The sequence below is a fragment of the Micromonospora sp. NBS 11-29 genome, from assembly GCF_002140155.1.
In the GTDB taxonomy this organism is placed as follows: Bacteria; Actinomycetota; Actinomycetes; order Mycobacteriales; family Micromonosporaceae; genus Micromonospora.
In genome coordinates this window covers 120921-173715 of record NZ_NAPR01000007.1, presented here as the reverse complement: position 1 = coordinate 173715, position 52795 = coordinate 120921, and the positions used below count along the sequence as shown (strand labels likewise).

The window sequence follows — 52795 nt, the reverse complement described above, 5'->3', positions numbered from 1 at the left end:
CCCGCCCGCCCCGCCACCGGTCGACGGTGGCGGGGCTCGTCACGCGTCGACCGGCAGATCCACCCCGGGCAGGTGACCCAGCGCCCGCACGGCGGTCACCGCCGCGTAGCCGTCGGCCAGCCACGCCAGGTCGGTGCCCGGCACGGCGCGGACCGCGTTCTCCTCCACCGCCGTACGCACGAAGCCCTCGCCGCGCTCGGCGACGGACACCTGCACCTGGCCGAACGGGGCCAGCGTCGCCTGCCGTAGCCCGGCCACCTCGTCCGGCGGCAGGTCGGGCACGTTGAGGTTGAGCACCGTGCCGGGCGCCGCGTCGAGCAGCCAGGGCAGCAGGCCCCCGGCCAGCTCGGCCGCGGTGGCCCAGTGCCGCGACTCGTCGTCCACCGTGTCCAGCACGGCGATGGCCGCGCCGCCGCTGCCCGCGCTCGCCGCCGCCGGGGTGAGCACGTCCAGCGAGACGGCCAGCGCCCGGATGCCGCCGTTGCCGGCGGTCAGCGCCGCGCCGACGGTGCCGGAGTGCAGGATCGCGTGGCCCGCGTTCGCGCCCCGGTTGATCCCGGACAGCAGCACGTCCGGCGGCGGCCCGAACACGCCGAGCCCGGCCAGCACCGCGATGTACGCCGGGGACGCGGCGACCCCGTACGCCGGCACCTCGGGCAGCCCGTCCAGCTCCGTCTCGGCGAACACCAGCCGGCCGTCGTCGGTCACCGCGGACAGCGCCGCGCTCATGCCGCTCGCCTCGGCCTGCGGCGCGGCCACCACCACGTCGAAACCGCGCTCGTACGCGGCCCGGGCCAGCGCGCGGATGCCGGGCGCGTGGACGCCGTCGTCGTTGGTGACCAGCATCCGGGCCGGCCGGTCACCGGTCACCGTCGTCGCCTTCCAGCGAGGTGAGCCGCACCCGGCCGGCGAGTTCGCGGACCGCCTCGGCCCGGCCGGTGCCCAGCCCATGCCGGGTCACGTTGAGCGCCCCGGCGGCGGCGCCGACGTGCAGCGCCTCCCGCATGTCCCCGCCCCGGGCCAGCACGGCGGCCACCCCGGCGGTCATCGAGTCACCGGCGCCCCGGTGGTCGGCCAGCTCCAGCGGCGGCGCGTGCACCAGCAGCGCCTCGCCGTCGTCGAGCAGCGCCAACGCCGGCTCCCCGGCACGGCTGATCAGCACCGTCTTCGCGCCCCGCTCCTGGCAGCGACGCCCGGCGTCACGCAGCGCCTCGACGCTGTCGTCCTTGGCCAGCCCGTCGTCGAGCAGTTCCTCGTGGCTGACCTTGAGCACCGCCACCCCGCCGTCGAGCACCGCCTCCAGGTACGGGCCGGACAGGTCCGCCACCACCGTCCCGCCGTTGGCGCTCAGGTCGGCGGCGAGCCGCCGGTAGATGTCGGGGTCCACCACCTCCGGGTCGGCCGGGCCGCTGAGCACGCTGACCGGGGCGCGCAGCCCCTCGGTCAGCGTCACCGTGTACAGCTCGTCGATGTCGTGGCGCACCATCGGCACGCCCGGGTGCTCGGCGATCTCATCGCGTTCGCCGTCGCGCCGGTCGTGCACGTACCAGCCGGTGCCCGACTGCCTCCGCACCACCCGTACCTCGACGTCCTCGTCCGTGAGCAGCTTGCGGACCGCGTCACCGACCTCGCCGCCGAGGGCCACGCACAGGGTGACGGGCACGCCGAGCCCGGCGATCATGCGGGTCTGCCACACCCCCTGCCCGCCGGGGTGCAGGTGCAGCTCGGTCGCGCCGGCCTGCTGCTCGATGGTCACGGTCAACAGCGGTGCCGGGGCGAACACCATCACCTTGGGGTCCATCAGCCTGTGGTGCCCACTGACCTGGCCCGGCAATCCACCGTGAGGGCTTCGATCAGGCCGGGAAAGCGGGCGTCCAACTCGTCGCGGCAGAGCTGGATGCTGTGCGTCCGGCCGGTCACGATGGTCCGCGTCATGCCCGCTTCGCGCAGGATGCGGAAGTGGTGGGTCATGGTCGACTTGTGCACGCCGAAGTCCCAGTGGGCGCCGCACTTCCCGTGCGGGCGGCCGTCCGCGAGCGTCTGCACGATGCGCAGCCGGATGGGGTCGGCGACCGCCCGGAGCACGTCGACCAGGTCGACGCCCGACGGCACGCCCTCATCGCTCGCCATGCCCCCACCCTACCGTTGGATGTTCGTCATACCATCGCATAGGCTGACGGTATGACGAACATCCAACGGTCCGGCGCGGTCCGCCGGGAAGGCGCAGTCCGGTGGGAATGGGACGCCGAGGGCGTGGTGACGGTGATCCTGGACGACCCCGGTCGCACCGCCAACATGATCAACCGGCGGCACCACGAAGGGCTCGAAGCCTGCCTCGACGACCTCGCCGCGCACCTGGACCGGCTCCGTGGCGTCGTGCTCACGTCGGCCAAGCGCTCGTTCGTCGCCGGCCCCGAGTTCGAGCCGGGCGAGATCACCCCGCAGGAGGCGGCTGCCACGTACGACCTGCTCGTGCCGCTGCGTGACCAGGCCCGGCGGTTGGAGACACTGGGCCGCCCGGTCGCCGCGGCACTGAACGGCTCGGCGCTCGGCGGGGGCTTCGAGCTGGCGCTCGCCTGCCACCACCGCGTCGGGCCGGACGACCCGAACGTGGTCTGGGCGCTCGCCGAGACCGGCATGGGCATCCTGCCCGCCGGCGGCGGCACGGTCCGCGTGACCCGGATGGCCGGCATCGCCGCGACCGTGCTCGACATCGTCGGCCCCGGCACCGTCTTCCACCCCCGCTCGGCGCTGGCGGCCGGCCTGGTGGACGAGTTGGCCGACGACGTGGTGGCCGCCGCCCGCGCCTGGGTGCTGGCGCGACCGCCGGGGGCGTTCACCCAACGGTGGGAGCGTCCCGGCTACCGGATCCCGGGCGGCACGGCGGAACCGTCCGGCCTCGCCGAGGAGGTGCGCTTGCGGTCGGCGGGCAGCCCGGTCCGCGCGCTGGCGACGGTCCTGGACGTGGCGGTCCGCAGCGCGGGCGCGCCCGCGGACGAGGCGTTCGAGATCGAGACGGCGGCCTTCCGTACGCTGCTCGGCGCCCCCGAGTTCCCCGCGCTGAGTCACCTGTTCTTCGCGATGCGCACCGTCGCGGGGACCGCGACGCCCACGGCGTACCCCGTCGCGGCGGCCCCGGCCCGCCACGAGTTCCCGCAGCTCGTCGCCCATCCGCTCGCCGCGGTGTTCTTCGCCCCGGACGCCCCGGTGGTCGAGATCGCCAGCGACGCTCCCGTGCGGGCGGTCGCCGAGGTCCGCGCCCGCGGCGGCATCCCGGTCGTGACGAACGACGGCACCACGTCGTTCGTCCAGGCGCTGCGGGACGCCGGCCCCGATCCGGCCGCGATGACCGCCGCCGCCCGTCGTGCCCTCGACGCCGGTCTCGTCGTGGACCCGGCCGGAGCCGACGTCGCCTCCGTCCTGGCGGCAGGCTTCCCGCCCTGGACCGGCGGGGTCCTGCACCACCTGTCCACGATCTCGACCGGGCGCTGATGCGTCGCGTCGTCGCCGTGCCCGGTGCGACCATGTCGACATGCGTAAGATCCCCACGTTGTTCCGGCGCGATCCGGAGGACCGCCGGCGCGTCCTGCCCGAGGTCGACCCCGAGTGCCGGTGGGTGCTCGACGGCGAGGGCGTCGCCACCCGCAAGTACGACGGCACCTGCCTGCTGCGCGACACCGACGGCACATGGTGGGCCCGGTGCGGCAACCCCGAGGGGGTACGCGGACACACGCTCGTCGCGCACGCCGACGCCGAACCGCTGGACGCGCCCCGCGACGCGGACGGCCTGCGCGAGTGGCTGCTGGCGCACCCCGCGTACGAGGGGATCGTCTGGCACCACCCGGACGGCCGACGGGCCAAACTGAAGCGTCGGGACGTCGCGTGATCCGCGCGGTCTTCTTCGACGTCGGTGGGACGGTCCTCGACGAGTCGCGCGAGTTCGCGGACTGGGCGGACTGGCTCGGCGTGCCCCGGCACACGTTCTCGTCGGTCTTCGGCGCGGTGATCGCCCGGGGGCAGGACTGGCAGGAGGCGTTCCGGACCTTCCGGCCCGACTTCGACCTCGCGGCGGAGCTGGCGCTCCGGGCGGCGGCCGGGCGGCCGGAGTCGTTCGGCGAGGAGGATCTCTACCCGGACGCGCGGCCATGCCTCGCCGCTCTCCGGGAGCAGGGCCTGCGCGTGGGCCTGGCCGGCAATCAACCCGCGCACGCCGAGGCGAGCCTTCGCGCCCTCGACCTGCCGGTCGACGTGATCGGCACGTCGCACGGGTGGGGCGTGGCGAAGCCGGCGCCGGCGTTCTTCGAGCGGGTCGTCCGCGCGGGCGGCGGCGACCCGTCCTCGATCCTCTACGTGGGCGACCGGCCCGACAACGACGCACGCCCGGCCATGGCGGCCGGCATGGCGGCGTGCCTGATCCGACGCGGCCCGTGGGGGCACATCCTCGACCTGCCGGCCGTGGCGCGGCGGTGCCTGTTCCGCATCGACTCGCTGGACGAACTGCCGGGCCTGGTCGCGCGGCACAACGCCGACTGTCGGTCCTCCGCTCTACCGTCGGGGGCATGACGATTCAGCGCATGGACAACGTCGGCATCGTCGTCGACGACCTCGACGCCGCCGTGGCCTTCTTCACCGCGCTCGGCATGGAGCTGGAGGGCCGGACCCCGATCGAGGGAAGCTGGGCGGGAAAGGTCGTCGGGCTCGACGACATGCGGAGCGAGATCGCCATGATGCGGATCCCGGACGCGCCCGGTCGGCTCGAACTGGTGACCTACCACTCCCCGGCGGCGGTCACCCCCGAGCCGAAGGTCGCCCCGGCCAACACGCTGGGCCTGCACCGCGTCATGTTCGCCGTCGACGACATCGAGGACACGCTCGCCCGTCTCCGCCCGCACGGCGCCGAACTCGTCGGCGAGGTGACGCGCTTCGAGGACAGCTTCCTGCTCTGCTACCTACGCGGGCCGAGCGGCATCATCGTCGCCCTGGCCGAGGAGCTGAGCTGACCCGCTCACTCCCACGGCCTTGCCGATGATCCACACCGGTTCGGCGAAGTGGCGTCATCCCAGTCGGCCCGACACCGCCACCTCACCGAGCCGGTGTCGATCAGGCTGCGGCAAGCCGCCGCACCGGAGCCTGACCGTGCCGCTCGGTCGCCAGGCGACAGAAACGTCAGTCGGATGCCAGCTCGGGCCGGTGCTCTCTGATCCACTCCTNAAGTTCCGATGGCTGGTGATGACGTAGACCCGTTGCTTGCTGATGCCACCAAGCATCACGCGGATCTCGGCTGCGCCCACCAGCTCCATGTTTCGGACGCTAGACAGATGACCCGGCTCCTTGACCCGGGCCAACGCCTCAGTCATCGTAAGGGGTATGCCGACGCCGAACGGACCGCCCTTGCCGAACCGCCAACGCCGAGCGGTCAGACCGCACATCCCGAGTCGTCCGCTCTGGCTGTGCCGCGCCATGGCCATGCCAGCCGGCCCGGCTTCTCCTGCTGACGGAGTACCGGCGCGAACGCGTGGCCCTCTCGATCTACATGGCCGGTTGCCTGTTCGACGCCACGGCGGATCTGTTGACGCTCAACCCGAACCCGGGTCCGAGCCCGGCGGAGCTGTTCGCCCGGTTTCTCGCCTGGACGGCCGATGAGCGCCGAACGAGGCGGCCGCCGCCGAGGACCTAGCCGGCCAGGGCCAGGTCGGCGACCTCGGCGGCGCAACCCCAGGAGAGCGTCACCCCCGCCCCGCCGTGCCCGTACGCGTGCACCAGCCGCCCACCACCGGGGTCCCGCTCGACCCGGGGTCCGCCGTGCCGGGCCGGCCGCAACCCGATCCGCTCCCCCAGCACCGGCGCGTCGGCCAACTGCGGCACCAGGGCGACGCACCGACGCCGGATGGCCGCCGCCGACTCCGGGTCGGGCCAGGTGTGCGCCACACCCGGCTCGTAGGTGCCGCCGAGCACCACGTCATGCTGCCGCGGATGCACGTACGTGACGCCGGCCGGGTCGTCCTCGTCGCGCACCGAGACGGTCAGGCCGGGGTTCGCCACCAGCACGATGTGCCCCCGCGCGGGGTGGACGGCCGGATCGGCGGCGAGGCGTCCGGCGGCCAGGCCGGTGGCGTTGACCACGGTCGGCGCGATCTCGTACGCCTCGGCGAGCTTGCCCAGCGTGCGCCGGACGACCCGGCCGCCACCGGCCTCCACCCGCCGGTGCAGCCAGGTCAGGTAGCGGGTCATCTCCACGGTCGGCGCGGTGAACCGCAGCAGCGTCGTGTACGGCGGCGTCGCCGGCTCGGCCACCAGGTCGCCGCAGGCGTCCGCCCACCACGGCGGCCCGGTGTACGGGCGGCGCAACCACATCCGGGTCGGCCGGTCGACCACCCCGGGCACCCCGTCGGCGGCCTGGCGGCGCAGTTCGGTGTGGGTGTCCCGGGCCCAGCGCAGCACCCGGGGATCCTCGTCGGTATGGCTCGGGTACCACACCGCGGCGGCCACCGTGGACACGATGTCCGCCGGGTCGTCGGCGGTGAGCACGGTGACCCGCGCGCCCCGCCGTTGGAGGGTGATCGCCGCCGTCAGCCCGATCACCCCGCCGCCGACCACCACCACGTCCGCTGTCGTCATCGCCCGCTCCCGTCGCCCGTACCGTCGTTGTTCACGCATGGTGACCGTTCGGTCCGGCCGTCGTCCAAGACGGATCGCCGAGCCGGCGATAAGCGGCGCTTATGATGCGGACATGGCGGAGAACCCGGGCGCGTGGTCGGACCTGCGCCGGCTGCGCTCGTTCGTGGTGCTCGCCGAGGAGCTGCACTTCACCCGCGCGGCGGCCCGGCTGCGCATCGCCCAACCCGCGCTGAGCCAGCAGATCCGGGCGCTGGAACGCCAGCTCGGCGTGCCGCTGGTGCACCGCACCAGCCGGGGCTGCACGCTGACCGAGGTCGGCGCGCGGGTCGCCGACGAGGCCGGGCGGCTGCTCGCCGACGTGGACGCCGCCACCGCCCGCATCCTCGACCTGGTGCGCGGCCGGGGTGGCCGGCTGCGGCTGGCGTACACCCGGTCGGCGCGCGGTGGCCGGGTGGACGCGCTGGTGGCCCGGTTCCGCGCCGCCCACCCGGACATCCAGGTCGTCTCGGAGACGGCCTGGACCGCGCCGAACGTGGCCGGCCTGCTCGCCGGCCGCCTCGACGCGGCGTTCGTCCGCCCGCCGGTGGACGAGCCGGCGCTGGTCTGCCGCACGGTGGACACCGAGGAGCTGCTGCTGGCGCTGCCGGCGGGCCACCCGCTCGCCGCCGGCCGCCGCCGGATCAGCCGGGCCGAGGTGGTCGACCTACCGGCGGTGATGTGGCCGAGGGAGAACGGACCGGGCATGTTCGACCGGACCATCGCCCAGGTGTGGCCGCGCGGCGGGTTCCGGCTGGTCCGGCAGGAGCCGGACGACGAGCAGTTGCTGCGCGCGGTGGCGCAGGGCGACGTGGTCGCGGCCGTGCCGGCCGGGCGGGCCCGGGCGTTGCGACTGCGCGGGGTACGGCTGCGCCGCTTCGCCGCGCCGACGCCCACGGTGGACGTGGGACTGGCCTGGCCGGCCGACAGCACCAACCCGGCGCTGCACGCGCTGCTCGCCCTGCTCGACTGAGCGTCAGGCGGGCGACGCCGGTTCGCTGCGCTCCGCCCCGGTCAGGCCCACGACGAGCAGCAGGTACGCGGTCAGCTCGACCACCACGGTGAGCGCCGGAACGGGCTGGAGCAGGACCGCCGTGGGCGTGATGGCGTAGAGCACCCCGGGCTCGACGAACGCTGAGACGGGCAGCGCCACCGCGCCGATGCTGATGTCGATCAGCGGCAACGCGACCAGCGACAGCAGCGCGGCACCGGCGGCGGCGAGCCGCCGGCCCCGGCCGGCCAGCAGGGCGGCGAGCGCCAGCGCGGTCAGCGCGAGGGCGAGCGCCGGCAGCACCGCGAGGACCACCGCGCTCACCGCGTCGGCCGTGTCCGGGCCGTCCGGACGCGTCCGGGCCTCGGCGAGCAGGTCGCGTCGGAGGTCGACGACCCGGACGATCGCGTAACCGAGCACCGGCAGCGCCGCCAGCGCGGCGGCCACCACCGGTCGACGCGCGACGCGACCTCGCCCGGCGACCAGCAGCACCGCGAGCGCGACCAGCGTCGCCCCGCAGGCGGTGAGCCCCGTGTCGAAACCGGCCGAGACGTCGATGCGATCGATCGGGCTATACACCGTCCAGCCGAAGTCTCCGGAGCCCGGCGCCGCCGGCATGGTGCGTACCGCGTCGGCCAGCAGCACCGCCAGCGCCGCCGGCACCGACCAGCGCGGCGCCGGCAGCCCACCGAGCACCGCGTACGCGAGGAGCAACGCGAGGCTCAGCACCTCGGCGCCACGCCACACCGGCTGGGCCACCAACACACCGACGGCGTGCAGCACGACGCACACCGCCGCACCACACAGGAGCAACGGACCACGACGCACGGCGGAGATCCTGTCACGACATGCCGGCCCGCCGCTGCCCGTGATCATCAGCTCCCCGCCGGCACGTTCTCCTTCACGTCGTCGTAGCCGGCCTGACCCGGCGCGGCGGCCGGCGCGTAGATCACCCGGATCACCCCGGTCGGGTACGCCTCCGTCGCGGTCACCCGCAGGTGGTAGGGGGCGTCGCCCTCGTCGAACAGCTTGCGGCCCTTGCGCGCCGCCACCGGGTGCACGAGCAGCCGCAGCTCGTCGATCAGCCCGGCGGCGAGCAACTGCTGCACCACCGAGATCGACCCAGGGATGAGGACGCCCTTGACGCCGGGGTCGGCCTTGAGCGCGGCGACCGCGTCGACGAGGTCGCCCTGGACCAGCTCCGAGTTGCGCCAGGTGAACTCCAGCGGCTGCCGGGAGACGACGACCTTGCGCATGTCGCCGAGCTGCTTGGCGAACGGCGCGTCCTCCCCGCCGCCGGCCTCCCGGTCGGGCCACGCGCCGGCGAAGCTGTCGTAGGTGGGGCGGGCGATGAGCAGCACGTCGGCGGCCTCGTAGTCCTCGGTGACGGCGCGGCCCATGTTGTCGTCGAAGTAGGGGAAGTGCCAGTCGGGGTCGATCTCGGCGATGCCGTCGGCCGAGATGAACAGCGTGGAGATGACCTTCGCCATCGCGGTGCTCCTTCAGGTCAGGGTGATGTCGACGGACAGACTGACGCAGCATGCCAAACTCATCGGGCCGTGAGCCTCACGGAGCTGGTGCGCACGGCGGGTCTCCTGCCGGGCACGGCGTTTGCCCCCGTACGACGCGGGTAGCCCTCCGGTTGCCCCGGGACGACCCGGGACGATTCGTCCGGGAGGCGTCGAGTGCGAGCAATGGTGTACCGCGGGCCGTACCGGGTGCGGGTGCAGGAGAAGGACCGGCCGGTCGTCGAGCACCCGAACGACGCGATCGTCCGGGTGACCCGGGCCGCGGTGTGCGGCTCCGACCTGCACCTCTATCACGGGATGATGCCCGACACCCGGGTCGGGATGACGTTCGGGCACGAGTTCGTCGGCGTGGTCGACGAGGTGGGGCCCTCGGTGCGCAACGTCAAGCCGGGCGACCGGGTGATGGTCCCGTTCAACGTGTACTGCGGGACGTGCTTCTTCTGCGCCCGGGGTCTCTACAGCAACTGCCACAACGTCAACCCCAACGCCACCGCGGTCGGCGGCATCTACGGCTACTCGCACACCTGCGGCGGATACGACGGCGGGCAGGCCGAGTACGTCCGGGTGCCGTTCGCCGACGTCGGCCCGAGCCCGATTCCCGAGTGGATGGACGAGGACGACGCGGTCCTGCTCACCGACGCGCTCGCCACCGGCTACTTCGGCGCGCAGCTCGGCGACATCGCCGAGGGTGACGTGGTCGTGGTCTTCGGGGCCGGGCCGGTGGGGCTCTTCGCCGCCAAGTCGGCCTGGCTGATGGGTGCCGGCCGGGTCATCGTCATCGACCACCTCGACTACCGGTTGGCCAAGGCCGCGTCGTTCGCGCACGCCGAGACCTACAACTTCGCCGAGTACGACGACATCGTCGTGCACCTGAAGAAGATCACCGACCACCTGGGCGCGGACGTGGCCATCGACGCGGTCGGGGCGGAGGCGGACGGCAACCTCCTCCAGCACGTCACCGCGGCGAAGCTGAAGTTGCAGGGCGGCTCCCCGGTGGCGCTGAACTGGGCGATCGACTCGGTGCGCAAGGGCGGCACGATCTCGGTGATGGGCGCGTACGGGCCGATGTTCAGCGCGGTCAAGTTCGGCGACGCCATGAACAAGGGCCTCACGCTGCGGATGAACCAGTGCCCGGTGAAGCGGCAGTGGCCGCGCCTGTTCGAGCACATCCGCAACGGCTACCTGAAGCCCAGCGACATCGTGACCCACCGGATCCCGCTGGAACACGTCGCCGAGGCGTACCACATCTTCTCCGCCAAGCTCGACGGCTGCATCAAGCCGCTGATCGTCCCCAACGCCGCCTGAGAAGACCGGGAGTCCGACCATGCCCTACACACCGGACAAGCCGAAACTCGCCGAGTCCAGCGACGAGCTGCGGGCGCGCATCCCGGGCTGGGGAGCCGACCTCGACCCCGCGGACCGGCCCTCCGTGCCGAAGGAGCAGTTCGACCCGAATCTCAGCGGCGCGCACTGGGAGTTCCCGGAGCGGCAGCCGGAGAAGTGGCCGCGGGAGCGGTCGATCGAGCACAGGTTCCTCACCCCGGTCTTCGGCACCTCGTGCCCGCCGAAGGGGCTCTCCGGCGTGATCCGCCGCTACTCCTACCGGCGGTTCAGCGAGGGGCGGGCCGCGCACTGGCTGCTCCTGCTCGCCGCCGACCGGGTCGACGCGGTGGAGAGCACGCTCGGGTCGTTCGTCACCCGCCGCCCCGACAACCCGTTGACCGAGACGGGCGTACGGAGCGAGCTGACCCGTCACGGGCTCTCCTCCCGCCTGCGGGGCAACCGGGTCGACCGGGTGCACCACCTGATCGACCCGGTTCTCGTCGCCGCCCCCTGGGTGCTGGCCGGCGGCGCCGCGTACCTGCTCCTGCGCCGGGCGCTCGGAGGTCGCCACCGATAGGGAAAACCAACGTTTGCGCAAACGTAGGTTTGCATTAGGGTGAGGGCATGTCCGAAGACCTCGACCTCACCTTCGCCGCCCTCGGCGACCCGGTCCGCCGTGCCCTGGTGGCCCGCCTCGCCCGCGGCGACGCCACGGTGGGCGAGTTGGCCGAGCCGTTCGACCTGACACCCCAGGCGATCTCCCACCACGTCGGTGTGCTGCGCCGCTGCGGTCTGGTCGAGCAGCGACGCGAGGGCACCCGGCGGCCCTGCCGGCTGCGGGTCGAGCAGCTCGCGCTGCTCGGCACCTGGATCGACGACCAGCGACGGGTGTGGAACGGTCGGCTCGACGCGCTCGAACAGCACCTCGCCGACCCGCGGGCGGATCGATGAGCACCGACGCCGAGCTGCACGGCGACGAGTTGATCGCCCGGCGTCGCCTGCCCGCGGGGCCCGACCGGGTGTGGTCCGCCTTCACCACCCCCGCGGGCGTCGCGGCGTTCTGGGGCGGCGCGCACGCCGACGTGCCGCCCGGATCCGTGACCGTCGACCTGCGGGTCGGCGGCGAGTTCGCGCTCGACACCCGCGCACCGGGCGGGGCGACCCGACGGCTGCGATTCGTCTACGTGACCATCGCCCCGTCCCGCGAACTCGTGTTCGACGAGCCGGTCACCGGCCTACGCACGACCGTCACCCTCCGGCCCGCCGACGACGGCGGCACCCTGCTCACCGTCCACCAGCGCCGGCTCCCACCGGAGCTCCGCACCCGCCGGGCCGCCGACGGGCTCGCCTCGATCCTCGACGCCCTCGCCGCCCACCTGCGGCAGTGTCAGCCAGCCACCGAAGGGAACAGCCGTGCCGCGCACGACCCAGCGTGACCTGATCGCCGAATACTTCGCCGGGTTCCGCACCGGCGACCACCCGCGCATCCTCGCCACCCTCACCGACGACGTCGAGTGGGTCATCCACGGCCACCGGACCACCCGGGGTCGGGCGGAGTTCGACGGCGAGATCGAGAATCCGGCGTTCACCGGCCACCCGGAGCTCGACGTCCAGCGGGTCCACGAGGACGGCCCGGTCGTCGTCGTGACCGGCGAGGGACGTGGGGTGAGCGTCGAGCACGGCCCGTTCCGCTTCGCCTTCAACGACCTGTTCTCGTTCCGGGGCGGGCTGATCGCCCGGGTGGACTCGTACGTCGTCCCGCTGCCCTGACACCGGCCCCCCACGTCACGGAGCAGGATTCACATAAATGGTTTTCGAGCCTTCGCGAAATTGATTCCCCGCGTCTTTCTCTCACGTTTTCCGATGCGGGAATGTCACAGTTCCGTCACCACGATTCCGACACTCGCCTAAGGGCCCCACCGGCGATATGGTGAGCGGGCCGGACGCCCGCAGTCCCGGCATGAGCAGGCGAAACGACGGCAACGACGTTTCCGCCGTTCTCACCATTTCATCACTGCGCGCTTCGGCTGCTTTCTGGCAGATGTTGGAAAGTGAAGGTGGAAGATGACGGGCTCGCACGCGTGGGACACGTTCGACCGGACCGCACCCGGCTGGGTCAAGGGATTCCACGGGGCCGTGTCCGGCCCGGCTGCCGTCGCGGGTTCCGCCGGCTCGCTCCGCGAGTTGGCGCTCTCGCCCCGGTCGATGGGATTCGGCCGGATCGCACAGCTCACCCAACTCCCGCCGGCCGCCGGCCGGGCGTGGCCGTCGAGCGCCGACGGCGCGGTGCGCGTCGGCGGCGGCACCGAGGCCGACGCCCGCCGGGACCGGCCGGGGTGGGACCCGGCACGACAGTCGCTGGCCGACTTCATCGACCGCCGGCTCACCGAGGCGACCGTGCTGTACCTGCCCAACCGGGGACGGGGGTACGCGTTCGCCAAGCGGGCCCTGGATCTGGTCGGCGCCGTGGTGCTGCTCGTCCTCGCCGCCCCGGTCATGCTGGTGATCGGGGCGCTGATCCGGCTCGACTCGCCGGGCCCGGCGATCTTCCGGCAGACCCGGGTCACCCGGGGCGGCACGACGTTCACGTTCTACAAGTTCCGCACCATGTACGCCGACGCCCCAGACCGATTCCCGGAGCTCTACCGGTACGACAGCGCCGACGGCATCGGCGACCACACCTTCTACAAACTGGCCGACGACCCTCGCAACACCCGGGTCGGGCGCTGGCTGCGCCGCACCACGCTCGACGAACTGCCCAACCTGTTCAACGTGCTCACCGGCGACCTGAGTCTCGTGGGTCCCCGGCCGGACCTGCCGGAGCTGATCCCGATGTACCGGCCGGAGGAGCTGACCTGCCTGTTCACCAAGGCGGGCCTCACCGGGCTGGCCCAGGTCGCCGGGCGCAGCCTGCTGACGGTCCGGGAGCGGCTGACCATCGACAGCCGCTACGTGGCCCAGCAGACGCTCCTGCTCGACCTGCGCATCCTCTGGCGGACGGTCATCATCGTGCTGACCGGCCGGGGAGCGTTCTGATGGGCGAGCCGGCCGGACACGCGCTCCGGCAGCGGACGTCGGAGCTGGACGTCGACGTGGTCATCTGCACGTACCGCAGCCGCCACCACATCGGCGCGTGCCTGGACAGCCTGCGCGACGGCGGGGCCACGGTCCGCTCGATCACCGTCGTGGACAACGACTCCGACGACGGCACCGCCGACCTCGCCGCCACTCACGACCTGGGGGTGACGACCGTCCGGATGGGACGCAACGCCGGGTTCGCCCGGGCGGTCAACCGGGGCATCGCCGCCGGCCGGGGCCGGTACGTCTTCGTCCTCAACCCGGACACGCTGGTCGCGCCGGCGGTGCTCCCCGAGCTGGTGCGGTTCGCCGACGCCCACCCCGACGCCGGGGTCGTCGCCCCCCGGCTGCGGTACGCCGACGGACGTGACCAGCTCACCGCGCGCGCGTTCCCGACCCCGGCGGCGGCGCTGTTCGGTCGGCGGTCGCCGCTGACCCGGCTCTGGCCCACGAACCCCTGGTCGACGCGGTTCCTCAGCGGCCGGGCGCACACCGGGCCGGAGCCCTTCGAGGTCGACTGGGTGTCCGGCGCGGCGATGCTGGTGCCCCGCGCCGTGATCGAGCGGGTCGGCGCGTTCGACGAGGGCTTCTTCCTGTTCTGGGAGGACGCCGACTGGTGCCGCCGGATCCGGGACGCGGGACACGCGGTGTGGTGCCTGCCCGCCGTGACCGTCACCCACCACGAGGGTGGTTCGCGGAACTCCGGCTGGAGTCGCGCCACGATCAGCTCGTTCCACCGCGGCGCGTACCGCTACTGGGCCAAGCACCACGCGCCGCGACCGTGGCAGCCGTCCCGGTGGCTGGCCGCCGCGCTGCTCGCCGCCCGCGCGGCGGTGCTGCTCGCGTGGGCGACCGCGCACCGACGACCGTCCGATGACCGAACGGGCCCGCCCGGCCTGGAGGGAACCCGACCGTGACCATGTTGCGCGCCGCCCGGCCGTACTGGCGAATCCCGGCGTTCGCCCTGCTCACCGCCGCTCTGGCGTTCGCCGGGTCGTTCCTCTTCCCGCCGACGTACGCCTCGACGACCCGGCTGCTGATCCACGGTGCCGACGTCCGTTTCCTCAGCGCGTCCGGGCAGGACACTGCGGTCCAGCGGAGCCTGATCGACTCCAAGACGCTCACCGAGACGTACGCGGGCATGGCGACCAGCCGCAGCGCCGCGATCGCGGTCGTCGACGAACTGCACCTCGACCGGCCCGACACCGGGCACGGGCCGGTGCACGCGCTGAAGTCCGTGGTGGCGTGGACGTACCGGTGCGGGCGGGCGTTCGTCACCCACGGGTACTGCGCGAAGGTGCCCCGCCGGGAGCGGGCGATCCAGCGGGTCCAGGAGGGGGTGTCGGCCGCGCAGCTCGGCATGACCTCCGGTGACGCGGCCGGCCGGCCCGGCGCGTTCATCCTGGAGCTGTCCGGCTCGGGCGAGACCGGCGAGCAGGCCCGGGACGTCACCGACGCGCTCGCCGACCACCTGGTCCGGATGAGCGGGCAGCACGCCGAGGCCGCCGCGGCGGCGTACGTGTCGGCGCTGGAGAAGCAGGTGGAGGCGGCGGGGGCGGACGTCCGGAGCCGGAGCGCCGCGGTCGAGCGGTTCGAGGACTCGCGGGGCATCTCGGCCGCCGACGAGCAGCAGGTGCTCGACATCCAGGCGTACAGCTCGCTGCGCGGCGACCTGCGCGGCGCGGAGGCCGAACTGGCCGACAGCCGGGCCCAGCTCGCGTCGATCGACGCGGTGCTGGGGGCCACCGACGCCGACGCCACCAGCAAGCAGCGGATCAGCACCGGCCGGTCGGACACGACCGTGCAGACCACCGAGGGCAACCCGGTCTTCAGCGCGTTGCAGTCCCAGCGCAACACCCTCGTCTCGCGGATCGCGGGACTGCGGGCCCGGGTGAGCCGGCTCAATCAGCAGATCCGGGACACGTCACCGACCACCCTCAACGCCGACCAGTCGGAGCTGGCCGGGCTGCTCAAGGACCTCGACCTGGCCCGGGAACAGCAGGCGCAGCTCACCGGCCAGGTGCAGCAGGCCCGTACCCAGCTCGCCACCGACGCGTCCGAACTCACCCGCCTCGACACGGCCGGTGTGCCCAGTTATCCGGTGGCGCCCAAGCGGTACCTGTACCTGGCGCTCGGGTTGCTGCTGGGCGGGCTGGCCGGGGCGGGCCTGACCTGGTCGGCGGCGCGCCGGGAGCCGGCGGGCGAGCCCGACGAGCCGCCGCCGGCCGACGAGGAGACCCGCTGGGTGCCGTGGGAGGAGACGCCGGACGAACGCGTCGACGACACCCTGCCCGACATCCCGGGCCCGTCCCGGGTCCGCGAGCCGGCACCGGCCCAGGCCGGCGGCGCCGACGAGCGAGCCGGCCGGCACGTCGACGCGGGAGGTGCCGGATGACCACCACGGCGGCCGGCCACCGCACCGACTCCTCGTCGGTGCGCAGGGTGGTGGCGGGCACGGCCGGGCAGCTCGCCGCACGGGTGGTGCACCTGGCGTTGAACGTGGTCTCCACGCTGGCGATCGTGCGCTACCTCGCGCCGAGCGCGTACGGCAGCTACGTGCTCGTGCTGACTGTCACCGGCATGGTCAGCCTGGTCTCGGACTTCGGACTCCCCAAGATCGCGGTACGGGAGATCGCCGGCTCCGGCACCCACGAGGGCGAGCTGGTCGGCACCATCATCGGGCTGCGGACGGCGCTCGCGCTGGCCGGGATCGCCCTCATCCAGGTGGTGCTGCTGCTCCTGGGTCAGCCGACCCGGGTGCTGGTGGCGGCCGGCGTCGCCTCGACGCTGCTGCTGTCGGAGGCGGTGTTCGCCGCCGTGGCGGTGTGCTTCCAGGTGCGGCTGCTGCCGCAGGTGGAGGCGTTCCTGCGCACCGGCGCCGAGGCGCTGGAGACCGCGGCGATCCTGCTCCTGATCTCCGCGCACGCGGGTCTGGCCTGGCTGTTCGTGCCACCGGCGGTGGGCTCGGTGCTCGGCGCGCTGGTCGCGTACGCGCTCATCCGGCGCCGGTTCGGCACCCGGCCGGTGTTCACCGGCCGGCACGTACGGATGCTGGTGCGGGAGTCGTTGCCGGTCGCGCCCGCGCTGGTGCTGAGCGTGCTGTACCGCAAGCTCGACGGGCTCAGCCTGGCCGCGCTGCGGCCGTCACGGGAGGTGGGCCTGTACGGCTCGGTGGCGCAGCCGGTCGAGTACTGGTTCCTCACCACGGCGCTCTTCATCAACGTGGCCTTCCCGCTGCTGTCGCGGGCCTACGGGCGCGCGGACCACGTCCGGTTCCGGGAGCTGTACCGCCGGGGCGCGGAGATCCTGGTGATCGTCACGCTGGTCGTGCCGGTGGCGCTGCCGTTCGTCGCGCAGCCGCTGATCCGGGTCGTCTACGGCGACCGGTACACCGGGGCGGCTCCGGCGCTGCTGCTGCTGTCGGTCGCCATGGTGCTCAGCGTCGTCGCGGTCTGGCAGGCCATGGTGTTGCTGGTGAGCGGGCACCAGCGGGTGACCCTGCGGTACAACCTGGCGGCCGTGCTGGTCACGGTGGTGCTGTGCGTGGCGTTGGTCGGCCGGTTCGGGCTGGCCGGCGCCGGCGCGGCCGCGGTGGGCACGGCCGCCTTCGTGGTGGCCGCCTCGACGGTCGCGGTACGCCGGCACAGCGACGTCCGTCTGGATGCGGGCCGGCTGACCCGGGTCGCCGCCGCCGGGGCGGCCTCGGTCGCGGTCACCGGCGCGCTGGCCTGGGCGGACCATCACGGCCTGCTGGCCGCGCCCTGGCCGCTGCTGCTCGCGACCGCCCTGGTCGCGTACGTGCTGGCACTGCTGGGCGTACGGGCCCACCACGGCTTCCGGACGGTGTTCGCGTGAGCGCGGCCCGGGACGACACGGTGAGCGTGTCGCTGATCCTGCCCACGTACAACCGCTGCGACGTGGTCGAGACCACGCTGCGGCACTTCCTGGCCCAGGACTACCCGGCGCACCGCATCGAGGTGCTGGTCGCGGACAACTCCGACGACGGCACCCCGGAGATGGTCCGCCGGATCGGCGCGGACGCCCCGTTCCCGGTGCGGCTGGTCGCCACCGACGAGCGGCTGCCGGCGGTGAAACGGAACCTGGCCCTGCGGCAGGCGACCGGCGACCTGGTCGTGTGGATGAACGACGACGTGTGGGTGCGGCCCGACTTCGTCCGGCAGCACGTCCGGGCGCACCTGCGCCACGACCGACCGGTGGCCGTGCTGGGTCACGTCGAGCAGTCCCCGAGGATGCCGCGCCGGCCGTTCACCGACTGGTACCGGCCGTTCGCCTACCACGAGATCGCCGACCGGGCCGGGNCATGCTCGACCGCAACCTGGTCTTCCACGAGGACTGGGCCAACATCGGCCACGAGGACGTCGAACTCGGCTACCGCTGGACGCGCGCCGGATACGCGGTGGTCTACGAACCGGCCGCCTGGGGCGAGCACTACCACCCGCACGACCTGGACAGCGCGTGCCGCCTCCAGGCCAGCATCGGGCGCGGGCTGCGCGACCTGGAGGTCCTCGTGCCGGAGCCGGACCTGCTGGAGCGGTACGGCGTGTGCTCGCCCCGGGCGTCGCTGCGCGGGCGGGTGCGGATGACCGTGCGCAACACGCTGTTCAACCGGGTCACCGTGCCGCCGTTGCAGCGGTCGCTGTCCGGGCTGCGCCGCCGCCACGCGCTGGCCGAGTGGATGTACTGGAAGGTCCTGCTGTTCCACACCGAGCAGGGATACCGGACGGCGCCGCGGCGGCGACCACGGCCGGTGGTGACCGTCGCGGAGACGACGCCCGGAGCGCCGGGGGTGGCCGGGTGAACGCGCCCCCACCGGTTGCCGCGCCCGCGACCGTGCTGGCCGCGAGCCTGGGCGCGATCGTGCTGGCCCCCCTGGGTTCCACGGCGCTGTACGCGCTGGCGGGCCTGCTCGTGCTCGGGGCCACCGTCTTCGTCCTGCGTCGTGATCTGGCACCCGTCCTGGTGGACGCGCTGGGCCGGGCCCGGCCCCTCGGTGACCGGTTGCCGGCCCCCCGCCCCGCCGGCGTGGGCGTGCTCCTGGCCGCCTGCGTCGGGCTGGCGGTGCTCGGCGCGGCGGCCGGGCCGAAGGGCCTGTACGCGTTCGTCGCCGTCTGCCTGCTGGGCCTCGTGGCCTGGTTGGGCTGGCCGCTGCTGCACGACCTGCTGACCGCGCCGCCGACCGACGTGCCGGCCCGCCGCGTCCGGCCCGGCGGCGCGGACCCCGGCGCGGTGAGCCGCGTCGTCCCGACCGGGAGGCGGCCCGACCGGTCGGCGTCCCGGCTCGCGCTGGTCGTCGCCGGCGCGGTCCTGCTCGCGCTGGTGACCGCCACGCTGGGCAGGAAGGGCCTGCTCGCGCTGGTCGGCGGCCTGGTCGTGGTGAGCCTGCTCGGCTACGCCCGGGACCGGTCGGTCCTCTTCGGCTTCCTCACCGTCTGCTCGCTCACCGTGCTGATCTCCAAGTCGTTCGGCCCGCAGGACCACGCGCAGTCCGGCGGCGCGGTGGCGATCTACGTGACCTCGCTCGACGTGCTGGTGCTGCTGCTGTACGGGCTCTGGGCGTGGGAGGGCACCCTCGTCGCCGATCTGCGCGCCGGCCTGCGGGAACGGCTGGTGTGGCTGCCGCTGCCGGCCGCCCTGCTGCTGCTGCCGAGCCTGCTCGTGGCGCCGAGCGTGGGGCACGCGGTCGCGGAGCTGGTCCGGATGGCGTGGATGTACCTGCTCTACGTGTACGTGTCCGTGCGGGTGCGCACCCGCCGCCACGTCTGGGCCGTCCTCGGTGGGCTCGCCGTGGTGGCGGTGGTCGAGCTGGTCGTGGTCCTGTTGCAGTGGAAGACCGGCGGGGTGCTCGGGCTGTCGTTCCTCGGCGTCCCGACCAGTCTCGGCGAGCGGGTGACCGACAGCGGCGCGATCGGCCGGCCGTTCGGCACGATCATCCACCCGGTCTTCATGGGCGCGGTGCTGGGGACGCTGGCGTTGGTGGCGTTCGCCCTGGCCATCGAGCTGCCGCGCTCGCTGGCCCGGATCGCCGCCGGCGCGCTCGTCGGGTGCTGCCTGCTGCCGCTCTACCTCGCGCACACCCGGGCGGCGCTGGTGGCCGTCGTGGCGGTGATGCTCGGCGTGCTGGTCGCCGGCCTGGTCCGCCGCCGGCTCGGCTGGCCGGCCGTACGCCGGATGGCCCTGCTCGCGGTGCTGGCGCTCGCCGTGTTCCTCCCCGACCTGGCGGCGAAGTACGCGGAGAACTTCGGCACCTCGCACTTCTGGACGGAGGTCACGTCCCGGATGGAACTGAACGGGATCGCCTACGCGATGATCCACGACCACTGGCTGGTCGGCGTGGGCTTGAACAACTTCGAGACCGTCATGCCGCGGTACGAGCCGCACGACGTGATCTTCGCCGGCAACCCGGTGCACAACCTGTACCTGCTGTACCTGGCCGAGGCCGGGCTGCCGGGGCTGCTGGCTCTCGGCCTCGTCGGGGTGGGCCTGCTGGTGGCCGCCGTGCGGCTGGCCCGGCGGGGCGATCGGCTCTACGCGGGGATCGGCGTCGGCGTGGCCGGGGCGATGACCTTCCTCATGATCGAGGAGTTGCTCGGCTTCTCGCTGCGGCAGGACGTGCCGCTGGCGACGTACTGGCTGCTGGCCGGGCNGCTGGCGCCCCCGACCACCGTGGACCGCCGCCCGCCGCGCCGGGACGGGCAGCCGGGACGGAACGGGCAGCCGGGCCGGGACGGGCGGCGGGGGCGGCCGATGCGGCCCGGTCGGCGGCGGGTGGTCGCCGCGGCGGTGATGGCCGGGGCGGTGGCGCTGCTGGCCGGCGGCGCCCAACCGACGGCCACCGCGGCACGGACCACCACCGGCCCGACGGCCGCGGCGTCTCCGGCCCGCGTGGTCCTCACCGCGAAGGTGCGGGCCACCGGCGAGCGGGCCATCTTCACGCTGCGCGGCGACGGCGGCGGACTCACCCGGGTCACCCCGGTCGACGGCCGGTCCTACGACTGGTCCCGATGGGCGTTCGGCGGCAGCAAGATCGTCTACACCGCGCGACCGGGTGCGGACGGCAGCTTCCAGGCGATCGAGCTGATGAACCCGGACGGCACGGGTCGCCAGGTCGTCCAGGGCTTCGACCACACCGTGGGCCAGCCGTCGGTGGACCCGACCGGCACCTTCATGATCTTCTCGGCGACGGTGCCGTGGTTCGCGCGCTACGCCACCTTCCGGATGGACCTGCGCACCGGGCTGAGCCGGAACCTCAGCGCGGTCACCATGCCCCGGGGCTCCGCGGACACCGATCCCGCGCTGATGCCCGACGGCCGGCGGATCGTGCTCATCGCGGCCGAGCCGGACCGCGCCCCGGTCACCACGATCACCGTCAACGGCACCGACCGGACGGAGATCAGCCGGAACAACGGCTTCAACTCCGACCCCGACGCCTCCCCGGACGGCCGGTTCGTCGCAGCCGCGACCTATCTGGGACCGGGCACGCCCGGCGACGGCGAGGGACAGGTCAAGACCGAGAACTTCCGAATCCTGGTGATCAACGTGGCGACCGGCGCGCAGCGGGCCCTGACCCAGGGGCTGAACTGCGCGCGGCGTCCACTCACGTCCCCGTGCACGGTGCCGCAGATGTCCGGCTACGTCCCCCGGTACACGCCGGACGGCCGGGAGATCTCCTTCACCGGCGCGCTGGACCGGGGCACCACCTGCATCTGCGCGCTCGGCGTGGACGGGAACCGGCCACGGGTGTTCTTCACCTCGCGGGACCTGGCCATCGCGTTCTTCGACTGGCGTCAGGTCGCCGCCTCCCCCCCGAGCGCCGACGTTATCGGCAGCCACCGGCCCACCAGTCGGGTGCTGCTCACGGCCGCGCCGGTCAAGGGCCGGACCCAGTTGGTCGACGCGTCGCCGGACCTGATGCACCGCACGGTCCTGCCGCTGCCCGACGACCTGCGCCCGATCCAGGCCCGGTGGCGGCCGGACCGCCGGGAGATCGCCTTCGTCGCCGAGGTACCGGTGCCACGCCGGCCGGCCACGCCCCATCCGGCGCCGCCGCCCGGCGCGACCCGCCGGGAGCATGTGACGCTCGACGACACCGGCGCGATGTCGCTGGCGATGCGGCAGCACCGGAGCCCGGACCGACGCCGGCCGACCACGACCCACCAGGTCTTCCTCCGGCACGAGGACGGTTCGGTGCGCCGGCTGACCGACCCCTGGACCGAGGACTGGCGCGACGGCGTACGGGCCGGCGACGTCCGCAGCAACACCGACCCGCACTACACCCCGGACGGCCGGGCGGTGCTGGTCACCAACCGGTCCAGCCTGACCGGGGAGTCCTTTCTGCTCCGGATCGACCTGGCCACCGGCGCCGTGCTCAACCTCACCAACGCCACCAGCGGGGCGGTGCCGGTGGACGACGCCGGCGGGGCGGTGTCGCCGGACGGAAACGCGGTGGCGTTCTCCTGGTCCCAGGGCGGCGACCGGGACATCCACCTGATGGACGCGGCCACCGGCGCGACCGTGCGCCCGGTCACCTCGGACGGCGCGGCCGACTCCCCGGCCTGGCTGCCGGACGGGTCGGCGGTGGTGCACCTGCGCCGCAGCGACGGCGGCGACGTGGTGGTCCGCTCCCCCGTGCCCGGCGGCGGCGACCGGGCCGGGCCGACGATCCTCGGCGGCCGGGGCACGGGGCCGGCGACGCCGGTGGCCGACCCGGCCGGCGCGCGGGTGCTCTTCGTCGGCACCGACGGGGCCAACCGCAGCGTGTACCAGGTCGACCCGCTCGGCGCGACGGCACCGAGCCCGCTGCAACCGGACACCTTCACCAACGTGTTCTTCATCGATTGGCGGTAGGGCATGACCGAACTCGTCACGATCGTGGTCAACTGGAACACCGTCGGCCTCCTCGACGACTGCCTGCGCAGCGTCGTACGGGACACCCCGCCGGGCTGGGTCAACCGCATCGTCGTGGTGGACAACGCCTCACACGACGGATCGGTCGACCACCTGCGCCGCCACTGGCCCGAGGTCCAGGTGGTCGCCAACGAGCGCAACGTCGGCTTCTGCGCCGCCAACAACCAGGCGCTGCGCGCCAGCACCGCGCCGTACGCGCTGCTGCTCAACACCGACGCCCGGCTGCATCCCGGCGCGATCGGCACGATGCTGGGGTATTTCGAGCGCGACCCCCGGGCGGCGATCGTGGGCCCCCGGCTGGTCTACGGCGACGGCTCGTTCCAGCGCTGGACCGCCGGGCAGCCGTTCACGCCCCGGACGCTGGCCAACTACCTGCTCGGCATCGAACGGCTGCTGCCCGGCCGGCCCGGCGCGGCCGGCATCTTCCTCGGCCGGGACACCGCCGTCGCGTTTCAGCCGGGATGGGTCAGCAGCGCGGTGATGCTGGTACGCCGGCAGGCCGTCGAGGAGGTGGGACTCTTCGACGAGCGGCTGTTCGTCTACATGGACGACGTCGACCTGTGCGAGCGGGTCCGGCACGCGAGCTGGCACGTCTGGTACGCCCCGGACTGCACCGCCACCCACTTCATGGGCGCCTCCTCCCAGCGCGCCCCGCACGGGGCCTCGCCGGAGGCGTTGCGGGCGCTCAACCGCTGGTACGTCCGCCGCCACGGGTCCCGGGCCGGGCGGCTGCTGCGGGCGCTGGAGGTCGCCGGGTTCGCCGGCCGGGCCGCCGCCTACGCCGGCCTGTCGGTGCTGCGGCCCACCACCACGGCCCGGGCACGGATGCGCGCCCACGCCACCCACGTCCGCCTCGCCCTGGAGCCGATCCGTGTCTGAGACCCTGCCCGCGCGCACCCACACCCACGCACCCGGCCTGACGACCGGGGACCGCCACGACCACGAGGCCGAGGTCTACGACGCCATGGCCGCCGAGATCCTGCGGACCTGGGGCGACGACGACTACCGCGTCGACCCGGCGCGGATCCCGTTCGTCAACCGGGAGCACGTCGATTACCTGAGCGCGGCGGTCGACCAGATCCGCCCGCTGGCCGGCCGGCGGATCCTGGAGGTGGGCGCCGGCGGCGGCTCGCTGGCGGTCTGGCTGGCGATGCAGGGCGCCGAGGTCGTCGGCATCGACGTGTCCGCCCGCATCCTCGACGTGGCCCGGGAGCGGGCCCGGGTCAACCACGTCGCCGCGTCGACCACGTTCGTGCACTCGCCGGTGGAGACGTTCGACCCGGCGGCGGCCGGCCTGGCCCACACCACCTACGACGCGATCATCGGCAACAACGTGGTGCACCACTTCGACCGCGAGGCCGCCATGGCCAACCTGAGCCGGCTGCTCGGGCCGGGCGCGGTCGCGGTGTTCTGCGAACCGGTGCTGTTCGTGCCGGAGTGGATGCGCGCGGCCCGCAACTCGCGGCCGGTCACCCGCTGGTTCCCGCCGCACACGCACACCCCGGACGAACGGTCGCTGGGCCGGGAGGACTTCGCGATCATGCGGCGCTGGTTCCGGCACGTGCAGTGGCAGCCGTTCCAGGTGTTCGCGCGGTTGCAGAACTTCGTGGAACTGTCCGACCCCGTCTGGCACGCGTTGGAGTCCATCGACCGCCGGCTCCTGCGCGCGGTCCCGTCGTCCCGTTGGGTCTGCCGCATCGCCGTGGTGACCCTGGGCCTACCCCGGAGGGGTGTGCAGTGAAGATCCTCGCCACCGGTACCGCTGGGATGTTGGGCAGCGCCCTCGTCCCCGCGCTGGTCCGGGCCGGCCACGACGTGGTCGCCACCGACATCGACCTCTCCGACACCCATCCCTGGCCGGGGGTGGGGCCCCGGTTGCGGTGGCTGGACGTCCGCGACCGGTCGGCGGTGCGCAACGCGGTGCGGCAGTGCGAACCCGACCTGGTGCTGCACCTGGCCGCCGAGACGTCGCTGGAGGACAGCGACGCCGACCCGGACCACGCGTACCTGACCAACACCATCGCCACGAAGTACGTCGCCCTGGAGGCCCGGCGGGCCGGCGTGCCCATGACGTACGTCAGCACCGCCGGGGTGTTCGACGGGACGAAGACGACGCCGTACACGGAGTTCGACACCCCGAACCCGCTCAACACCTACGGCGCGAGCAAGTACGAGGGCGAGCTGATGGTCCGCCAGTTCGTCGACGAGCACTACATCGTGCGGGCCGGCTGGATGGTCGGCGGCGGCCGGCGCAAGGACCACAAGTTCGTCTCCCGGATCGTGAACCAGCTCCGCGACGGCGCCACCACCATCCACGCGGTCACCGACAAGCTCGGCACCCCGACGTACGCGCCGGACTTCGCGCGCTGCCTGCTCCACCTCGTCGAGTCGAACGTGTTCGGGCTCTACCACATGGTCTGCGGCGGCGAGGGCAGCCGGTACGACGTGGCGGCCTGGGTGCTGGAGGTGCTGGGCCGCACGGACGTCGACCTGGTCGCCGTGGACTCGGACCACTTCGCCGCCGAGTTCCCCTCGGTGCGGCCCCGGTCCGAGATCATGCGCAACCAGGCGCTCGACCTCCAGGACATGAACACCATGCGGCCCTGGCGGGAGGCGCTGCGGGAGTACCTGATCCAGGAGTTCGGAGACCTGGTCACCGCGCCGGCGAGCCGCCTGGCGCATCCGTTGTCGACGGTCGAGACCACCGGAGGACGGTCATGAGCCAACCGCGCACACCCGATCCCCACCACCAGGTCGGATCCATGTCGGACGGACGCAGCGTCGCCGTGGTCGTGCCGATGCCCAGCGACCCGCCGTGGGAGTTGTTCGACGAGATCCCGGCGGACGTCCCGATCATCGTCAGCGACGACAGCGGTGGACGGCTCTCCGCACCGCCGCGACCGAACGTCTTCGTGTTCGACGACGACGCCCAGCGCGCGTACGCCGGCAAGCACTACCCGGCCATGCCGCACCGGAGCGCGGCCAGCCGCAACGTCGGCCACTACATCGCCTACCGGGAGGGTTTCGACGTCGTCGTCGCGCTCGACTTCGACTGCCGGACCCGGCCGGGCTGGCTGGCCGCGCACCTGGCGGCGCTGACCAAGGTCGTCCAGGCGCCGGCCCTGGCCCCGGTCACCGCCGGCGGCTGGGTTAACTCCGTCGACCAGACGTTCGCCGACGGCCGGACCGTCTACGCCCGCGGCTACCCGTACGAGCTGCGGACGGCGGACCTCGCGGCGGTCCGGCCGGAGCGGGCCACCGGCGAGGTCAAGGTCAACATGGGGGTCTGGGACGGCGTGCTCGACCTCAACGGCGTCGACAAGCTCTGCGGCGGCGAGCCGGGTGACCCGGGCGTCGCCGCCGGCCCGAACCGGGTGGCGCTGGGCAACCTCCCGGTGTGCGGGATGAACACCGCGTTCAGCGCCGAGCTGACCCCGGCCTACTACTTCCTGCCCGACGTCTGGGTCGACGGCTGGCAGCTCAGCCGCCACGACGACATCTGGGGCGGCTACGTCCTGAAGAAGCTGATGGACCTGCGGGGCGACCTGCTGGCCTTCGGCGCGCCGGTGGTCGAGCACACCAAGCAGACCCGGCTGGAACGGGTGGTCGTGCTCGAACAGTGGATGCACCTGATGTCGGTGCCGTTCTACGACCTGGTGGACGAGGCGGTCGCCGAGGTCACCCCCGGCCCGTACCCGGCCATGTACGCCCACTTCGTCGAGGAGTACCAGCGTCGGATCCCGCGCAGCCCGGCCCCGGTGCACTACCGCCGGGTCTTCACCGAACTGGGTGACTGGATGGCGCGGTGGGCCGACGCGTGCCGGTGAACGGCGACCGCCGGCCGCCCACCGTGGCCGTGGTCGGCGCCGGCACGCTCGGCGTGAGCGTGGCGCACGCCTGCCTGGTGGCCGGCTCGCCGGTGACCCTGCTGGTGCGCGGCGGGCCGGAGGTGGCGGCCGAGAAGGCCCGGTGGGTCGGCCGCTCGCTGGCGCGGGACGTCGGGCGGCGCGTGCTCGCCGCCGCCGACGCCCGGGCCGCCGCGACGCGGTTGCGGGTGACCGCCGACCCGGGCGACCTGTCCGGCGTGGACGTGGCGCTGGAGTGCGTCGCCGAGGACGTGGCCGCGAAACGGTCGGTGATCGCGATGGTCGAGTCGGTGGTGGACCGCCGGTGCCTGATCGCGAGCACCACGTCGAGCATCCCGGCCGGGACGCTCGCGGTGGGCGCGCGGCACCCGGCCCGCGTCCTGGTGACGCACTACATCTGGCCGGCGCACCGGATGCCCCTGGTCGAGGTGGCCTGGCACGCCCGCGCCGACGCCGACGCCCGGGACCGGTTGGCCTGGCTGTGCGCGAGCCAGCGCAAGAGCTGGGTGCGTACCGCCGACCGGCCGGGGTTCCTGATCACCCGCGCGCTGCTGGCGTACTGGGACGCGGCGATCCGGCTGGTCGACGCGGGGGTGGCCCCGGACGTGGTGGACGGCGAGCTGGAGGCGTTCGGCTGGCCGATCGGGCCGCTGCGGATCATCGACGCGGCGGGGATGGGGTCGGCCGCCCGGGTCCACGGGTGGCTGTCCCCGCAGCTCGGGCGCGACCACCCCGGTCTCGCCCGACTGTCGGAGCTGGTCGACGCCGGCCGGACCGGCTTCTACCGCCGCGACGGCGGCGTGCGGCGGCCCGACGAGGCGACCGTGGAGCTGCTGCGTGCGCGCGATCGACGGGACACGGGACCGGACGGGCCGCCCGTGCTCCCGTACGTGATGGACGCGCTCGCCGACGCGGTGGCCGACGCGGTCGCCGACGGCGTGCTGCCGTCCTGGGAGGAAGCGGCCGGCGTGTTCGACGCGGCCTTCGGATACGCCGGCCCCGCCGGGGGTGTGCGTCGGTGGCCGGCGCTTCGGCCCTCGGATCGCCGGCCGGTGCTGAGTCGACGGGAGCAGTCATGTCGGTGGTGATCACCGGAACCGGAAGTCACCTGCCGCCGCGGGTGGTGACGAACGACGCGATCGAACGCGCGAGTCACGACTTCGTCCCCGGCGACCGTTACCCCACCCTGCACGAATGGGTCATGGACCGGGCCGGGGTGATGTCCCGGCACCGGATGGACCCCGGCGGGAACACGTCGGACATGGCCGTGCGCGCGGCCCGCGCCGCGCTCGACGACGCGCGGCTCGACGCGACGGACGTCGATCTCGTCGTGCTCGCCACGTTCACCTCCGACGATCGGCTCCCGTCCACGGTCAGCGTGGTCCAGCGGGCGCTCGGCGGGTCCGCGAAGTGCCTGCAACTGGAGTCCGCGTGCTCCGGTTTCGTGGACGCCCTGCTGGTCGCCACGTCGGCGATGGCGACGGGCGGCTTCCGGACCGCGCTCGTGATCAACGTCGAGGCCATGTCGTCGATCGTCGACCCGGAGCGGTTCATGCTCCAGACCGTCTTCGGCGACGGGGCCGCCGCGGTCGTGCTGCGGGACGTGCCCGCCGCCGGCTTCGCCATCGAGGCCCTCCGCACCCACACCGACGCCACCCACTGCGACTGGACCCGGGCGCCCGGCCGCGCCGGCGGGTACCTGTGGATCGACCACCGGGCGATCTACCGGTTCGCGGTGGAGAAGATGGTCGAGGCCACACTGGAGGTGCTCGCCGTCAACGACCTCACCGTCGACGACGTCACCTGGCTCATCCCCCATCAGACCGGCGCGAACATCATCGCGGAGGTCGGCACACAGCTCAAGATCGCACCCGAGCAGATCATCACCTGCCTGGACCACACCGGCAACATCTCCGGCGCCTCGGTCCCGGTGGCGCTCGACGAGGCGCGACGCCGGGGCCGGTTCCGCGACGGTGACCGCGTCGTGATGCCGGTCGTCGGCGGCGGGATGGCCTGGGGCGCGGTCAGCGCGGTCTGGCGCGGGCCGACGGCACACCGGGCGGCGGCCTGACATGTACGACCGCTTCTACCAGGACATCGAGGTCGGCCAGAGCGGGACCTACGGCGGCGTGCTCGTCACCGAGGAACTGGTCGACCGGTTCGCCGACCTCACCGGCGACCACCACCCGCTGCACGTCGACCCCGGGTTCGCCGCGCGGTCCCGGTACGGCCGCCGGATCGCGCACGGCATGCTCGTGCTGTCGTTGAGCGCGGGCATGTTCCCGATGGACCCCGCGTCCGTGGTGGCGTTCTACGGCATGGACGGGGTCCGGTTCGTCCGGCCGACGTTCCTCGGTGACACGCTGCGGGTGCGGCTGACCGTCACGGGTAAGACCGACAAGCCGGTGGGCGGGGTGGTGCGGACCGCGCTGGAGATGCTCAACCAGCACGACGAGGTGGTCGCCGTGGCGGTCATGCGTATCCTCGTGGCCGCCCGGCCGGCCGGAGACGGGGCGGAGTCCGCTGTCAGGCCCCGCGCCGACCGGCCGTACACCTGGTTGCCGGTCCGGGCCTACAACGCGGCCGCCACGCGGATACCCCGGCTGGCGCGGTCGATCGGCAGCGTGGACGAGCTGCACGCGGCGGCCGTCGTCGCGGCGCGGCGGGCCGACCCGGGCCCGGCGGCCCCGGAGCCCGGCGACTTCGGCGACCCGGCGTACCTGCCCGGCCTGCGGGCTCTTGTGGCGGCGCTGCGTACCGAGGCGCGGCTGTCGCCGGCCGGTCGGGTGTTCGCCCGCGGCGCGATCGTGGCCGCCCTGGTGAACCGGCTGCTCATCCAGCGCTCGCTGACCGCCGAACCGGAGATCACCCGGCGGCCGGTGGGTCCGGCCGTGGTGGTGCTCGGGCTACCGCGCAGCGGCACCACGCTGCTGCAACACCTGCTGTCGCTGGACCCGGCCAACCGCTCCCTGCGGCAGTGGGAGGCCGCCCGCCCCGCTCCCCCGCCGCCGGCCGGCGCGGAGGCATCCGACCCCCGGGTACGGGCCGCGGAACGCTCCACCCGCCTGCTGGACCGGATCGCGCCGGCCGCCCGGACGCTGCACCCGACCGGGCCACGACTGCCCTGCGAGTGCGTCACGCTGTTCGCCAACAGCTTCGCCAGTCTGGAGTTCGGCACCATCTACCAGATCCCCGGGTACACCTCGTGGTGTCTGTCGACGGACATGCGGCCGCACTACGCCTACTACCGCACCCAGCTCCAACTGCTGGGCTGGCACGACCGGCGGGAACGCTGGGCGTTGAAGTCGCCGGCGCACCTGTTCTGGCTCGACGAACTGGTCCGGGCGCTGCCGGACGCCACGGTCGTGCAGTTGCACCGCGACCCGACCGAGGTGCTGGGCTCGTTCTGCAGCCTGGCCGCCGTGCTGGCGGCGACCAACGCGACCGAGGTGGACCGCCGGGAGCTGGGGCGGTTCTGGCTCCGGACCTGGGTCGACGGCGTGCGCCGGGCGCGGGCGGCGCGGGCGGCGCTGCCCGGCACCGCCGTGCACGACGTCCGCTACCTGGATCTGACATCCGACCCGGTGGGCTGTGTCGCGGGCCTGTACGAGGCCGCCGGCCTGCCGTTCACTGGAACGTACGAGACCGCCCTGCGCCGGTACGCGGAACGCACCCGCCGGGCCGGCGTGCCCGGTCACCGGTACACGCTGGAGTCGTTCGGGTTGCCGCCGGCGCAGGTGCGCGCGGCGTTCGAGGAGGCGGGCCATGTCGCCTGGCGGTGACGGACCGGGCCTGAACGTGGCCATCGACGGTTCCTTCCTCGGCGCGGGACGCGGCGGGGACGAGACGTTCCTGCGCGGCCTGCTGGCCGGACTGGCCGGGCGGGCCGGCCCCGACGACGCGTTCACCGTGCTCGCCCCGCACGGCGCGTGCCTGCCCGAACTGGCGGGCAATCCGGGCTTCGCGGCGGTGCCCGTGCCGGCCCGCCCCGGGCCGTGGCACTTCGCGACCCTGCCGGGACGCCTGCGCCGGCTGCGGCCGGACCTGGCGCTCACCGTCACCCACGCGCCGCTGTGGGGGGCCACCCCGACCGCCGTCACGGTCGGCGACCTGTCCTTCGTGCACCGTCCCCGGGACTACCCGGCCCGGACGGCGGCCCGGCTGCGTGCGCTGGTGCCCCGGCACGTACGCCGGGCGGCCGTGGTGCTGGTGCCCAGCGAGTTCACCCGCGACGACGTCGTGTCCACGTACCGGGTGCCGCCGGAGGTCGTCCGGGTGGTGCCCAACCGGGTGGCGCCGCCGCTCGCGCTCGACGCCGACGCGGTGGCGACGGCGGACGCCTGGCTCGCCGCACGGCGGGTGGTCCCGCCGTATCTGCTCTATCTGGGCAACCTCCACCCGCGCAAGAACGTGCCGCTGCTCATCCGCGCGTTCCGGCAGGTGCAGCGGGACACGCCGGCCCTGTCCCGGCACCGGTTGGTGATCGCCGGTGGCCGGTGGTGGCGCGGTGACCAGGAACGGGTGGCCGCCGCCGGCAGCGACCGGGTGGTGTTCCTCGGGCGGGTCGACGACGCGGTCCGGGCCCGGCTGCTCGGCGGCGCCGACGCGCTGGCGTACGTCTCGTTGTTCGAGGGGTTCGGCCTGCCGCCGCTGGAGGCGATGGCCCACGGCACCCCGGTGCTGGCCTCGGCCACCACGTCGCTGCCGGAGGTCTGCGGCGACGCCGCCCTGCTGGTCGACCCGGCCGACGGCGCGGCGGTGGCCGGTGGGATCGCCCGTGTCCTCACCGACGGGTCGCTGCGGGCGCGGCTGCGGCGCGACGGGCCGGTGCGGGCGGCCCGTTACCACGCCGACCGGGTCGGTGACGCGGCGCTGGCGGCGTTCCGCTTCGGGGTGCGGCAGCCCGCTGCCACCCGGGAAAGGACGGTGTGACGTGGGCAGCGACGGATACGGGCGGGGCGGCCCGCCGTTGATCCGGACGGTCGTCGCGGACCTGGCCGCGGTCGCCCGGCTCAAGGGCGGCCGCCGGTTGAGCCTCACCTCGGCGATCGACGTGCTCGCGCTGCCGGGCACCTGGGCGGTGATCCTGTTCCGGGTGGCCGCCGCCTGCCACCGGACCGGCCTGCGGCCGTTCTCGCGGATGCTCTACTTCCTCAACGTCGTCATGTTCGGCGCCGACCTGGCCCCGGGCGCGCGGGTGGGGCCGGGCCTGTGCCTGCCGCACCCGGTCGGCACCGGTTGGGGCAGCGGGCTGACCGTCGGCGAAGGGGTGATCATGACCGGGGCGGTGCGGTTCGGCACCGCCGCCGCCCAGGACGAGAGCCGGATGGGCCAGCCGACGGTGGGTGACCATGTGGTCCTGCTGGACGGGGCGAAGGCGATGGGACCGGTCGTCATCGGCGACCGCGCCGTCGTCGCCGCGAACGCACTGGTGCTGCACGACGTGCCGCCCGACGCGATCGTGGTGGGCCAGCCGGCCCGGGTGGTCAAGATGCGGCACGAACGTCCCGGTGCGGCACCGGCCGACGGTACGCCCCGATGACCGCGGCGGGCGAGGCGCGGCCGGCGGTCGGCAGGTGGACCCGCCTGAGATGGGCGCTCGGCCTGGCGGTGCTCACCCCCTTCCTGGCCGAGACCGTCGCCTCGTCGAACACCCCCGCGCTGCTGTTCCCGATCCTGCTGCCGGTCTACCTGCTGGTGTACGGCCTGCCGGCGCTGCTCGTCCGGGAGGCCTGGGTGCGCGGGTGGATCGGCTGGCCGGGGGTGGTCGTGCTCGGCCTGGCCTACACGATGATCAACGAGGGGCTGGTGGCGGCCACCTGGTTCAAGCTCGCCCCCGGGACCGGCACGGTGCTCACCTTCACCTCGACGCAGGCGTTGCACGTGGCCGGCGTCAACTGGGCGGTCGCCGCGAACCTCGTGGTCTTCCACACCCTCTACAGCATCGTGCTGCCCTGCGTCCTGGTCGAGGCGCTGGGCACCTCGGCCCGCGGCCGGCCGTGGCTCGGCCGGCTCGGCCTCACCGTCTGCGGCGGGCTGGTCCTGCTGGTCGTGCTCGGCTCGCTCGGCGCGAAGGCCACCGCCCGGGTCTGCGCCGGCCCCGCGTTCGCGTCCTGCGCGGCCGGCCGGCGGGTCACCGTGCTCGCCGTCCTGGCGCTGGTGGCGCTGGCCCTGGTCCTGCCCCGGCGGCGACTCGATCCCCGGTACGGTCGCCGCCGCCCGACCGGTGGAACGCTGGTCGCCGTCGGCGCGGGCTTCACCGTGGCGTTCCTGCTGTCGTTCTTCCTGCTGCCGCTGGCGGGGCTGCCCGCCTGGTCGGTCGGCACGGCCGCGTTGCTGCTGGTCGTGGCCGGGACGGTCCTGGTGCGGTGGGGCCGGGCCCCCGACTGGGACCTGCGTGCCGCCGTGCTGCTCGCACTCGGCGCGCTGCTGCCGTCGATGCTCGTCGCCCTCACCAAGATCGCCGTCGGCCAGCCGGTCGCCGTGCTGGTCGCCGCGGTGCTGCTGTGGCGGGCACTGCGCCCGTCCGGGGCCGGGAGCGAAATGTCGTTGCCGTACCGGACCCCCGCGCGAGCGGATCCCTAGGGGGTGGCGGGCTCCTGGTCGCGGGCGGGGTAGCCGAGGAGTTCGGCGAGGTCGCCCGCGGCCGCGGTGTACGCCGCGTAGATGTCGTCGTCGAAGTGGTTGCGCCAGTCGCCGGCGGCGCCCTTGCGGTAGTGCGAGATCCGCCCCGGTGTCTCCCGGTCCTTCTTCATCCGGGTGAAGCTGTAGCGGGCGAGAAGCGCCTCCAGCTCGGCCGACGGCAGGTTGATGCCGCAGTGCCGCATCAACCGGTCCATCTCCTCGGCCTGCCGCTCGCCGGTCAGCTCCTCGTAGCGGAAGAGGCGGAACGTCTCCGCAGCCGGCGCGACCGCCCAGGACCGCATCTGCCCGAACTGCTTCTTGTCCCGCAGGCGGTCGATGACGTAGAGCATCCCCTCCTTCTTCGGCTTCTCCTGGAGGGCCCTGCGGGCCTGCGGGATGTCCCCCATCGGCGCGTGCGAGTTGCGCAGCGAGAAGTAGCTCGACACGACGACGTCCCGCGGGTCCCGGATCACGAAGAACGCCCGGTACGTGCCGGCCTTGGGGATGGCCTCGAAGCGCTTGTGGGAGAGGAAGATGGCCAGGCCGGTGCGGCCGGGCGGGACCGGCGCCGTGACGCCGCCGGAGTAGAAACGCGGGTCGTAGGGCAGCAGCCCGCAGTGCCGGTAGACCGCCGGGTCGCTGAACAGCGCCTTGATCCACTGGCTGCCCGTCTTGCGGACCGTGCAGTGGAAGATGTTGTCGAATGCGCTCCGTTCGACCACCGGAACGGTGAGTCGCATTCGGGCGTTGCGCGCTTCGAGTTGCGCCCGCCGGGCCGCGACCCGCATGGAGTTCGGCGTATTGTGCTTAGCAAATTCGACGGCGCGATTGATCATTGTCCAAAACCCAATCCGCACCCTGGTGGGCAGGGGCAACAACCGACACTTCCGTAGGTCGCGCCGACGAAACCGCGGACTCCGCAACCCCCGCCCCGCGCCCCGTCGCGCGCTAGGAATATCCCCGACCGCGCAATTGATTGTCAATCCCGGAAAAGCTGAGAACAAGCTGAAAATCCGCAATTTCTATAGGAATTGCGGATGGGTTTTCCGGCTGCCGTCAACCCACGTCGGCGGCGCCGCCCAGCAGCCGCTCACCGAGCGAGGTGAGCCGGTGCCGGACCGCTCTGCCCTGGCGGGTGGTGGCGATCAGGCCGGCGTCGCGCAGCACCGTGGCGTGCTCGCTGGCGCTGGCCGGGGAGACGGCCAGCCGGCGGGCGAGTTCCCCGGTGGTGCAGGGGCCGTCACCGATGCTGTCCAAGGCGTGCGCCCGGGTGCGCCCGAGCAGATTGACCAGCGTTCCCAGCCGGGGCGCTCCCGCCGGATCGCCGAGGACGGCGGCGAGGTCACCCGCGCGGCGGGCCAGGGACAGGAAGAGCACCAGGGGGGCCTGCTCGTCCACCCCGTTGATCCACACCGCCGGGCCCGGACCGTGGAACACCGAGGGCACCAGCAGCAACCCGCGCCCGCCGAGGTGGATGTCCTGGACGGGCCCGCCGAGACCCACCTCCAGCACCGGGGACCGCCAGCGGGCGAAGGGGGCGAGCCAGGCGAGCAGGCCGTCCACGCCGCCGTTGCCGAGCACGCGGGTGAGGGCGGAGTGCTCGGCGCTCAGCCGGTCGTGGATCCGGGACCAGTGCGGCGCCACCGCGATGCGGTGGTGGTCGTGCAGGAACTCCGCGAAGCGCCGCCGGTCGTCGCGGTCCCCCGCCGGGTCGACCTCGCCGGCGAGCCGGCGCAGCCGGGCGTGGGGCCAGCCGGCGGAGGCCGCCGCCGTCCTGATCTCCACCCGAAGGTGATCCGGACGGACGGCGAGCAGGGCGGCCAACCCCTCCTCGATGGAACCGGCGGGACCGGTGAGCGTCAACAGATCGAGCGAGCCGCGGCCGAGCAGCGGACCGTACGGGTGCGCCGGACCGGGCGCCGCCGGCCGGCCGCGTCCGGACGACCGGATGAGACTGAAACAGGTCTCGGCGAGCGGGCCCCACCCCTTCAGCAGACGAGTACGCGCCAGGTCGTCCGCGGTGAAGTGGATCCGTATCACCGGCCCTCCTCGCAGTCGCATCGCCGACGTGTCCATGGTAGAGAGGAGTCGACCCGTCACAACGAGTGCGTGTCGTGGCGCAGGACCGGGCCGCCGAGGGGCGGACGGCGCTGGCCGAGCCGGCCCGGCGGCAGGCCGTGCGCCCACCGCCGGTGTGGTGTCAGCTCAGGTAGCGGACGCCGGTCAGGCGCTCCGAGGCGTCCCACAGCCCGGTGGCGACGCGCTCGTCGGTGGCGACCGTGGCGAAGGGAACCCCGACGACCCGGGGACGGGTGCGGGAGCCGGCGGGCCCCCAGAAGAGGTCCGGGGTCGCCTGCGAGGAGGTCGCGGCGGCCAGGACAGCGACGGCGGCCGGTTCCGGATCCCGGCCGATGATCGCGGCGGCCAGCGCGGTCACCAGGCGCGTCACCGCCGAGGGGTAGGCGGCGTGCATCGGGGTGCGCGCCAGACCCGGGTGCGCGGCGAAGCTGCGTACCCGGCTGCCGGCCGCCGCCAGCCGGCGGGCGAGGTCGACGGCGAAGATCGTGGTGGCCAGCTTCGACCGGGCGTAGCCGCGCCCGGGTGAGTACCCTCGGTCGTTCCCCAGGTCGTCAAGCACCAGCTTCCCCACCCGGTAGAGCGTGGAGGAGACGGTGACCACCCGCGGGTCGCGGCCCTGCTCCAGAGCCGGCAGCAGGTGGCCGGCGAGCGCGAAGTGTCCGAGGTGGTTGGTGGCGAACTGGCTCTCCACGCCCTGCGGACTCAGCCGCCAGGGCACGCTGCTGCTGGCGGCGTTGAGCACCAGGAGATCGAGGGGCTGCCGGGCGGCGTCCACGCCGAAGCGGCCCACGCCGTCCAGGTCGAGCAGGTCCAGCCGCGCCACCCGCACCTGGTCGCCGCGCAGGCCGCCCTCTTCGACGAGACGCCGGCGGGCCTGCTCGCCGCGCTCCGGATCGCGGACGCCCAGCAGCACCTCGGCGCCGCGGGCGGCCAGGGCCCGCGCGGTGGCCAGGCCCAGGCCGCCGGCGCCGCCGGTGACCACCGCGCGGCGTCCGGACAGGTCGGGCCGATGATCGTCGGGTACGTCGAGGCGGACCCGGGAGCGATGTGGTTGAAGGCTCATGCATCCGACCGTAAAGTCTGACGTAGGTGTCAGGGTCAACCGCGATCCGACGACGACCCGGCGGGGTGGCGGGATGCGAATCGGCGAGTTGAGCGAGCGCACCGGGGCGAGCGTGCGCTCCCTGCGCTACTACGAGCAGCAGGGCCTGCTCACCTCCGAACGGCGCACGAACGGCTACCGCGACTACCCGCCCGCGGCGGTCGCGACCGTGGACGCGATCCGGTCCCTGCTGCGCGTCGGCCTGACCACCGCGCTGCTCAAGGACGTGCTGCCGTGCACCGTGGGTGAACGGTCCGAGGCCGCCTGCCCGCAGGTGCTCGGCCGCATCGCCGCGCTGCGCGACGACGTCCAGAGCCGGGCCCGGCGGCTGGCGGAGACCGGCACGTCGCTCACCGCCTACCTGCGGGACAACCGCTGACCGGCCTCACGGCTCCACCTGCTCGTCCTCATGTGGCATCCCCTCCGCTCAGGACCGGTCGGCCCGGACGCGCACCGGCTGGGAGCTGCTGGTGCTGTGGCGCTGCATCCACCGTTCGAGCGCGGTACGACAGGCGTGGTCGAGGTGGTGCACGCCGGTCAGGTCGAGTTCGGCCGGCTGCCGGGCCGGTACGGCGTCCAGGGCGTCCATCACCGTCGGCAGGCGCAGGAACGTGGCGGTCCCGCTCAGCCGGACCCGCACCGCGCCGTGCTCGCCGACCTCGACGGCGGCGTGCAGCCGGGAACTGTCCCACGCGGACTTGACCACGGCCAGCAGCAGCCCGATCAGCACGCCCTCGAAGAGGTTGAGCGCGACGACCCCGGTCGCCGTGACGAGCAGGACGACGGCCTCGCCGCGATGGCGGGACCACAACGAGGCCAGGGACCGCACGGGCAGCAGCTTGGCGCCGGCGTGCACGAGCACGGCGGCGAGGGCGGCGACCGGGATGAGTTCGAGGGTCCACGGCAGCAGGGCCGCGAACAGCAGCAGCCAGCAGCCGTGCAGCACCCTGGACGCCTTGGTCCGGGCGCCGGCCTGGACGTTCGTCGCGCTGCGGACGATCACCGCGGTCATGGGCAGGGCGCCGAGGAGGCCGCACACCGTGTTGCCGGCGCCCTGGGCGATGAGTTCCCGATCGAAGTCGGTGCGCGGGCCGTCGTGCATCCGGTCGACCGCGGCGGCGCTGAACAGGCTCTCGGCCGAGGCGATGAGCGTGAAGGCGACGATCGTGCCGACACCCGCGAGGCTGGTGAGCAGCGCGAGGGAATCGGCGCCGGGTGGCGCGACGGCGTCGAGGAGGTCGCCGACCCGCACGGTGGTGACCGGTGGGGTCAGGGCCGCGGCGGCGACCGTCGCGAGGACGACGGCGGCCAGCGGCCCGGGCACGACGCGTACCCGCCGCGGCAGCCGGGGCCAGGACACGAGGACGGCGAGGGTGGCGGCGCCGACGATCAGGGCGGTCTGCGACGCCGGTGAGGCGGCGACGCGCGACGGCAGCTCGACCAGACCGGCGATCCGGCTCGGCCCGGAATGGGGCACCGGCTGGTCGGCGAGCGCGTAGAGCTGCCCGGAGATGATCACCAGACCGATGCCGGCGAGCATGCCCTCCACCACGGACAGCGAGATCGCCTGGAACCACCGGCCGAGCCGGCACACGCCGAGCAGCACCTGTAGCAGGCCGGTGACCAGCACGATCACGCCCAGCCCGGCGAGGCCGTGCGCGTCGATGGCGTCGGCCACCAGCACGGTCAGCCCGGCGGCCGGGCCGGAGACCTGGAGGCTGCTGCCGGGCAGCGCCCCGGCGACGAGCCCACCGACGATGCCGGTGACCAGGCCGAGTTCAGCGGGCGCCCCGGAGGCGACGGCGATGCCGACGCACAGGGGCAGGGCGACGAGGAAGACGACCAGCGACGCCGGCAGGTCGCCGATCGGCACCCGCTTCGATCGGGTACGCGGGGCGGGGCCGGTCGCGACGGCCCGCTCGGTGGTCACCGTGAGCCGCGGGGGCCGAGGCCCGGTGGGGCCGGGTGCCGGGGCAGGGTACGGATGTGGGCAGCACGGGTCGGAGCAGGCATGACGGTGTCCCTTTCGAGGCGGGTGTCGGGTTGACGCGTCAGCGCAGCGCGAGCCCGCCGGGCACCGGTCGGACGGCGGGGTGGCCGGGCGCGGAGGCGTCCGGGCCGGCTCGCGCCGCGTCAGGTCAGCAGCGGTACACCCGCAGGGCGGCCAGGTCCGGTGCGGGCGGCGTGCCGCCGCGGCCGGGCCGCCGGAGGACGGTGTGCTCGGGTCCGCCGTCGCGGCGGTCCGCCACCGTGGTCGTCGTCGGGGTCTCCGCGGATCGTTGCGGCCGGACCGGCGTCCGGTGGGGCAGTGCGGTGTGGCCGGCGTGGGCGACGTGGACCAGCAGCCGGGGTGTGGGTTCCGACCGCTCCTCGAGGTGGGAGCCGGCCGCCGTCGGGCCGAAACCGACCCGATCCGCCGGGCCGTGTGCGAGGCCCACGAGCAGCACGACGAGCACAGCGAGCAGCGGAACGAAGACCACCGCCGCGCGTCTCACCGCAGGCCCCCTGAAAACGACAAACAACTCATCGGTCAACAAACACGATAACCCAGGCAGGCTGGTATCGGACCGTGCCGCGCGGGCGGCCNCTGGCCGAGTGGTTCCCCGGCCAGCACCCCGACCCCCGTTCAGATCGCCGTCCTCAGCAGGTGAACCGGGACGTGCTGGAGTACTTCGTGATGGGCACGCCGACCCCGTTGGAGAAGTAGCCGTACGTCCGGTAGGTGTAGGTGCCGTCACCGGAGCAGTTGTAGGAGAGCGCCCCGGAGCCGTTGCCGTAATAACCCACGTCGTCCAGCGTCTCCCAACCCCAGGCGCGCTGCCGCTGCAACTGGAATGTCACGCTCCCGAGCAGCCGCTGGTGGAGTAGTTCGCGCGGGCACTGCTGCCCGACTTGAACGGAGCCCCCGCCACCACGCCGCACGCCTGGCTCACCATGTCGTTCGACCCGGCTGCGTCGGCCGGCGCGGCCCCTCCGAAGAGGCCGGCCAGCAGCGTCGCCGCCGCGCCGGGCACCGCCCACCGGACCACCGTCGCGCTACGCATTCTCGTGTCCTTTCTCGACCACGGAGCCGTCTCTGCGGTCAGCAGGAGATCCAGGCGACGTTGCCGACCTCGACGCCGTTGTTGTTGTTCCTCAGCGAGACCTCGTACTGGTGGCTGCCGGAGGCGCAGGTGGTGCTGAGCGTGATGTTCCACGGCCCGTACGAGGAGATCGACGACCTGACCGCACCGTCGCGCGACAGGGACGCCGTGAGCGAGGGGCGTCCGGTGCAGCCGGCCGCNGTAGGCGTACATGCCGCAATACGGAGCGGCGGTCGACGCCGCCGATGCCGCGGTGTCGGGGCCGGCCATTGCCGGCGTGGCCGGGCCGAACGCGACGCTCCCGAAGAGGGCCGCGCCGGCCAGCATGACCGACGTTCGCCGTGTGACGCGGATACTCATTTTCTTTCCTTTCGTCGAATAGGCGACAACCGCCATTTCCTCGGCCTGTCCATCCGTTTGATGACCGGCCTTCGACGACAAGGATCCGTTTCCGCGTCGACCGTCCTCAACTCGTTTCGGTCTCCACCGAACAGTCGTCCCGAAATCCAATGTGAATCATTTGCCGGGCGGCGTCGACCCGCGTCCCGATCAGGTCCGTCGATGTTCGCCGAGCAGCGCGTCCACCAGGATCTCCCGGAGCACGGCGTTGTCCAGGCGACGCTGCGCCCGGTGCCCGCGCACGCCGACCACCTGCCTGACCTGGCGCGACACGAGCATGGCGGCGNCCGGGCCCGGCGACGTCCAGCCCTGTCGGTGCAGCCGTTCGATGCCGTCCAACAGCAGGTCCAGCGCGAACTCGAACTCGAACTGGTCGTCGCAGCCCGACCCGACGATCGAGTCGTCGTCGTGGGCCGCCGCCGCGGCGACCTCCGCGAGGTGGGGGAACCGGGCGGCTGCTTCCGGCGGAAAGCCCGCCGAGGGCTCGGGCTCGGCCGGGCCGGCCCGGCCAGCAGCCCGGGCGGCGTCGAACAGCTCCTGGCTGAAGCCCAGGGCCCGGCTGCCCATCGTGTGCATGACGTGGTGCGTGAGGTCGACGGAGAGCCCACCGGCCCGGAACGTGCCGGCGATCGAGTCGAGGTGGGCGAGCACGGCCGGCGTCGCCACGTTCCGTGACTCGATCGCGAGCGGCGCCCAGGGGTGTCGGCTCAGCACCTGCCGCGCGGAGAGGACGCGCCGGCGGATCGCCTGCTTCCAGTCGAGGCCGGGCACCGGCGGCTCGATCTCGCCGACGACCACGTCGATCATGCCGTCGAGCAGTTCGTCCTTGTTGGCCACATGCTTGTAGAGGGCCATCGGCACGACGCCCAGGTCCTGGGCGAGGTTGCGCATGCTGAGCGAGTCGATGCCGGCCGTGTCGGCGAGGGCGACCGCCGCGCCCAGGATCCGCTCCCGGCTCAGCGGCGTCCGGCGCAGCACCTCTGCCTGCTCGACCATCTCGTCCTCGTCTTCCCCGGCGGTGGATGAACCATAACCACCTTGACAGGTGTACGCCGTACACCGACCATTGGTGTACGGCGTACACCCTGGGAGGGCGAGATGAAGGCGATCGTGCAGGACCGATACGGCTCACCGGAGACACTGCGGCTCGCGGAGGTCGCGGTGCCGACGCCCGGCCCCGGCGACGTGCTCGTGCGGGTCGAGGCCGCCGCGCTCAACGCCTACGACTGGCACGCCATGCGGGGTGACCCGCGGCTGGCGCGGCTGGCCATGGGCCGGTCCCGACCCCGGGCGCGCATCCGGGGCCGGGACTTCGCCGGTCGGGTCGAGGCCGTCGGCGTCGACGTGTCGCAGGTACGCCCCGGCGACCCCGTCTTCGGCGACCTCGGCGACGCCAACGGCGCGTTCGCCGAGTACGTGTGCGTACCCGAGGCCCTGGTCGCACCGACGCCGGCGAACCTGACGCCGCAGCAGGCGGCGGCCCTGCCGCTGGCCGGCGCCACCGCGCTGACGGGACTACGCGACGCCGGGCGGGTCGAGGCCGGCCAGCGCGTCCTGATCAACGGCGCCTCCGGCGGCGTCGGCACCCTCGCGGTGCAACTGGCCAAGGCGTTCGGCGCGACCGTGACCGCGGTGTGCCGCACCCGCAACGTCGACCTGGTCCGTTCCCTCGGCGCCGACCACGTCGTCGACTACACCCGCGACGACTTCACCCGCGGCCCGCACCGCCACGACGTCGTGTTCGACCTGGTCGGCAACCGCTCGCTGACCGCGCTACGGCGGGCGCTGACCCCGACCGGAACGCTGGTGCTCTCCGGCGGCGGGGTGTACGGCGGCGGCAGCCTCGTCGGGCCGGTCTGGCTGATCGCACGCGGGCGACTGCTCGCGCCCCTCGTCCGGCAGCGCGTCGTCGTCCTCACCACCACGCCCGGTCGACACCACCTCGACGCGTTGCGCGCCCACGCCGAGGCCGGCCACCTCACCCCGGTCATCGACCGCGCCTATCCCCTGCGCGAGGTCCCCGACGCCATCCGCTACCTCGAAGGCGAACACGCGCGGGCGAAGGTGGTCATCACGCTCTGACGGCCCTCGGCCTGGTCAGTTGAAGACGGATGCCCGGGTCCGGTGCAGCGTGGGCCGCTCCACCTCGTCGACCACCGCGACGGCCAGGTCCGCGTAGGACAGCCGGCCCGCCGGCGCGGTCTCGCCGCCGAGCCGGTAGCGCCCCAGGCGCGGAGCGTCCACCTCCAGCAGTGCCGGCGGGGTGAGCATCGCCCAGTCGGTGGCCGTCGCCGCGCCGCGCAGGTGGTGCAGCCCGGCGGCGTGGGCCAGCGCGAACGGCCGGAACTCGGCCGGCAGCACGTCGGGATCGTCCAGCAGGGGGCGGCCGCTGTCGTCCAGTAAATTCGCGAACAGGCCGATCACCACCAGTCGCGCCACGCCGGAGCGCAGGAGCGCGTCGGCGGCCCGGCGGAAGAAGTCGGGGTCGAGGTCCAGTTCGGCCAGGGCCGCCGGGCCGGAGGCGGGGCTGACGGCGTGGACCGCCGCGTCGTGCCCGGCCACGGCCTCGGCGACCGATCGGGGGTCGGTGACGTCGCCGCGGATCGCGGCGGGCAGGTCGGGGTGCCGGGCCGGCTCCCGGACGACGGCGGTGACGGAGTGGCCCCGGCGCAGGGCCTCGGTGGTGACGGCGCGGCCGGCCCGGCCGCCGGCGCCGAAGATGACGATGCTGGGCATGGCGCGACGCTAACCGCGGGCACCCTGGTTACCGCAACGGTACCGGCCTAGGCTCGCCAGCGTGACGTCGAGCCTGCCGAGGGACATGTTCGACCGTGCCTGCCCGTCGCGCGTGATGCCGTTCCAGATCGGCGACAAGTGGACCGCGATGGTGGTGCTGTGCCTGGAGCACGGGCCCCGCCGGTTCAGCGAGCTGCGGGTCCCGCTCCGCACGGTCACCGCGAAGGTGCTCGCCGAGACGCTGCGCGCCATGCAGCGCGACGGCCTGGTGGTGCGGGACGCCTACGACGAGAACCCGCCCCGCGTGGAGTACTCGTTGACACCGCTGGGGCGGAGCCTGCTGACGCTGATCGAGGCGGCCCGCGCCTGGTGCGCGGAGAACATGGCCGACCTGCTCGCCGCGCGGGCCGCCCACGAGTCGCGGCGTGACGGTCCGCGTCCGGGCGGTGGCTGAGGCCGGTGCGGGCGCGGACGGCGGCTGCGGGACGGCACACCGCGCCGCCCCGCAGCACACGGCGATCCGTCAGGTGCCGCGCTGGTCGTGCGGCACGGTGACGGTGACGGTGCAGCCGACCGGCCGTCCGATCTCGTCGTGGCCGGCGTAGGTCAGGCGGTACACCCGGTCGCCGCCGGCGCCGGCCCGCTCCGCCCGCAGCCGGCCCGCGGCGTCCGGGGTGCCGGTGGTGAAGCCGTCGACGTCGGTGGCGTCCCCGCCGGTCACCCCGGTGAGGGTGAACGCGTGCGGGCCGAGCACGCCGTCGCGCAGGTCCACGGTCACCCGGACGTCGATCATCCTGTGGTTCGGCGGCCAGAGGACCGGCCGGTCCACGGCGCAGTCCAGCGGCCGTACCGGAAGGGGTTCGGTCAGGGCGGCGGTGGCGTGGGCGATCGTCGCGGTGAGCCGGCCGCCGGCCTCGTAGTACATGTGCGCGGTGCGGCCGTCTAAGTAGAACGTCGGCGCGGCCGACCGGCCGAGGTCGGGCGCGTCGGCCAGCGAGTCGTGCACGACGCCGAGGTGGATCTCCTGGTCGAAGTCCCGCCCGACGTCCACCGCGTGCATGTTTCCGTCGGCGGCGTGGTAGATGACCAGGTTGCGGTCCTGCCATCGGAGGAAGAACGGCCCGGAGGCGTTGGGCCCCTCGTCGCCCTGCGGGGTGACGAGCGGGTCGGGTTGGATGGTCCAGTTCCGCGCGTCGTCGGAGACGGCCCACCGGATCCGGCGGGACACCGGCCCGGTGGGGCCGGGCGCGCCGCCGGTGGGGTTGTCCATGAAGACCATCAGGTAGCGCGTGCCGAGGCGCGGCACGGACTGTTCGAACACCCGGGCGTACGACGTCTCGCCGCCGGTGCTCGCGTCCCGGCTGACGGCGGTGCCGCCGTAGTCGAAGTGGATGCCGTCGTCGGAGGTCGCGTACCGGGTGATCGAGTTCTCGCCGTGGAAGTAGAGGAACAGCTTGCGCTCGCTCTCGATCCAGACCGCGTGCGGCGAGGAGATGTGGCTGACCGTGGGATAGTGCGGCAGCCAGGTGTTGGCGATGAGCGGGTTGGCGTCGTACTCGGTCCACGGGCCGTCGATCGAGTCGGCGTACGCGAGGGCGATGCCGCCGGGGCGCTCGTGCGGCGCGTAGTACAGGTAGTAGGTGCCGAGCGGGTGGGCGAAGTAGTCGGCCGCCCGGATGACGCTCGGGAAGATGAACTCATTCGTCGGGTTGTAGGTCAGCGTCTTCTTGTCGAAGGCGGTGCCCGCGTAGGTGAACCTCGGGAGGTCCGGGCCCGGGTCGGCGGCGGCCGGTGCGGCGCCGCCGACGGCGAGGGCGAGCAGGGCGGCACCGGCGCCGGCGGCGACGGCGCGTCGGGGGGACGGGACGGGTGGTCGCGGCATGCGTCTTCCTGTTCTGTCGGGGGTGACACCGAGGACAGGGATAACTCTCGGTAGAAGTGCAGGCGTCAGCGACCGTCGAGGCCGATCGCGGGCCGACGTGCTAATACGTATTAGCAACGATGTTTCTCAAATGTTGCGCGCCCGGCCCGACTCCTGTCAAGAGGTCGGGCGACGGCTCGACTAATGCGCATTACTCCTGGGTGTTCATCGGCCGGAAATCTTCGTCGACGTCTTGACACGGGCAGGGCGAGCGGCCAAGCTCCATCCCAACGCGACCGCTAATACGCATTAGCGACCCGGAAGGACCCGATGTGACCACTCCCCCCAGACGTGTTACCCAGCGTGACATCGCGCGGATGGCCGGTGTCAGTCAGGCGACCGTGTCGCTGGTGCTCAACAACCGCACCGACGCCGACGTCCGCATCGCCCCGGAGACCCGGGACCGGGTGCTGCGGGTCATCTCCGAGACCGGGTACGCCGCCGACCCGGCCGCCCGCCGCCTCGCCTCCCGGTTCAACCGGATCATCGGCGTCTTCACGTACGAGCCGGCCTTCCCCAGCGGCAGCCGGGACTTCTTCCACCCGTTCCTGCTCGGCATCGAGGAGTACGCCGAACGCGTCGGCTGCGACCTGCTGCTGTTCACCAGCGCACCGGTGGTGGACGGCCGGCGGCGCATCTTCCACCAGGACAACCGCCTGCGGCTGGCCGACGGGTGCATCCTGCTCGGCCGCGAGATCGACGCCGCCGAGCTGCACCGGCTCAACCGCGACGAGTACCCGTACGTCGCCGTGGGCCGCCGCGACGACGCCGGCGGCCCGGTCCCCTACGTCGGCGCCGACTACGCCACGGCGGTGGGCCGGCTGGTCGAACGGGCGCTGCACATCGGCCACCGGCGCCTGACGTACCTGGGCATGGGCATGACCGCCGAGTCCTCGCGGGACCGGCGCGGTGGCTTCGACGCGGCGGCGGCCGGCGCGGAGAGCGCCCGGCAGGTCACCGCCACGGCCGGGGCGGCGGACGCCGCCGTCGACGACCTGTTGACCGACGGGAGCACGGCGGCCTTCGTGGAGGACTTCGCCACCGCGGTCGCGCTGGCGTCGGCCGCCCGTCGACGTGGCCTGTCCGTGCCCGGCGACCTGTCCATCGTGACGCTCGGCGACCCGACCGTGCCGGTACCCACCGACATCGCGTTCACCGGGTTCCACATCCCCCGCGAGGAGATGGGCCGGCAGGCCGTCGAGGTGCTGACCGGCGGCATCGACGGCGGCGCAGCCGGGCCCCAGCAGCGACTTCTGCCCTGCGAACTCGTCGNGTCGACCGGCACTGACCGGTCGACCGCGCAACTGGAAGGAAGCAAGTGGTATCAATGCGTGCGGACGTCCTCGTCGTCGGGGGCGGACTGGGCGGTGTCGCCGCGGCGCTGGCCGCGGCCCGCGCCGGCCGGTCCGTCGTCCTGACCGAGGAGTTCGACTGGCTCGGCGGGCAGCTCACCAGCCAGGCGGTCCCGCCGGACGAGCACTCCTGGATCGAGCAGTTCGGCGCCACCGCCAGCTACCGGGAGCTGCGTGACGGCATCCGTGACTACTACCGCCGGCACTACCCGCTGACCGAACGGTCCCGGGCCTGGACCGACCTCAACCCGGGCGCCGGCTGGGTCAGCCGGCTCTGCCACGAGCCCCGGGTCGCCGTCGCCGTGCTGGAGCAGATGCTCGCGCCGTACCGGGGCTCCGGGCGGCTGACCGTGTTGCAGCCGTACCGGCCGGTCGCGGCCGAGACCGACGGCGACCGGGTCACCGGCGTCACGCTCGCCCACCGGGACCGGGACGACCGGATCGAGGTGGTCGCGCCGTACGTGCTGGACGCCACCGAGACCGGTGAGCTGCTGCCGCTGACCGGCACCGAGTACGTCACCGGCTTCGAGTCCCAGGCGGAGACCGGTGAGCCGAGCGCACCGGCGCAGGCGCAGCCGATGAACATGCAGGCGGTCTCCGTCTGCTTCGCGCTGGACCACGTCGACGGCGACCACACCATCGACCGGCCCGCCGGATACGACTTCTGGCGCGACTACAAGCCCGACTTCTGGGGCGACCGGATGCTGTCCTGGCGGTCGCCGCACCCGCGCACGCTGGAGATCGTCGAGCGCAGCTTCACCCCGAACCCGGACGACGACCCGTTGAGCGTCAACGCCGACCAGCGGCTCAACCCGGGGGACGGCAACCTGTGGACGTTCCGGCGCATCGCCGCGCGGCGCAACTTCGTCGACGGGGCGTACGGCAGCGACATCACGCTGGTCAACTGGCCGATGATCGACTATTTCGAGAGCCCGGTCATCGACGTGCCGAACGCGTCGTGGCACCTGGCCAAGGCGCGCGAGCTGTCGTACTCGGTGTTGTACTGGCTCCAGACGGAGGCCCCCCGCCCGGACGGCGGCACCGGCTTCCCCGGCCTGCGGCTGCGGGGCGACGTGACCGGCAGCCGCGACGGGCTGGCGCAGGCGCCCTACATCCGGGAGTCCCGGCGGATCCGCGCCGAGTACACGGTCGTGGAGCAGGACCTCTCCCTCGCGGTGCGGGGTGAGCACGGCGCGGTGAGCTACCCCGACTCGGTCGGCGTGGGCATGTACCGCATCGACCTGCACCCGTCGACCGGCGGCGACAACTACATCGACGTCGGCTCCTGCCCGTTCGAAATCCCGCTCGGTGCGCTCATCCCGCAGCGGATGGAGAACCTGCTGCCGGCCGGCAAGAACATCGGCACCACGCACGTCACCAACGGCAGCTACCGGCTGCACCCGGTCGAGTGGAACGTCGGCGAGGTCGCCGGCCTGCTCGCCGACTTCTGCCTGGCGCGGGGCGAGTCCCCGCGCGCGGTCCGCGGCACCCCCCGCCTGCTGGCCGAATTCACGGACCGCGTCTCGGCCGCCGGCGTCCAGCGCCGCTGGCCGCGGATCGCGGGCTACTGAACCCCCGGTGAGGAGAACATAGTGAAGACACGAAAGGGCCTGGTCGCGGTCGCCGCGGCGCTGTCCGGCGCCCTCGCGCTGACCGCCTGCGGCGGTGGCGGCGAGGCGAAGGACGACGGCCCGGCCAGTCTGCGGATGACCGTCTGGTCGGCCAACGAGGCGCATCTGAAGCTGTTCAACGAGATCGCCGACGAGTACCGCAAGAGCCACCCGGACGTCACGGAGATCAAGTTCGACCCGCTGCCGTTCGAGAACTACACCACCACGCTGACCACGCAGATCGCCGGCGGGAACGCGCCGGACCTGGCGTGGATCTTCGAGAACTCGGCCCCGGACTTCGTCGCCTCGGGCGCGCTGCGCCCGCTCGACGACACGCTGAAGAAGGCCGACGGATACCAGTACGACGACCTCTCCCCCGCCACGCTCAAGCTCTGGCAGGACGACGGCAAGCTGTACGCGTACCCGTTCTCCAGCTCGCCGTTCGGGGTGTTCGTGAACACCGACATGGTGAAGAAGGCCGGGCAGAAGACGCCGGCCGAGCTGATCGCGGCCGGGCAGTGGACCTGGGACAACGCCCTCGCCACCGCCGGGGCCACGGCGGCGAAGTCGGGCAGGGCCGGGCTGGTGATCCGCGACTTCGACTACAAGGGCTGGGACAACCTGTCCACGTTCTGGACCGGCTGGGGCGCCCAGGCGTGGAGCGAGGACGGCAAGAGCTGCGGCTTCGCCAGCCCGGAGATGGTCGACGCGATGACCGCCCTGCACAAGGGCATCTTCGCTCAGAAGGCGCTGCCCGGACCGGGTACGACCGCCGACTTCTTCGCCGGTGACGCGGCCATGACGATCACCCAGATCTCGCGTGCCTCGCTGCTGAAGGAGGACGGCTTCGGCTGGGACCTGGTCCCGCTGCCGGCCGGCCCGAAGGGCCCGTACGCGGTGGTCGGTCAGGCCGGCCTCGGGGTGATGAAGAAGAGCCCGCACGCCGAGCAGGCGGCCGACTTCCTCGCCTTCTTCACCAACCCCACCAACTCGGCGAAGCTCGCCCAGTTCTTCCCGCCGCCGCGCACGTCGCAGCTCACCGCCGAGACGCTGGGCAAGACGAACCCGAAGCTCAAGCCGGAGCAGCTCCAGAAGGTGGTCATCGACGGCATCACCAATGGCGTGGTGAAGCCCAGCCACGCCGGCCAGGCGGAGCTGAGCCAGCAGGTCCGCGCCGGCCTGGACCCGCTGTGGCAGTCGAACGCGGACGTCAAGGGCGTGCTCGACGGCATCTGCGCCAAGATCCAGCCGCTGCTGGCGAAGTAGGGCCGACGATCATGACCCAGACGGACACCAGGGTGGGCCCGGCCGCTGCCGGGCCCGCCCCGGGCCGGGCCCGGCCGTTCTGGACCACTCGCCGCCGGGACCAGCTCACCGGTTACCTGTTCATCGCGCCGCAGTTGCTCGGCAGCGTGCTCTTCGTGATCGTGCCGCTGGTCCTGGTGGTCTGGTACAGCCTGCACGAGTGGAACGTGCTGGCCGGGACGTTCGACTTCGTCGGCGCCGACAACTACGCCGCGCTCGCCGACGACCCGAACCTCGGCTCGGTGCTGCGGGCCACCGGGCTGTTCTCCGTCGGCCTGGTGGTGCTCAACCTCGGGCTGGCGTTGCTGCTGGCGGTGCTGCTCAACCAGAAGCTGCGGGGCACGATCGTGTTCCGCACCCTGTTCTTCTCCCCCGTGGTCGTCTCGCTGGTGGCCTGGACCATCGTCTGGGGCTTCCTGCTGCAGAAGAACGGCGGGATCAACGGCCTGCTCGACACCGTCGGTGTGACCGGACCGAACTGGCTGCGCGGCGAGGGCACCGCGATGCTGTCGGTCGTCGTGGTGCAGGTGTTCAAGAACGTCGGCCTGAACATGGTGCTGTTCCTGGCCGCCCTCCAAGGCGTGCCGGCGGACCTGTACGAGGCCGCCGAGGTGGACGGCGCGAGCCGGATGCGCCAGTTCTGGCGAATCACCGTGCCTCTGATCAGCCCGACGATCCTGCTCACCTCGATCATCACGGTGGTCGGGTCGCTCCAGGTGTTCGCGCAGATCGCGGTGCTGACGCAGGGCGGACCCGGCACCTCGACCACGGNGCCACGCTGTCGATCCTGCTCTTCGTCATCGTGCTCGCGCTGACCGTGCTCCAGTGGCAGATGCGCAAGAGGTGGGTCTTCCATGAATCGTGACGTGTCCCGGCGGACCAAGCTGGTGCTCTACGGGGTGCTGCTGGTCCTGTCGATCCCGTTCGTGTTCCCAACCTGGTGGATGGTCACCTCGTCGCTGCGACCGGTGGCGGACATCTTCTCCTTCCCGCCGCAGTTGCTGCCGACCGACCCGAGGCTGGACGCCTACCGGCGGGTGTTCGAGTTGCAGCCGTTCGGGCAGCAGTACCTGAACAGCCTCTACATCGCGCTGCTGGTCACCGTCGGCACGCTGGCCGTGGCGGCGCTGGCCGGGTACGCGTTCGCGCGGATCCGGTTCCGCGGCCAGAACGTGCTCTTCCTGGTCGTCCTCGCGGGCCTGCTCATCCCCAGCGAGGTGACGATCGTGCCGCTGTTCCAGATGTTCTTCAAGGCCGGGCTGATCGACACCCACTGGCCGCTGATCCTGGTGCCGATCTTCGGCGCGCCGAGCGTGCTGGCGACGTTCATCATGCGGCAGTTCTTCATCAGCCTGCCCGGTGAGCTGGAGGAGGCGGCCCGGGTCGACGGGTTGGGCCGCCTCGCCACGTTCTGGCGGATCGCGCTGCCGCTGTCTCGGCCGGCGTTGGGGGCGGTCGCCATCTTCACGTTTCTGCANCCCTGCCGCAGGCCCTGACCCAGTTCGTCGACGCGTACGGCGGCCCGATGTGGGACGTCCAGCTCGCGGCCGCGTCGATGACGGCGCTGCCGGTCCTGGTGGTGTTCGTGATCGCGCAGAAGCAGTTCGTCGAGGGGCTCGCGCACACCGGCCTGAAGGGATGACGTCGCCGCTGGTCGGGGTCGACATCGGCGGCACCAAGACCGCCGCCGCCCTGGTCGGCCCGGACGCGCGGGTGCGGGCCCGCCGCCAGGTCCCCACCCCCGCCCACGCCGGGCCCGAGGCGGTGCTGGNCCGGCGCGGTGGGGGTCGGCACGGCGGGCACCGTCGACCCCACGAGGGGCGTCATCCGGTACGCGACCGACAGCCTGCCCGGGTGGGCCGGCACCCCGGTCGCCGACGCGCTGGCCGCGCGACTGGGTCGACCCGTGCGCGTCACCAACGACGTCAGCGCCGCGGCGCTGGGCGAGTCCTGGGCCGGCGCCGGGCGAGGTCGTGGGCATCTGCTGCTGGTGGCCGTCGGCACCGGGCTGGCCGGGGCGGTCGTCCGACAGGGCCGCGTCGAGACCGGCGCCCGGGGCGCGGCCGGCCAGCTCGGGCACCTGCCGGCCCCGGGCGCCGACCGGCTGCGGTGCGGCTGCGGCCGGTACGGGCACCTGGAGGCGATCGCCTCCGGCACCGGGCTGGCCGCCGCGTACACCGCCGTGACCGGCACCCCGGTCACCGGGCGGGGCGTGGCGGAGCGCGCGACGGCCGGCGACCCGGCCGCCCGGCGGGTCGTCGACCGGGCCGGCGCCGTCCTCGGCGCGTCCCTGGCCGGGCTGGTCGCCCTGCTCGACCCGGCGGTGGTCCTGCTGGCCGGCGGGGCCGGCGACACGCTGCTGCCCGCCGCGTCCGCCGCCTACCACGCGGAACTGCCCGCGGGCTGGGCCGACGTGCCGCTGCTGCCCGCCGCCCTGGGGGCCGACGCCGCCCTGGTCGGCGCCGCCCGGCTCGCCGCCACGACGATCGACGAGAACGGAGGAACCAGAGCGTGAGTCTCCTGGACGACCTGGCCGGTGGGCTGGTGGTCTCCTGCCAGCCGCTGCCCGACGAACCGGACGACCCGATGCGGGACCCGTACGTGCAGGCGCGGGTGGCGGCCGCGGCGGTCCGCGGCGGCGCGGTGGCGGTCCGGATCAACGGGCCGGACGACGTCCGCGCGGTGCGGGCCGCCGTCGACGTGCCGGTGATCGGGCTGTACAAGCACGGCAGCGCGGACGTCTTCATCACCCCGACCGCCGACCACGCGCTGGAGGTGGCGCGGGCCGGGGCACACATGATCGCGGTCGACGCCACCGACCGCCCCCGACCGGACGGGCGCGGCTTCGCCGACACGGTCCGGGCGATCCGCGAGCGGACCGACGCCCTGGTGCTGGCCGACGTGTCCACCGTGGCGGAGGGCGTCGCCGCCGTCGCGGCCGGCGCGGACGCGGTCGCCACCACGCTGTCCGGCTACACCGCCGCCAGCCCGCCCGGCGACGGACCCGACCTCGGGCTCGTGACGCGACTCGCCGCGCTGCTGCCGGTGCCGGTGCTCGCCGAGGGGCGTTACCGCACCACCGAGCAGATCGGACGCGCCTTCGCGGCCGGGGCGCACGCGGTGGTGACGGGCAACGCCGTCACCTCGCCGCTGTGGATCACCCGCCGGCTGGTGCCGGCGACCCCCCGCGCGGCGGGTGCCGGTCGGGGCTGACGCCCGCGCGAGCATCTCTCACGGCCGACGCGCCATCGAGGTACGCTGCCGGTTTTGCCGGCCCATCGATGGTGTTGGTGCAACTATGGACGACGTGGGAACTGCGAAAACTGCCATGCCGTCCATCTCGCCGCTGACCGGCGAGCCGATCAAGCGTGCCGACGCCGAGCGCCTCGCCGGCGTGCTGAAGGCGTTCGCCGACCCGGCTCGGCTGCGGCTGATCAGCCTCATCCAGTCCGCCCCCCAGGGCGAGGCCTCCGTGACCGACCTGACCGCCCCGCTCGGGCTGTCCCAACCGACGGTGAGCCATCACCTGCGGATCCTCACCGAGGCCGGTCTGCTCGAACGCGAGAAGCGCGGCGTCTGGGCGTACTACCGGGTGGTGCCGTCCGCGATCGCCGCCATCGCCGACCTGCTGACGCCGCCGCGCAAGCGGGCGACGAAGCGCGCTCGCTGAGCACGGTGTGATGCCGGGGCGCCCGTAGCGCGCACCCGGCACCACCGATGTGGTCTAATTACTGGCGTCGATGTTCGCGCTAACATCGATGCCCGGCTGGCCACCACCAACGGCACCTCCGGCATCGAGACGCGTGCGGGCCTCGCGCCGGAACCGGGCGCCGGCGGTGGGTTCCTCCTGCGTGCGCCAGCGTTCCATCGACGGCCATTCCCACCCGTGAGGCTCCGCGCCGGTACGGACGGTCCCGGAGCCCTGCGCATCCGAGGAGCCGTCATGCTCATCCCCCGTCCCCGAACCGTCCGGTCCAGACGCGTACACCTGTTCCTCGCCGCCCTGTCCCTCACCCTGGCCGCCGGCAGCACCGTGCTGGCGGCCACGACGCCGATGGCGTCCGCCGCACCCGGGCCGGGCTCCGTGGTGGGCGCGCAGTCCGGCCGCTGCGTCGACGTGCCGAACGGCAGCACCACCAACGGCACCCAGGTCCAACTCTACGACTGCACCGGCGCCGCCGCGCAGACCTGGACGTACACGTCGGCGAGACAGTTCAC

General features: G+C 73.4%; 53 protein-coding genes and 2 pseudogenes. 39 read left to right on the top strand and 16 right to left on the bottom strand.

The annotated features are described in order from the left end of the window. Positions 1-39 precede the first annotated feature (39 nt). The 3 genes from surE to B1205_RS11095 are packed head-to-tail and all read right to left on the bottom strand — an operon-like array spanning position 40 to position 2130. The gene (gene surE, locus B1205_RS11105) at positions 40-870 is read right to left on the bottom strand and encodes a 5'/3'-nucleotidase SurE (protein WP_089155538.1); all 831 of its coding nucleotides are present in this window, start codon (positions 868-870) and stop codon (positions 40-42) included. Further along, the gene (locus B1205_RS11100) at positions 860-1801 is read right to left on the bottom strand and encodes a 1-phosphofructokinase family hexose kinase (protein ID WP_254909853.1); all 942 of its coding nucleotides are present in this window, start codon (positions 1799-1801) and stop codon (positions 860-862) included. The genes surE and B1205_RS11100 overlap by 11 nt, the downstream gene beginning before the upstream one ends. Next, positions 1801-2130 (bottom strand): ArsR/SmtB family transcription factor, encoded by a 330-nt coding sequence (locus B1205_RS11095; protein ID WP_089155537.1) that lies wholly within the window; start codon positions 2128-2130, stop codon positions 1801-1803. Before B1205_RS11095 ends, B1205_RS11100 begins: the two co-directional genes overlap by 1 nt. 51 nt (positions 2131-2181) lie before the next feature. On the opposite strand from B1205_RS11095, the gene B1205_RS11090 reads away from it, so the two are divergent. From B1205_RS11090 to B1205_RS11075, 4 genes are read left to right on the top strand one after another with little or no spacing between them, the layout of a single operon-like run. Continuing rightward, positions 2182-3492, top strand: a complete 1311-nt coding sequence (locus tag B1205_RS11090; protein WP_089155536.1) for an enoyl-CoA hydratase/isomerase family protein — start codon at positions 2182-2184, stop codon at positions 3490-3492. A 40-nt stretch (positions 3493-3532) separates the two neighbouring features. Beyond that, a complete protein-coding gene (locus tag B1205_RS11085; RefSeq protein ID WP_089155535.1) occupies positions 3533-3886 on the top strand; it encodes a hypothetical protein in 354 nt (117 codons plus the stop codon). Further along, positions 3883-4563 carry an HAD family hydrolase gene (locus tag B1205_RS11080; protein ID WP_089155534.1) on the top strand — a complete coding sequence of 227 codons (681 nt, stop codon included), beginning with the start codon at positions 3883-3885 and terminating at the stop codon, positions 4561-4563. The genes B1205_RS11085 and B1205_RS11080 overlap by 4 nt, the downstream gene beginning before the upstream one ends. Further along, positions 4560-5000, top strand: coding sequence for a VOC family protein (locus tag B1205_RS11075; RefSeq protein ID WP_089155533.1), 441 nt, complete (start codon positions 4560-4562; stop codon positions 4998-5000). Before B1205_RS11080 ends, B1205_RS11075 begins: the two co-directional genes overlap by 4 nt. Positions 5001-5673: 673 nt before the next feature. Here B1205_RS11075 and B1205_RS11060 read toward each other — a convergent pair. Beyond that, the gene (locus B1205_RS11060; protein ID WP_089155531.1) at positions 5674-6618 is read right to left on the bottom strand and encodes an FAD-dependent oxidoreductase; all 945 of its coding nucleotides are present in this window, start codon (positions 6616-6618) and stop codon (positions 5674-5676) included. 112 nt (positions 6619-6730) lie between these two features. On the opposite strand from B1205_RS11060, the gene B1205_RS11055 reads away from it, so the two are divergent. Then, on the top strand, positions 6731-7627 hold the full coding sequence (locus B1205_RS11055) for a LysR family transcriptional regulator (RefSeq protein ID WP_254909852.1): 897 nt from the start codon (positions 6731-6733) through the stop codon (positions 7625-7627). 3 nt (positions 7628-7630) lie between these two features. Here B1205_RS11055 and B1205_RS11050 read toward each other — a convergent pair whose 3' ends face one another. Continuing rightward, the gene (locus B1205_RS11050; protein WP_254909903.1) at positions 7631-8437 is read right to left on the bottom strand and encodes a hypothetical protein; all 807 of its coding nucleotides are present in this window, start codon (positions 8435-8437) and stop codon (positions 7631-7633) included. A gap of 83 nt (positions 8438-8520) precedes the next feature. Continuing rightward, a complete protein-coding gene (locus tag B1205_RS11045) occupies positions 8521-9135 on the bottom strand; it encodes a dihydrofolate reductase family protein (protein ID WP_089155530.1) in 615 nt (204 codons plus the stop codon). A 204-nt stretch (positions 9136-9339) separates the two neighbouring features. Here B1205_RS11045 and B1205_RS11040 point away from each other — a divergent pair, with 204 nt between their 5' ends. The 22 genes and pseudogenes from B1205_RS11040 to B1205_RS10940 all read left to right on the top strand — a co-directional run bounded on the left by B1205_RS11040 (position 9340) and on the right by B1205_RS10940 (position 32951). Beyond that, the gene (locus B1205_RS11040) at positions 9340-10479 is read left to right on the top strand and encodes a zinc-dependent alcohol dehydrogenase (protein WP_254909894.1); all 1140 of its coding nucleotides are present in this window, start codon (positions 9340-9342) and stop codon (positions 10477-10479) included. Between the two features lie 19 nt (positions 10480-10498). Beyond that, positions 10499-11074 carry a hypothetical protein gene (locus B1205_RS11035; protein WP_089155528.1) on the top strand — a complete coding sequence of 192 codons (576 nt, stop codon included), beginning with the start codon at positions 10499-10501 and terminating at the stop codon, positions 11072-11074. A gap of 47 nt (positions 11075-11121) precedes the next feature. Further along, positions 11122-11448 carry an ArsR/SmtB family transcription factor gene (locus B1205_RS11030; protein WP_089155527.1) on the top strand — a complete coding sequence of 109 codons (327 nt, stop codon included), beginning with the start codon at positions 11122-11124 and terminating at the stop codon, positions 11446-11448. Further along, entirely contained in the window at positions 11445-11933 is a 489-nt protein-coding gene (locus B1205_RS11025; RefSeq protein ID WP_089155526.1) for an SRPBCC family protein, read from the top strand. Before B1205_RS11030 ends, B1205_RS11025 begins: the two co-directional genes overlap by 4 nt. Continuing rightward, the gene (locus B1205_RS11020) at positions 11911-12267 is read left to right on the top strand and encodes a nuclear transport factor 2 family protein (RefSeq protein WP_089155525.1); all 357 of its coding nucleotides are present in this window, start codon (positions 11911-11913) and stop codon (positions 12265-12267) included. The genes B1205_RS11025 and B1205_RS11020 overlap by 23 nt, the downstream gene beginning before the upstream one ends. Positions 12268-12561: 294 nt before the next feature. After that, the gene (locus tag B1205_RS11015; protein WP_217809776.1) at positions 12562-13533 is read left to right on the top strand and encodes a sugar transferase; all 972 of its coding nucleotides are present in this window, start codon (positions 12562-12564) and stop codon (positions 13531-13533) included. Then, a complete protein-coding gene (locus B1205_RS11010) occupies positions 13533-14492 on the top strand; it encodes a glycosyltransferase family 2 protein (RefSeq protein WP_089155524.1) in 960 nt (319 codons plus the stop codon). Before B1205_RS11015 ends, B1205_RS11010 begins: the two co-directional genes overlap by 1 nt. 2 nt (positions 14493-14494) lie before the next feature. Continuing rightward, entirely contained in the window at positions 14495-15970 is a 1476-nt protein-coding gene (locus B1205_RS11005; RefSeq protein WP_089155523.1) for a GNVR domain-containing protein, read from the top strand. Continuing rightward, on the top strand, positions 15967-17430 hold the full coding sequence (locus B1205_RS11000) for a flippase (RefSeq protein ID WP_089155522.1): 1464 nt from the start codon (positions 15967-15969) through the stop codon (positions 17428-17430). Before B1205_RS11005 ends, B1205_RS11000 begins: the two co-directional genes overlap by 4 nt. Continuing rightward, a pseudogene (locus tag B1205_RS32885) lies at positions 17427-17873 on the top strand (glycosyltransferase family A protein); the annotation flags it as partial. The gene B1205_RS11000 and the pseudogene B1205_RS32885, both read left to right, overlap by 4 nt. 23 nt (positions 17874-17896) lie before the next feature. Beyond that, on the top strand, positions 17897-18394 hold the full coding sequence (locus tag B1205_RS31230) for a glycosyltransferase family 2 protein (protein WP_254909851.1): 498 nt from the start codon (positions 17897-17899) through the stop codon (positions 18392-18394). A gap of 899 nt (positions 18395-19293) precedes the next feature. Then, positions 19294-22440 carry an O-antigen ligase family protein gene (locus B1205_RS10990; RefSeq protein ID WP_441338478.1) on the top strand — a complete coding sequence of 1049 codons (3147 nt, stop codon included), beginning with the start codon at positions 19294-19296 and terminating at the stop codon, positions 22438-22440. Between the two features lie 3 nt (positions 22441-22443). Next, on the top strand, positions 22444-23379 hold the full coding sequence (locus B1205_RS10985) for a glycosyltransferase family 2 protein (protein WP_089155520.1): 936 nt from the start codon (positions 22444-22446) through the stop codon (positions 23377-23379). Then, a complete protein-coding gene (locus B1205_RS10980; RefSeq protein WP_089155519.1) occupies positions 23372-24241 on the top strand; it encodes a class I SAM-dependent methyltransferase in 870 nt (289 codons plus the stop codon). The genes B1205_RS10985 and B1205_RS10980 overlap by 8 nt, the downstream gene beginning before the upstream one ends. Next, a complete protein-coding gene (locus B1205_RS10975; protein ID WP_089155518.1) occupies positions 24238-25221 on the top strand; it encodes an SDR family oxidoreductase in 984 nt (327 codons plus the stop codon). The genes B1205_RS10980 and B1205_RS10975 overlap by 4 nt, the downstream gene beginning before the upstream one ends. Before the next feature lie 41 nt (positions 25222-25262). Beyond that, positions 25263-26327, top strand: a complete 1065-nt coding sequence (locus B1205_RS10970) for a hypothetical protein (RefSeq protein WP_089155517.1) — start codon at positions 25263-25265, stop codon at positions 26325-26327. Next, positions 26306-27454, top strand: coding sequence for a 3-hydroxyacyl-CoA dehydrogenase family protein (locus B1205_RS10965; RefSeq protein WP_089155516.1), 1149 nt, complete (start codon positions 26306-26308; stop codon positions 27452-27454). The genes B1205_RS10970 and B1205_RS10965 overlap by 22 nt, the downstream gene beginning before the upstream one ends. Further along, complete coding sequence (locus B1205_RS10960; RefSeq protein WP_089155515.1) at positions 27442-28437, top strand: 3-oxoacyl-ACP synthase III family protein; 996 nt, start codon at positions 27442-27444, stop codon at positions 28435-28437. The genes B1205_RS10965 and B1205_RS10960 overlap by 13 nt, the downstream gene beginning before the upstream one ends. Position 28438: 1 nt before the next feature. Next, entirely contained in the window at positions 28439-30148 is a 1710-nt protein-coding gene (locus B1205_RS10955; RefSeq protein ID WP_089155514.1) for a sulfotransferase, read from the top strand. Next, positions 30132-31298, top strand: coding sequence for a glycosyltransferase family 4 protein (locus B1205_RS10950; protein ID WP_089155513.1), 1167 nt, complete (start codon positions 30132-30134; stop codon positions 31296-31298). Before B1205_RS10955 ends, B1205_RS10950 begins: the two co-directional genes overlap by 17 nt. A gap of 1 nt (position 31299) precedes the next feature. Continuing rightward, complete coding sequence (locus B1205_RS10945) at positions 31300-31908, top strand: serine O-acetyltransferase (RefSeq protein ID WP_089155512.1); 609 nt, start codon at positions 31300-31302, stop codon at positions 31906-31908. Then, on the top strand, positions 31905-32951 hold the full coding sequence (locus tag B1205_RS10940) for a hypothetical protein (protein WP_089155511.1): 1047 nt from the start codon (positions 31905-31907) through the stop codon (positions 32949-32951). The genes B1205_RS10945 and B1205_RS10940 overlap by 4 nt, the downstream gene beginning before the upstream one ends. Here the strand turns inward: B1205_RS10940 and B1205_RS10935 are convergent. The 3 genes from B1205_RS10935 to B1205_RS10925 form a co-directional block, all read right to left on the bottom strand. Continuing rightward, positions 32948-33826 carry a sulfotransferase domain-containing protein gene (locus B1205_RS10935; protein WP_089155510.1) on the bottom strand — a complete coding sequence of 293 codons (879 nt, stop codon included), beginning with the start codon at positions 33824-33826 and terminating at the stop codon, positions 32948-32950. The two genes, B1205_RS10940 and B1205_RS10935, sit on opposite strands and share 4 nt — an antisense overlap. Positions 33827-34046: 220 nt before the next feature. After that, the gene (locus B1205_RS10930) at positions 34047-35030 is read right to left on the bottom strand and encodes an ArsR/SmtB family transcription factor (RefSeq protein WP_089155509.1); all 984 of its coding nucleotides are present in this window, start codon (positions 35028-35030) and stop codon (positions 34047-34049) included. A gap of 160 nt (positions 35031-35190) precedes the next feature. Continuing rightward, positions 35191-36132: an SDR family NAD(P)-dependent oxidoreductase gene (locus tag B1205_RS10925; RefSeq protein ID WP_089155508.1), complete on the bottom strand. Its 942-nt coding sequence runs from the start codon at positions 36130-36132 to the stop codon at positions 35191-35193. 73 nt (positions 36133-36205) lie between these two features. On the opposite strand from B1205_RS10925, the gene B1205_RS10920 reads away from it, so the two are divergent. Next, positions 36206-36550, top strand: coding sequence for a MerR family transcriptional regulator (locus B1205_RS10920; protein WP_089155507.1), 345 nt, complete (start codon positions 36206-36208; stop codon positions 36548-36550). Positions 36551-36598: 48 nt separating this feature from the next. Here B1205_RS10920 and B1205_RS10915 read toward each other — a convergent pair whose 3' ends face one another. The 5 genes and pseudogenes from B1205_RS10915 to B1205_RS10895 all read right to left on the bottom strand — a co-directional run. Continuing rightward, positions 36599-38101 carry a SulP family inorganic anion transporter gene (locus B1205_RS10915; RefSeq protein ID WP_254909850.1) on the bottom strand — a complete coding sequence of 501 codons (1503 nt, stop codon included), beginning with the start codon at positions 38099-38101 and terminating at the stop codon, positions 36599-36601. A 208-nt stretch (positions 38102-38309) separates the two neighbouring features. Then, on the bottom strand, positions 38310-38666 hold the full coding sequence (locus B1205_RS10910) for a hypothetical protein (RefSeq protein WP_089155506.1): 357 nt from the start codon (positions 38664-38666) through the stop codon (positions 38310-38312). A gap of 145 nt (positions 38667-38811) precedes the next feature. Further along, complete coding sequence (locus B1205_RS10905) at positions 38812-39012, bottom strand: hypothetical protein (protein ID WP_089155505.1); 201 nt, start codon at positions 39010-39012, stop codon at positions 38812-38814. Further along, positions 39009-39215, bottom strand: coding sequence for a hypothetical protein (locus B1205_RS10900; protein ID WP_089155504.1), 207 nt, complete (start codon positions 39213-39215; stop codon positions 39009-39011). Before B1205_RS10900 ends, B1205_RS10905 begins: the two co-directional genes overlap by 4 nt. Before the next feature lie 735 nt (positions 39216-39950). Further along, positions 39951-40649, bottom strand: a pseudogene (locus B1205_RS10895) (TetR/AcrR family transcriptional regulator); the annotation flags it as partial. A gap of 102 nt (positions 40650-40751) precedes the next feature. Here B1205_RS10895 and B1205_RS10890 point away from each other — a divergent pair. Beyond that, positions 40752-41735: an NAD(P)-dependent alcohol dehydrogenase gene (locus B1205_RS10890; protein ID WP_089155502.1), complete on the top strand. Its 984-nt coding sequence runs from the start codon at positions 40752-40754 to the stop codon at positions 41733-41735. A gap of 15 nt (positions 41736-41750) precedes the next feature. On the opposite strand, the gene B1205_RS10885 is transcribed toward B1205_RS10890, so the two are convergent. After that, positions 41751-42389, bottom strand: a complete 639-nt coding sequence (locus tag B1205_RS10885) for an NAD(P)-dependent oxidoreductase (protein ID WP_089155501.1) — start codon at positions 42387-42389, stop codon at positions 41751-41753. Between the two features lie 61 nt (positions 42390-42450). On the opposite strand from B1205_RS10885, the gene B1205_RS10880 reads away from it, so the two are divergent. Beyond that, positions 42451-42843, top strand: a complete 393-nt coding sequence (locus tag B1205_RS10880; protein ID WP_254909849.1) for a winged helix-turn-helix transcriptional regulator — start codon at positions 42451-42453, stop codon at positions 42841-42843. A 69-nt stretch (positions 42844-42912) separates the two neighbouring features. Here the strand turns inward: B1205_RS10880 and B1205_RS10875 are convergent, their stop codons facing one another. Next, positions 42913-44271 (bottom strand): hypothetical protein, encoded by a 1359-nt coding sequence (locus tag B1205_RS10875; protein ID WP_176308540.1) that lies wholly within the window; start codon positions 44269-44271, stop codon positions 42913-42915. A 311-nt stretch (positions 44272-44582) separates the two neighbouring features. Between B1205_RS10875 and B1205_RS10870 the strand changes: the two genes are divergently transcribed. The 9 genes from B1205_RS10870 to B1205_RS31225 form a co-directional block, all read left to right on the top strand. Next, on the top strand, positions 44583-45728 hold the full coding sequence (locus B1205_RS10870) for a LacI family DNA-binding transcriptional regulator (protein WP_089155499.1): 1146 nt from the start codon (positions 44583-44585) through the stop codon (positions 45726-45728). After that, entirely contained in the window at positions 45638-47233 is a 1596-nt protein-coding gene (locus tag B1205_RS10865) for an FAD-dependent oxidoreductase (RefSeq protein WP_089155498.1), read from the top strand. Before B1205_RS10870 ends, B1205_RS10865 begins: the two co-directional genes overlap by 91 nt. A gap of 21 nt (positions 47234-47254) precedes the next feature. Further along, the gene (locus B1205_RS10860; protein ID WP_254909848.1) at positions 47255-48538 is read left to right on the top strand and encodes an ABC transporter substrate-binding protein; all 1284 of its coding nucleotides are present in this window, start codon (positions 47255-47257) and stop codon (positions 48536-48538) included. 11 nt (positions 48539-48549) lie between these two features. Continuing rightward, a complete protein-coding gene (locus B1205_RS10855; protein WP_254909847.1) occupies positions 48550-49392 on the top strand; it encodes a carbohydrate ABC transporter permease in 843 nt (280 codons plus the stop codon). A 39-nt stretch (positions 49393-49431) separates the two neighbouring features. After that, on the top strand, positions 49432-50073 hold the full coding sequence (locus tag B1205_RS10850) for a carbohydrate ABC transporter permease (protein WP_254909846.1): 642 nt from the start codon (positions 49432-49434) through the stop codon (positions 50071-50073). Between the two features lie 284 nt (positions 50074-50357). After that, on the top strand, positions 50358-51092 hold the full coding sequence (locus B1205_RS10845; RefSeq protein ID WP_254909845.1) for an ROK family protein: 735 nt from the start codon (positions 50358-50360) through the stop codon (positions 51090-51092). Further along, the gene (locus B1205_RS10840) at positions 51089-51790 is read left to right on the top strand and encodes an N-acetylmannosamine-6-phosphate 2-epimerase (protein WP_089155497.1); all 702 of its coding nucleotides are present in this window, start codon (positions 51089-51091) and stop codon (positions 51788-51790) included. Before B1205_RS10845 ends, B1205_RS10840 begins: the two co-directional genes overlap by 4 nt. A gap of 85 nt (positions 51791-51875) precedes the next feature. Beyond that, a complete protein-coding gene (locus tag B1205_RS10835; RefSeq protein WP_089155496.1) occupies positions 51876-52247 on the top strand; it encodes an ArsR/SmtB family transcription factor in 372 nt (123 codons plus the stop codon). Positions 52248-52520: 273 nt separating this feature from the next. Continuing rightward, positions 52521-52795: RICIN domain-containing protein (locus tag B1205_RS31225; protein WP_254909893.1), on the top strand; the 275-nt coding region annotated here is incomplete at its 3' end.

What these genes read in the sequence shown, in the direction of transcription:
- B1205_RS11100 (WP_254909853.1), bottom strand. Translation starts at nt 1,801, where the DNA reads ATGGACCCCAAGGTGATGGTGTTCGCCCCGGCACCGCTGTTGACCGTG.
- B1205_RS11095 (WP_089155537.1), bottom strand. Translation starts at nt 2,130, where the DNA reads ATGGCGAGCGATGAGGGCGTGCCGTCGGGCGTCGACCTGGTCGACGTG.
- B1205_RS11090 (WP_089155536.1), top strand. Translation starts at nt 2,182, where the DNA reads ATGACGAACATCCAACGGTCCGGCGCGGTCCGCCGGGAAGGCGCAGTC.
- B1205_RS11085 (WP_089155535.1), top strand. Translation starts at nt 3,533, where the DNA reads ATGCGTAAGATCCCCACGTTGTTCCGGCGCGATCCGGAGGACCGCCGG.
- B1205_RS11075 (WP_089155533.1), top strand. Translation starts at nt 4,560, where the DNA reads ATGACGATTCAGCGCATGGACAACGTCGGCATCGTCGTCGACGACCTC.
- B1205_RS11060 (WP_089155531.1), bottom strand. Translation starts at nt 6,618, where the DNA reads ATGACGACAGCGGACGTGGTGGTGGTCGGCGGCGGGGTGATCGGGCTG.
- B1205_RS11055 (WP_254909852.1), top strand. Translation starts at nt 6,731, where the DNA reads ATGGCGGAGAACCCGGGCGCGTGGTCGGACCTGCGCCGGCTGCGCTCG.
- B1205_RS11045 (WP_089155530.1), bottom strand. Translation starts at nt 9,135, where the DNA reads ATGGCGAAGGTCATCTCCACGCTGTTCATCTCGGCCGACGGCATCGCC.
- B1205_RS11040 (WP_254909894.1), top strand. Translation starts at nt 9,340, where the DNA reads ATGGTGTACCGCGGGCCGTACCGGGTGCGGGTGCAGGAGAAGGACCGG.
- B1205_RS11035 (WP_089155528.1), top strand. Translation starts at nt 10,499, where the DNA reads ATGCCCTACACACCGGACAAGCCGAAACTCGCCGAGTCCAGCGACGAG.
- B1205_RS11030 (WP_089155527.1), top strand. Translation starts at nt 11,122, where the DNA reads ATGTCCGAAGACCTCGACCTCACCTTCGCCGCCCTCGGCGACCCGGTC.
- B1205_RS11025 (WP_089155526.1), top strand. Translation starts at nt 11,445, where the DNA reads ATGAGCACCGACGCCGAGCTGCACGGCGACGAGTTGATCGCCCGGCGT.
- B1205_RS11015 (WP_217809776.1), top strand. Translation starts at nt 12,562, where the DNA reads ATGACGGGCTCGCACGCGTGGGACACGTTCGACCGGACCGCACCCGGC.
- B1205_RS11010 (WP_089155524.1), top strand. Translation starts at nt 13,533, where the DNA reads ATGGGCGAGCCGGCCGGACACGCGCTCCGGCAGCGGACGTCGGAGCTG.
- B1205_RS11005 (WP_089155523.1), top strand. Translation starts at nt 14,495, where the DNA reads ATGTTGCGCGCCGCCCGGCCGTACTGGCGAATCCCGGCGTTCGCCCTG.
- B1205_RS11000 (WP_089155522.1), top strand. Translation starts at nt 15,967, where the DNA reads ATGACCACCACGGCGGCCGGCCACCGCACCGACTCCTCGTCGGTGCGC.
- B1205_RS31230 (WP_254909851.1), top strand. Translation starts at nt 17,897, where the DNA reads ATGCTCGACCGCAACCTGGTCTTCCACGAGGACTGGGCCAACATCGGC.
- B1205_RS10985 (WP_089155520.1), top strand. Translation starts at nt 22,444, where the DNA reads ATGACCGAACTCGTCACGATCGTGGTCAACTGGAACACCGTCGGCCTC.
- B1205_RS10970 (WP_089155517.1), top strand. Translation starts at nt 25,263, where the DNA reads ATGTCGGACGGACGCAGCGTCGCCGTGGTCGTGCCGATGCCCAGCGAC.
- B1205_RS10960 (WP_089155515.1), top strand. Translation starts at nt 27,442, where the DNA reads ATGTCGGTGGTGATCACCGGAACCGGAAGTCACCTGCCGCCGCGGGTG.
- B1205_RS10955 (WP_089155514.1), top strand. Translation starts at nt 28,439, where the DNA reads ATGTACGACCGCTTCTACCAGGACATCGAGGTCGGCCAGAGCGGGACC.
- B1205_RS10950 (WP_089155513.1), top strand. Translation starts at nt 30,132, where the DNA reads ATGTCGCCTGGCGGTGACGGACCGGGCCTGAACGTGGCCATCGACGGT.
- B1205_RS10940 (WP_089155511.1), top strand. Translation starts at nt 31,905, where the DNA reads ATGACCGCGGCGGGCGAGGCGCGGCCGGCGGTCGGCAGGTGGACCCGC.
- B1205_RS10935 (WP_089155510.1), bottom strand. Translation starts at nt 33,826, where the DNA reads ATGATCAATCGCGCCGTCGAATTTGCTAAGCACAATACGCCGAACTCC.
- B1205_RS10925 (WP_089155508.1), bottom strand. Translation starts at nt 36,132, where the DNA reads ATGAGCCTTCAACCACATCGCTCCCGGGTCCGCCTCGACGTACCCGAC.
- B1205_RS10920 (WP_089155507.1), top strand. Translation starts at nt 36,206, where the DNA reads ATGCGAATCGGCGAGTTGAGCGAGCGCACCGGGGCGAGCGTGCGCTCC.
- B1205_RS10900 (WP_089155504.1), bottom strand. Translation starts at nt 39,215, where the DNA reads ATGCGTAGCGCGACGGTGGTCCGGTGGGCGGTGCCCGGCGCGGCGGCG.
- B1205_RS10890 (WP_089155502.1), top strand. Translation starts at nt 40,752, where the DNA reads ATGAAGGCGATCGTGCAGGACCGATACGGCTCACCGGAGACACTGCGG.
- B1205_RS10885 (WP_089155501.1), bottom strand. Translation starts at nt 42,389, where the DNA reads ATGCCCAGCATCGTCATCTTCGGCGCCGGCGGCCGGGCCGGCCGCGCC.
- B1205_RS10875 (WP_176308540.1), bottom strand. Translation starts at nt 44,271, where the DNA reads ATGCCGCGACCACCCGTCCCGTCCCCCCGACGCGCCGTCGCCGCCGGC.
- B1205_RS10865 (WP_089155498.1), top strand. Translation starts at nt 45,638, where the DNA reads ATGCGTGCGGACGTCCTCGTCGTCGGGGGCGGACTGGGCGGTGTCGCC.
- B1205_RS10835 (WP_089155496.1), top strand. Translation starts at nt 51,876, where the DNA reads ATGGACGACGTGGGAACTGCGAAAACTGCCATGCCGTCCATCTCGCCG.